This is a genomic window from Mastigocladopsis repens PCC 10914, assembly GCF_000315565.1.
In the GTDB taxonomy this organism is placed as follows: Bacteria; Cyanobacteriota; Cyanobacteriia; order Cyanobacteriales; family Nostocaceae; genus Mastigocladopsis; species Mastigocladopsis repens.
This window is the reverse complement of record NZ_JH992901.1, coordinates 2,236,224-2,293,413: the sequence shown is the minus strand read 5'-3', so window position 1 is coordinate 2,293,413 and position 57,190 is coordinate 2,236,224. Positions and strand designations below refer to the sequence as shown.

Annotated in this window: 54 protein-coding genes (2 of these 54 only partly in view); 32 read left to right on the top strand and 22 right to left on the bottom strand. The window is 44.4% G+C overall.

Annotated features, from left to right (window positions below; all coding sequences use genetic code 11):
- Window positions 1-222, bottom strand: the 5' portion of a protein-coding gene (locus MAS10914_RS32100; protein ID WP_017316248.1) for a hypothetical protein. 297 nt of this gene lie to the left of the window's left edge; the window shows 222 of its 519 coding nt (coding positions 1-222); its start codon is at window positions 220-222; its stop codon lies beyond the left edge, outside the window.
- A 723-nt stretch (window positions 223-945) separates the two neighbouring features.
- Between MAS10914_RS32100 and MAS10914_RS0112335 the strand changes: the two genes are divergently transcribed.
- The 3 genes from MAS10914_RS0112335 (at window position 946) to MAS10914_RS34925 (ending at window position 2,419) form a co-directional block, all read left to right on the top strand.
- Window positions 946-1,155: a hypothetical protein gene (locus MAS10914_RS0112335; protein WP_017316247.1), complete on the top strand. Its 210-nt coding sequence runs from the start codon at window positions 946-948 to the stop codon at window positions 1,153-1,155.
- Between the two features lie 94 nt (window positions 1,156-1,249).
- Complete coding sequence (locus tag MAS10914_RS0112330; protein ID WP_017316246.1) at window positions 1,250-1,939, top strand: uracil-DNA glycosylase; 690 nt, start codon at window positions 1,250-1,252, stop codon at window positions 1,937-1,939.
- A gap of 195 nt (window positions 1,940-2,134) precedes the next feature.
- Window positions 2,135-2,419 (top strand): hypothetical protein, encoded by a 285-nt coding sequence (locus tag MAS10914_RS34925; RefSeq protein WP_084786348.1) that lies wholly within the window; start codon window positions 2,135-2,137, stop codon window positions 2,417-2,419.
- Here the strand turns inward: MAS10914_RS34925 and MAS10914_RS30045 are convergent.
- The 3 genes from MAS10914_RS30045 to tyrS all read right to left on the bottom strand — a co-directional run bounded on the left by MAS10914_RS30045 (window position 2,308) and on the right by tyrS (window position 5,107).
- On the bottom strand, window positions 2,308-3,069 hold the full coding sequence (locus tag MAS10914_RS30045; protein WP_017316245.1) for a hypothetical protein: 762 nt from the start codon (window positions 3,067-3,069) through the stop codon (window positions 2,308-2,310). The genes MAS10914_RS34925 and MAS10914_RS30045 overlap by 112 nt on opposite strands.
- On the bottom strand, window positions 3,066-3,785 hold the full coding sequence (pyrF, locus tag MAS10914_RS0112320; RefSeq protein ID WP_026082512.1) for an orotidine-5'-phosphate decarboxylase: 720 nt from the start codon (window positions 3,783-3,785) through the stop codon (window positions 3,066-3,068). Before pyrF ends, MAS10914_RS30045 begins: the two co-directional genes overlap by 4 nt.
- Window positions 3,786-3,937: 152 nt before the next feature.
- On the bottom strand, window positions 3,938-5,107 hold the full coding sequence (gene tyrS, locus MAS10914_RS0112315; RefSeq protein WP_017316243.1) for a tyrosine--tRNA ligase: 1,170 nt from the start codon (window positions 5,105-5,107) through the stop codon (window positions 3,938-3,940).
- A gap of 171 nt (window positions 5,108-5,278) precedes the next feature.
- On the opposite strand from tyrS, the gene MAS10914_RS0112310 reads away from it, so the two are divergent.
- Window positions 5,279-7,204 (top strand): transglycosylase domain-containing protein, encoded by a 1,926-nt coding sequence (locus MAS10914_RS0112310; protein ID WP_017316242.1) that lies wholly within the window; start codon window positions 5,279-5,281, stop codon window positions 7,202-7,204.
- A gap of 60 nt (window positions 7,205-7,264) precedes the next feature.
- Here MAS10914_RS0112310 and MAS10914_RS0112305 read toward each other — a convergent pair whose 3' ends face one another.
- Window positions 7,265-7,588 (bottom strand): DUF1825 family protein, encoded by a 324-nt coding sequence (locus MAS10914_RS0112305; protein WP_017316241.1) that lies wholly within the window; start codon window positions 7,586-7,588, stop codon window positions 7,265-7,267.
- Between the two features lie 283 nt (window positions 7,589-7,871).
- Here MAS10914_RS0112305 and MAS10914_RS0112300 point away from each other — a divergent pair, with 283 nt between their 5' ends.
- The gene (locus tag MAS10914_RS0112300) at window positions 7,872-8,246 is read left to right on the top strand and encodes an NINE protein (RefSeq protein WP_017316240.1); all 375 of its coding nucleotides are present in this window, start codon (window positions 7,872-7,874) and stop codon (window positions 8,244-8,246) included.
- 14 nt (window positions 8,247-8,260) lie between these two features.
- Complete coding sequence (locus tag MAS10914_RS0112295; protein WP_017316239.1) at window positions 8,261-8,794, top strand: helix-hairpin-helix domain-containing protein; 534 nt, start codon at window positions 8,261-8,263, stop codon at window positions 8,792-8,794.
- Between the two features lie 32 nt (window positions 8,795-8,826).
- Here the strand turns inward: MAS10914_RS0112295 and lepB are convergent, their stop codons facing one another.
- From lepB to MAS10914_RS0112265, 6 genes are all read right to left on the bottom strand, one after another.
- On the bottom strand, window positions 8,827-9,399 hold the full coding sequence (lepB, locus tag MAS10914_RS0112290; RefSeq protein ID WP_017316238.1) for a signal peptidase I: 573 nt from the start codon (window positions 9,397-9,399) through the stop codon (window positions 8,827-8,829).
- A gap of 286 nt (window positions 9,400-9,685) precedes the next feature.
- Window positions 9,686-11,800 carry a xanthine dehydrogenase family protein molybdopterin-binding subunit gene (locus MAS10914_RS0112285; RefSeq protein ID WP_017316237.1) on the bottom strand — a complete coding sequence of 705 codons (2,115 nt, stop codon included), beginning with the start codon at window positions 11,798-11,800 and terminating at the stop codon, window positions 9,686-9,688.
- Entirely contained in the window at window positions 11,797-12,792 is a 996-nt protein-coding gene (locus MAS10914_RS0112280; RefSeq protein WP_017316236.1) for an FAD binding domain-containing protein, read from the bottom strand. Before MAS10914_RS0112280 ends, MAS10914_RS0112285 begins: the two co-directional genes overlap by 4 nt.
- Window positions 12,789-13,505 (bottom strand): 2Fe-2S iron-sulfur cluster-binding protein, encoded by a 717-nt coding sequence (locus MAS10914_RS0112275; RefSeq protein WP_017316235.1) that lies wholly within the window; start codon window positions 13,503-13,505, stop codon window positions 12,789-12,791. Before MAS10914_RS0112275 ends, MAS10914_RS0112280 begins: the two co-directional genes overlap by 4 nt.
- An 84-nt stretch (window positions 13,506-13,589) precedes the next feature.
- Window positions 13,590-14,537 carry a DUF5996 family protein gene (locus tag MAS10914_RS0112270; RefSeq protein WP_017316234.1) on the bottom strand — a complete coding sequence of 316 codons (948 nt, stop codon included), beginning with the start codon at window positions 14,535-14,537 and terminating at the stop codon, window positions 13,590-13,592.
- 277 nt (window positions 14,538-14,814) lie between these two features.
- Window positions 14,815-16,524, bottom strand: coding sequence for a glycosyltransferase family 39 protein (locus MAS10914_RS0112265; RefSeq protein ID WP_017316233.1), 1,710 nt, complete (start codon window positions 16,522-16,524; stop codon window positions 14,815-14,817).
- Window positions 16,525-16,628: 104 nt separating this feature from the next.
- Between MAS10914_RS0112265 and MAS10914_RS0112260 the strand changes: the two genes are divergently transcribed.
- The 8 genes from MAS10914_RS0112260 (at window position 16,629) to MAS10914_RS0112230 (ending at window position 25,586) form a co-directional block, all read left to right on the top strand.
- The gene (locus MAS10914_RS0112260) at window positions 16,629-19,019 is read left to right on the top strand and encodes an ATP-dependent helicase (RefSeq protein WP_017316232.1); all 2,391 of its coding nucleotides are present in this window, start codon (window positions 16,629-16,631) and stop codon (window positions 19,017-19,019) included.
- 123 nt (window positions 19,020-19,142) lie between these two features.
- Window positions 19,143-19,994, top strand: a complete 852-nt coding sequence (locus tag MAS10914_RS0112255; RefSeq protein ID WP_017316231.1) for a hypothetical protein — start codon at window positions 19,143-19,145, stop codon at window positions 19,992-19,994.
- A 263-nt stretch (window positions 19,995-20,257) separates the two neighbouring features.
- Entirely contained in the window at window positions 20,258-20,455 is a 198-nt protein-coding gene (gene rpmI, locus MAS10914_RS32780) for a 50S ribosomal protein L35 (RefSeq protein WP_071599825.1), read from the top strand.
- Between the two features lie 22 nt (window positions 20,456-20,477).
- On the top strand, window positions 20,478-20,834 hold the full coding sequence (gene rplT, locus MAS10914_RS0112250) for a 50S ribosomal protein L20 (protein ID WP_017316230.1): 357 nt from the start codon (window positions 20,478-20,480) through the stop codon (window positions 20,832-20,834).
- Window positions 20,835-20,846: 12 nt separating this feature from the next.
- Window positions 20,847-21,668 (top strand): transporter substrate-binding domain-containing protein, encoded by an 822-nt coding sequence (locus tag MAS10914_RS0112245; RefSeq protein WP_017316229.1) that lies wholly within the window; start codon window positions 20,847-20,849, stop codon window positions 21,666-21,668.
- 69 nt (window positions 21,669-21,737) lie between these two features.
- The gene (locus MAS10914_RS0112240) at window positions 21,738-22,262 is read left to right on the top strand and encodes a tetratricopeptide repeat protein (RefSeq protein WP_017316228.1); all 525 of its coding nucleotides are present in this window, start codon (window positions 21,738-21,740) and stop codon (window positions 22,260-22,262) included.
- A 326-nt stretch (window positions 22,263-22,588) separates the two neighbouring features.
- A complete protein-coding gene (gene bchB / locus MAS10914_RS0112235) occupies window positions 22,589-24,115 on the top strand; it encodes a ferredoxin:protochlorophyllide reductase (ATP-dependent) subunit B (protein ID WP_017316227.1) in 1,527 nt (508 codons plus the stop codon).
- 238 nt (window positions 24,116-24,353) lie between these two features.
- Complete coding sequence (locus MAS10914_RS0112230; RefSeq protein WP_017316226.1) at window positions 24,354-25,586, top strand: DUF4336 domain-containing protein; 1,233 nt, start codon at window positions 24,354-24,356, stop codon at window positions 25,584-25,586.
- 84 nt (window positions 25,587-25,670) lie between these two features.
- On the opposite strand, the gene MAS10914_RS0112225 is transcribed toward MAS10914_RS0112230, so the two are convergent.
- The 3 genes from MAS10914_RS0112225 to MAS10914_RS0112215 are packed head-to-tail and all read right to left on the bottom strand — an operon-like array spanning window position 25,671 to window position 27,204.
- Window positions 25,671-25,853: a DUF6887 family protein gene (locus MAS10914_RS0112225; RefSeq protein WP_017316225.1), complete on the bottom strand. Its 183-nt coding sequence runs from the start codon at window positions 25,851-25,853 to the stop codon at window positions 25,671-25,673.
- Entirely contained in the window at window positions 25,850-26,026 is a 177-nt protein-coding gene (locus MAS10914_RS35520) for a DUF6888 family protein (RefSeq protein ID WP_017316224.1), read from the bottom strand. The genes MAS10914_RS0112225 and MAS10914_RS35520 overlap by 4 nt, the downstream gene beginning before the upstream one ends.
- A gap of 44 nt (window positions 26,027-26,070) precedes the next feature.
- Window positions 26,071-27,204 (bottom strand): acyltransferase family protein, encoded by a 1,134-nt coding sequence (locus MAS10914_RS0112215; protein WP_017316223.1) that lies wholly within the window; start codon window positions 27,202-27,204, stop codon window positions 26,071-26,073.
- Between the two features lie 165 nt (window positions 27,205-27,369).
- Here MAS10914_RS0112215 and MAS10914_RS0112210 point away from each other — a divergent pair, with 165 nt between their 5' ends.
- Window positions 27,370-27,828 (top strand): peroxiredoxin, encoded by a 459-nt coding sequence (locus MAS10914_RS0112210; RefSeq protein WP_017316222.1) that lies wholly within the window; start codon window positions 27,370-27,372, stop codon window positions 27,826-27,828.
- Window positions 27,829-27,918: 90 nt separating this feature from the next.
- Here the strand turns inward: MAS10914_RS0112210 and hpf are convergent, their stop codons facing one another.
- Window positions 27,919-28,572: a ribosome hibernation-promoting factor, HPF/YfiA family gene (hpf, locus tag MAS10914_RS0112205; RefSeq protein WP_017316221.1), complete on the bottom strand. Its 654-nt coding sequence runs from the start codon at window positions 28,570-28,572 to the stop codon at window positions 27,919-27,921.
- 569 nt (window positions 28,573-29,141) lie between these two features.
- Here hpf and lipB point away from each other — a divergent pair.
- Both lipB and leuS read left to right on the top strand, forming a co-directional pair.
- Complete coding sequence (gene lipB / locus MAS10914_RS0112200) at window positions 29,142-29,810, top strand: lipoyl(octanoyl) transferase LipB (protein ID WP_017316220.1); 669 nt, start codon at window positions 29,142-29,144, stop codon at window positions 29,808-29,810.
- A 100-nt stretch (window positions 29,811-29,910) separates the two neighbouring features.
- Entirely contained in the window at window positions 29,911-32,490 is a 2,580-nt protein-coding gene (gene leuS / locus MAS10914_RS0112195; RefSeq protein WP_017316219.1) for a leucine--tRNA ligase, read from the top strand.
- Window positions 32,491-32,699: 209 nt separating this feature from the next.
- Here the strand turns inward: leuS and MAS10914_RS0112185 are convergent, their stop codons facing one another.
- A complete protein-coding gene (locus MAS10914_RS0112185) occupies window positions 32,700-34,031 on the bottom strand; it encodes a hypothetical protein (protein WP_026082511.1) in 1,332 nt (443 codons plus the stop codon).
- 169 nt (window positions 34,032-34,200) lie between these two features.
- Between MAS10914_RS0112185 and MAS10914_RS0112180 the strand changes: the two genes are divergently transcribed.
- Together MAS10914_RS0112180 and MAS10914_RS0112175 are read left to right on the top strand one after the other, a co-directional pair.
- Entirely contained in the window at window positions 34,201-35,523 is a 1,323-nt protein-coding gene (locus MAS10914_RS0112180; RefSeq protein WP_017316216.1) for a 3-isopropylmalate dehydratase large subunit, read from the top strand.
- Between the two features lie 143 nt (window positions 35,524-35,666).
- Window positions 35,667-36,152: a gluconokinase gene (locus MAS10914_RS0112175; RefSeq protein ID WP_026082510.1), complete on the top strand. Its 486-nt coding sequence runs from the start codon at window positions 35,667-35,669 to the stop codon at window positions 36,150-36,152.
- A 61-nt stretch (window positions 36,153-36,213) separates the two neighbouring features.
- Here the strand turns inward: MAS10914_RS0112175 and MAS10914_RS0112170 are convergent, their stop codons facing one another.
- A complete protein-coding gene (locus MAS10914_RS0112170; RefSeq protein ID WP_017316214.1) occupies window positions 36,214-37,074 on the bottom strand; it encodes a LysR family transcriptional regulator in 861 nt (286 codons plus the stop codon).
- Window positions 37,075-37,182: 108 nt separating this feature from the next.
- On the opposite strand from MAS10914_RS0112170, the gene MAS10914_RS0112165 reads away from it, so the two are divergent.
- A complete protein-coding gene (locus MAS10914_RS0112165; RefSeq protein ID WP_017316213.1) occupies window positions 37,183-37,779 on the top strand; it encodes a glutathione S-transferase family protein in 597 nt (198 codons plus the stop codon).
- 230 nt (window positions 37,780-38,009) lie between these two features.
- Here MAS10914_RS0112165 and MAS10914_RS0112160 read toward each other — a convergent pair whose 3' ends face one another.
- The 3 genes from MAS10914_RS0112160 to MAS10914_RS0112150 all read right to left on the bottom strand — a co-directional run bounded on the left by MAS10914_RS0112160 (window position 38,010) and on the right by MAS10914_RS0112150 (window position 40,638).
- Complete coding sequence (locus MAS10914_RS0112160; protein ID WP_017316212.1) at window positions 38,010-38,288, bottom strand: hypothetical protein; 279 nt, start codon at window positions 38,286-38,288, stop codon at window positions 38,010-38,012.
- Window positions 38,289-38,584: 296 nt separating this feature from the next.
- The gene (locus MAS10914_RS0112155) at window positions 38,585-38,803 is read right to left on the bottom strand and encodes a hypothetical protein (protein ID WP_017316211.1); all 219 of its coding nucleotides are present in this window, start codon (window positions 38,801-38,803) and stop codon (window positions 38,585-38,587) included.
- A gap of 851 nt (window positions 38,804-39,654) precedes the next feature.
- Entirely contained in the window at window positions 39,655-40,638 is a 984-nt protein-coding gene (locus MAS10914_RS0112150) for a carbohydrate kinase family protein (protein WP_017316210.1), read from the bottom strand.
- A 462-nt stretch (window positions 40,639-41,100) separates the two neighbouring features.
- Here MAS10914_RS0112150 and pedR point away from each other — a divergent pair, with 462 nt between their 5' ends.
- From pedR to rfaE1, 3 genes are all read left to right on the top strand, one after another.
- Entirely contained in the window at window positions 41,101-41,382 is a 282-nt protein-coding gene (gene pedR, locus MAS10914_RS0112145; RefSeq protein WP_017316209.1) for a photosynthetic electron transport-dependent transcriptional regulator PedR, read from the top strand.
- Between the two features lie 437 nt (window positions 41,383-41,819).
- The gene (locus tag MAS10914_RS0112140) at window positions 41,820-42,473 is read left to right on the top strand and encodes a DUF6391 domain-containing protein (RefSeq protein WP_017316208.1); all 654 of its coding nucleotides are present in this window, start codon (window positions 41,820-41,822) and stop codon (window positions 42,471-42,473) included.
- Window positions 42,474-42,582: 109 nt separating this feature from the next.
- Complete coding sequence (rfaE1, locus tag MAS10914_RS0112135; protein WP_017316207.1) at window positions 42,583-43,611, top strand: D-glycero-beta-D-manno-heptose-7-phosphate kinase; 1,029 nt, start codon at window positions 42,583-42,585, stop codon at window positions 43,609-43,611.
- 262 nt (window positions 43,612-43,873) lie between these two features.
- Here rfaE1 and MAS10914_RS36160 read toward each other — a convergent pair whose 3' ends face one another.
- Complete coding sequence (locus MAS10914_RS36160; RefSeq protein WP_269635051.1) at window positions 43,874-44,005, bottom strand: hypothetical protein; 132 nt, start codon at window positions 44,003-44,005, stop codon at window positions 43,874-43,876.
- 26 nt (window positions 44,006-44,031) lie between these two features.
- On the opposite strand from MAS10914_RS36160, the gene MAS10914_RS0112130 reads away from it, so the two are divergent.
- From MAS10914_RS0112130 to MAS10914_RS0112095, 8 genes are all read left to right on the top strand, one after another.
- Window positions 44,032-45,234 carry a hypothetical protein gene (locus tag MAS10914_RS0112130; protein WP_017316206.1) on the top strand — a complete coding sequence of 401 codons (1,203 nt, stop codon included), beginning with the start codon at window positions 44,032-44,034 and terminating at the stop codon, window positions 45,232-45,234.
- Between the two features lie 537 nt (window positions 45,235-45,771).
- Window positions 45,772-46,638 (top strand): glycosyltransferase family 2 protein, encoded by an 867-nt coding sequence (locus MAS10914_RS0112125; protein ID WP_017316205.1) that lies wholly within the window; start codon window positions 45,772-45,774, stop codon window positions 46,636-46,638.
- Between the two features lie 195 nt (window positions 46,639-46,833).
- The gene (locus MAS10914_RS0112120) at window positions 46,834-48,060 is read left to right on the top strand and encodes a glycosyltransferase family 4 protein (protein ID WP_017316204.1); all 1,227 of its coding nucleotides are present in this window, start codon (window positions 46,834-46,836) and stop codon (window positions 48,058-48,060) included.
- 7 nt (window positions 48,061-48,067) lie between these two features.
- The gene (locus MAS10914_RS0112115) at window positions 48,068-49,588 is read left to right on the top strand and encodes an efflux RND transporter periplasmic adaptor subunit (protein ID WP_017316203.1); all 1,521 of its coding nucleotides are present in this window, start codon (window positions 48,068-48,070) and stop codon (window positions 49,586-49,588) included.
- Window positions 49,589-49,669: 81 nt separating this feature from the next.
- Window positions 49,670-51,115 carry a tetratricopeptide repeat protein gene (locus tag MAS10914_RS0112110; protein ID WP_017316202.1) on the top strand — a complete coding sequence of 482 codons (1,446 nt, stop codon included), beginning with the start codon at window positions 49,670-49,672 and terminating at the stop codon, window positions 51,113-51,115.
- Window positions 51,112-54,423 (top strand): ArnT family glycosyltransferase, encoded by a 3,312-nt coding sequence (locus MAS10914_RS0112105; protein ID WP_017316201.1) that lies wholly within the window; start codon window positions 51,112-51,114, stop codon window positions 54,421-54,423. The genes MAS10914_RS0112110 and MAS10914_RS0112105 overlap by 4 nt, the downstream gene beginning before the upstream one ends.
- Before the next feature lie 8 nt (window positions 54,424-54,431).
- Window positions 54,432-55,400, top strand: a complete 969-nt coding sequence (locus tag MAS10914_RS0112100) for a lysylphosphatidylglycerol synthase transmembrane domain-containing protein (protein WP_017316200.1) — start codon at window positions 54,432-54,434, stop codon at window positions 55,398-55,400.
- Between the two features lie 77 nt (window positions 55,401-55,477).
- The gene (locus tag MAS10914_RS0112095) at window positions 55,478-55,999 is read left to right on the top strand and encodes a Ycf51 family protein (RefSeq protein ID WP_017316199.1); all 522 of its coding nucleotides are present in this window, start codon (window positions 55,478-55,480) and stop codon (window positions 55,997-55,999) included.
- Window positions 56,000-56,334: 335 nt separating this feature from the next.
- On the opposite strand, the gene MAS10914_RS0112090 is transcribed toward MAS10914_RS0112095, so the two are convergent.
- Window positions 56,335-56,823 (bottom strand): peptidoglycan-binding domain-containing protein, encoded by a 489-nt coding sequence (locus tag MAS10914_RS0112090; protein WP_017316198.1) that lies wholly within the window; start codon window positions 56,821-56,823, stop codon window positions 56,335-56,337.
- A 314-nt stretch (window positions 56,824-57,137) separates the two neighbouring features.
- Here MAS10914_RS0112090 and MAS10914_RS0112085 point away from each other — a divergent pair, with 314 nt between their 5' ends.
- Window positions 57,138-57,190, top strand: partial view of an iron-containing alcohol dehydrogenase family protein gene (locus MAS10914_RS0112085; RefSeq protein ID WP_017316197.1) — the beginning only. 1,120 nt of this gene lie beyond the right edge of the window; 53 of the gene's 1,173 nt are visible here — the first part of the coding sequence; it begins with the start codon at window positions 57,138-57,140; its stop codon lies beyond the right edge, outside the window.

The window sequence follows — 57,190 nt, the reverse complement described above, 5'->3', positions numbered from 1 at the left end:
TATTTGTTCTACCACTTCTGGAGTATTACTAGACTCTGGGAAATTTATTGAAGTTTGAGCATTAGTCAACTCAGCATGAGCATTGACTGTTACTACTAAATTTGATGTACTAGCTTTCACTTTCTGATTAGCAACGCTTTCCGCTGAAGTTAATAAACTGCCGTTCACTGGCGTGTTAAGAACAGCAGCAATGACAGCACCTACAGTTAAAAATTTCAGCATTAATAATCATCAACCCCTTTGTACCAACTCATGTAATTGAAGTTGATATCTATTGACAACCTACTTTTAGTGTGAGGTGCAAATATGACAGAAATATGTCAATACATTTATTGCAAAATAATCTTGTGACTATTGCAGACTAAAGAGTTGAGCTAAGATTATGAACAAAAAGCCTCGATATTCTGGAAAAAATTTAGAGTAAGAGCTTCGCTCTGCGCCCTAGCAATTATAGCTTTATCAAGTTCAACAATAAAATTGAAGCTGCCGACTTGACAAACCTTACCACTGGGTAGGATGCTTGTCAATTTGATTCCTCATTTTTGATTTGATGACACCCACTAGGTTTATATAGAGTGGTTATAAGGAAATCAATATCTGAGTCAATACAAACACTTGTTGACTCCGAGTAAACATCATAGTCAGTTTTGCTAGATTTTTGCTATAATTTCATATTAAGGAGAGTGGATAAGAAAGCGAGTTTCTCCAGTCATCGAGCAGCGTCCTAGCACGAATATGCACATTATTCCAAAACTTCATACAACTCATTCATTCTCAATTGAGAATAGTGTTTGCCAGCAAGTCTTCGCTTTGTAATAGACATTTATACTCAAAGCAAAATTGAATATTGAGTATTTTTACTTACAAAATTTCTAGACAAACATTTGCCGTAAAGCTAAAGCTTAATCGAGCGATAATAATATACAGAGATTAGAGTACTAGAATATGTCGTTCACCACGTCTGCTTGTTGTGCTGTCACCCTTAATCAACAACAAGAGCAAAATATTTACTACCATAAAAAACATTGTGCTGAAATGCAGTGCCCAGACGCGCCAGCCAACAATGGCAAAAGCAGATCTAAAAACTGCACTGTTGTGGAAAATGGTCGCGTCGTTGTTAAACCAGCACAAACACAACCCGAAGAAAATTCTTAATTCAATCACCCGAATTAAGTTAGGTTAATCTACACCCCTGGTAAGAATACTCAAACCCAATAGCTTGTATTTGCGCTAACAGATAAGAATATTCATGAGCAACGAACAACAACTAAGCCTCTTCGGGGACTCAAACTTTGACTCAAATGACCAAAAAGAGCTAATTCCCACAGACGCTAAAATTCCCATTCCTTCTGGAACCTATGCCGACATGACCGAAGTGGCACAGCATTGTAACCAGTGTCACCGTTGCTTATTGGGAGACACACGTACTCATGCTGTTGTCGGACGTGGCAATCTCAAAGCGCCTATTATTGTCATTGGGGAAGCACCCGGTCAAACTGAAGACGAAACTGGGTTGCCTTTTGTTGGAAAAGCAGGACAGTTGCTAGAGAAAATTTTGGCATCCGTCAAGTTAGATACAGAGAAAGATGTATTTATCAGTAATATCAACAAGTGTAGACCACCAGAAAACCGGGTTCCCACTACTGAAGAAATGGAGGCTTGCAAACCTTATCTATTGGAACAAATTCGCCTAGTTGACCCAAAAATTATTCTTTTAGCAGGTGCAACGGCTGTAAAAGGCTTAACTGGTGATAAGCGCGGGATTACCAAAATTCGTGGACAGTGGATGGAGTGGGATGGGCGGTTATGTATGCCGATTTTCCACCCGTCTTATTTGTTACGGAATCAATCCCGTGAAGTCGGCAGCCCTAAGTGGTTAACGTGGCAAGATATACAAGCAGTCCGTGCTAAGTTTGATGAAATCCAGAATAACCAGTAGCTGGCAAGCATTATATAATTTACCAAAAGTTTGACATAAAATCCGGAATCCTGTCGCTTCACTTAGTAGTTAACTGTATTCCTATTAAGGAATACAATTTTTCCAGTAGCTAATAACCCTTAGTCCAAAGGTATTCGTCAATTTGGGGCAGATGGTTGAGCGTGGAGTTACCTATTATTGCCAAGGAGAAAGCTGATGTTGGGCTGGTTCTCTATCTTATTTATAGTTGTGCTAGTGGTGCTAATTCTTAAAGTTCCAAGCACTTCATTTAGAGGTGGTAAACGCAAATCTCGTAACCGTTCTTCTCTTGGTAGCAGCTACAGTGGTTGGTACGGTGGTGATGCTGGGGGATATGACAGCGGTAGCAGCTATGACTCTGGTGGCGGTTGCGACAGTGGAGGCTTTGATGGCGGTGGCGGCGGTTGCGACAGTGGAGGCTTTGATGGCGGTGGCGGCGGTTGTGATGGTGGAGGCTTTTGAGGCGAGTCTTCCAAATTCCTAGAACGCACGCGCACGCTTCCCGCTTGGCAATCTCGCAACCAGGCATTGATCGCTTGAGCAATGTCACCATTACTACTATCCCGTGGTGGTGTAGGGGGCTGGCTCTTAGGATGCAAACCTGTTTGGGAAAACATCATTACAAAACGCCAATCACTCTTTGTTTTTGTTAAAAGCAACCAGTGAAATTGCTGTAATTGAACTGCCTTACCAGCGGTGTACTGTCGCTCTAAAGTCGTAAAAAAGACTTGCTCCACTCCAGCTGACGCGGTTTTCAGTGAATCTGCCGTGTCTCCAGTAGAGTTAAGAGGCAGTGGTGTAAACTCAGGTCTTCCTGCGACGACCATATAACTGTAAACGTCAGTTGCCCTGCTTAAGCGACGGGCACGTTGACTGGCACGATTGGCATAGCTGGGTAAATCTTGCAAAAGCTGAGTCGTTAATGCTTCTAGATTTTGATGAGCGCAAGAAGACTTCTTCCCTCCAACAGCTCCGCTCTGGGCTAACGAAGAGGGGGTGGGGGTGAGGTTCTTGGCTTTTACTGAGTTATCTAAAGTATTTAAGATCAATAGCCAGAAGCCACAACAAAGAAGCCACAAGCTTTTATTTTTCTTTTTGACTCCTGACTTCATGTCACTGTTACTAACTCCTCGCAAATCCTCTTCCAGGCTAACTCTGGATCGGCAGATGCGGTGATGGGACGCCCAATGACAAGATAATCTGCTCCTGCTTTGAAGGCTTGTGCAGGAGTGAGCGATCGCGCCTGATCACCTGCTTGCGCCCAAGTTGGACGTACCCCCGGACAAATTAGCAAAAAATCATCTCCACAAGTTTGCCGCAATTGTGCCACCTCTTGGGGAGAGCAAACTGCCCCATTTAAGCCCATCTCTTGAGCCAACAGAGCCATTTGCAGAGCATATTCTGGTAATTCTAGGGGTATTTTCAAATCAAACGCTAGCTGTCTGGAAGAAAGACTCGTCAACAGCGTAATTGCTATTAACTTTGGCGGTTTCACACCTGCATCTGTTGCCCCTGCAAGTGCCGCCTCAGTTGCTGCTTTTAGGGCATCTTTACCAGATGTAGCATGAATTGTCAACAAATCTACACCGTAACGAGCAGCCGCACGACAAGCAGCAGCAACAGTGTTGGGGATATCGTGAAACTTCAAATCCAGAAAAATACGTTTTTGCCGAGATTGTAGCACCTCCAGAATTTTTGGTCCTGTGCTTGTGAATAACTCCAAGCCAACCTTCCAGAAAGTGACGGGTTCAAGCCGTTCAACGAGGGCGATCGCTGCTTGCTCATCCGGCACATCTAGAGGTACTATAATTCGCTCTTTTGTATTCATTAAGCCTCTGGCAAAAATCAATTTTTTGAAAATTAAACCACAGATTAACACAGATGCACACTGATGATTCATCTGTGTTAATCTGTGGTTCTAAATATCTTTTGATGACTTTTGCACAGAAATGGGGAGTGGGGTGTAAAGACGCAAGGCATTTAAGGTATCAGGCGGACAAACTTGTTTTTTCCCAGTTGTAAAACTCGTCCGTGCAATTCCGTGGAATCTTGAAAAGTGGTATCAATGTCCGTGATGCGATCGCCATCTAGCCGCACTCCACCTTCTTGAATTTTCCGTCTGCCTTCTCCGCTACTTTTGCACAAGCCACTGATATTCAGGATGTAAGCTAGTTTAGCGGGAAACTGGACTTGCTCGAGGGAAAATTCTGGAACGTCACCCGCCTCAATATCCTTAACAGCTTGTTCGCCGTGATACTGTTTAACAATTTCCTGCGCTAGCAGTTTTTGGCGATCGCGTGGATTTTCTGGTAGCTTGTCCAATAACAAATCTGTCAGGAGTGTAAAATATTCCTCCAACTGATTATCTGGAACTTGTTGCAGCTTCTGATATTTCTGAGTTGGGTGTTCTAATAAACCCACATAATTACCTAGAGACTTGGACATTTTTTGTACACCATCCAAGCCAATCAAAATTGGCAGCAACACGCCATACTGGGGTTTTTGGCCAAAATGGCGCTGTAAATCCCGTCCTACCGCAATGTTAAATTTTTGGTCTGTCCCTCCTAATTCCACATCTGCCTCAACAGCAACAGAATCATAGCCTTGCATCAAGGGGTACAGGAACTCATGAAGAAAAATGGGATTCTCTTTTTTATAGCGATCAGCGAAGCCCTCTTTAGCCAACATCTGCCCCACTGTCATTGTGGAGAGTAATTCCACAATTTTGCCCAAGTCCAGCTTAGAGAGCCATTGAGAGTTGTAACGCACCTCCAGCCTTCCTGGTGTATCGAAATCCAATATCGGTCGTACTTGGTCAAGAAAAGTTTGGGCATTTTTCGCCACGTCTTCTTCCGTCAGTTGACGGCGTACCTCAGATTTACCGGTCGGATCACCAATGCGAGCGGTAAAATCACCAATAATGAGTACTGCCTTATGACCTGCATCTTGAAACGCTCGCAGTTTTCGCATTGGTATGCTATGACCTAAATGAATCTCTGCCCCCGTGGGATCAATTCCATATTTGACCCTTAAAGGTCGCTCGGTTGTCGCCAAGCGCTTTTCGAGACTTTCAACGTCACTATCGGAATCAGTAGGTTGTGGGAAAATTTCAGAAATACCACGACGCAGCCAAGAAAAATCTTGCGTCATACTACTAGGAGATTGACTGTTTACGCTTTGCACTATCAAAGTAGGGTTGGTTATGGTCACTGACAATTTGTATGACTTTCGTCTGCCAAATTAATATAATTGCAAAAAATTAACCGCCTTGCTTCACCCAAGACATTACACTTATATTTATAGTGAGGAAGTGAAATCGCCGTGTCGTCCAGCACTTTTCAAGATAAGCAGCCACAACATCAGCAAGCTGCCTCGGGTTTTGAGTTTCTCAAAGGAGTCGGTCAGGTAGCTGGCGGTACTCTACTATCCGTCACTATGCTGGCAAGTTCTATTGTAGCGGGAGGACTGGTTGGCTTAGCCGTTAGTTTCCGGAATTTACCTGATGTCAGGCAATTACGCAGCTTCTTGCCCTCAGAAACGACTTATATCTATGACATCAAAGGTAAATTGTTAACCAGTATCCATGGAGAAGCCAATCGTGAAGTCGTATCGTTAGATAGAATTTCTCCTGAGCTAAAACGGGCAGTATTGGCGAGTGAAGACAGCGACTTTTACTATCACCACGGTATTAATCCCAAAGGTGTCGGACGTGCAGTCGTTACCAACTGGACAGCAGGTGGGGTTCGCGAGGGTGGCTCAACTATCACCATGCAGTTGGTGAAGAACTTGTTTTTGTCTCAAAAGCGTGCCTTTACTCGTAAGATAGCAGAAGCGGTACTGGCAATTCGCTTAGAGCAAATTCTCACCAAAGACCAAATTTTAGAAATGTACCTCAACCAAGTTTATTGGGGTCATAACAACTATGGTGTACAAACAGCAGCACGTAGTTACTTTAATAAGTCGGCAGAATATTTAACCTTAGCTGAGTCGGCGATGATGGCGAGTTTGATCCAAGCGCCGGAAGAATACAGCCCATTTGTCAACATGGCTAAGGCAAAAGAGCAGCAGAAAATCGTTTTGGGGCGGATGAAGGAATTGGGCTGGATCACGCAACAAGAATACGACAAAGCCCTCAAACAACCAATTAAACTGGGTAAGATTAGGTCGTTCCAAGGAAGCGCCTTGCCTTATGTGACTAACGCTGTGGCGCAGGAGATAGCGAAAAAGTTTGGTCGTGAGGCACTGCTCAAGGGCGGAATGCGAGTTCAAACGACAGTTGATACCAACTTCCAACAGATGGCGGAGAGCACTGTTAGTAAGTGGCATCAAAGACTGCGCGGACAAGGGTTATCTAAGAACCAAATTGCTCTAGTTGCAATTGACCCCCGCACCCATTTTGTCAAAGCGCTGGTGGGTGGTGTAGATCCTAAAACCAGCGAGTTTAACCGCGCAACTCAAGCTTATCGGCAACCAGGCTCTGCTTTTAAACCGTTTGTTTACTACACTGCCTTTGCTAGTGGTAAATATGGACCAGAGACAACAGTGTACGATAGCCCCGTGAGCTATCGAGATGGTGACGGTTGGTACCACCCACGAAACTACGATGGTGGCTATGGGGGAGCAATGTCAATCCGCACTGCTCTAAAGCTATCTCGTAATATTCCTGTGATTAAGATTGGCAAGGCTGTAGGGATGAATAAGGTTGTCGAAACCTGCCGCACCTTGGGTATTATGAGTCCGATGGAACCTGTGACTTCTCTACCTTTAGGTGCTATTGGTATGACACCGTTGGAAATGGCAGGTGCTTATGCTACCTTTGCGAATTATGGCTGGCAGTCGCCAACGACGATTATTGCCCGTGTGACTGATAGTAGTGGCAACGTGTTGCTTGACAATACACCCAAACCTCAGCAAATACTTGACCCGTGGGCATCAGCAGCAACTATTGATGTGATGCGCTCTGTCATTAATGATGGTACTGGGAAAAACGCAGCAATAGGTCGCCCAGCAGCAGGGAAGACAGGAACAACTTCCTCTGAGAAGGATATTTGGTTTGTCGGTACTGTACCCCAGTTAACCACTGCTGTTTGGGTGGGTCGGGACGACAACAGAACCTTGGCGAGCGGTGCGACGGGTGGTACTATGGTTGCTCCAATTTGGCGCGATTTTATGTTGAGGGCGCTTAAGGATGTACCTGCTGAGAACTTTAAGTCACCTTACAAGTTTTCTCGCCCTAAATCAAATTAGAGTTATGAGTTAGGAGTTCTGAGTGAATTCAGATCTCCTAACTCATAACTCTTTGTTTGTTTACTGTTGTGTCCCAAGTTCTGCTTTCATCCGCTGTAGGGTGAAGTGCATTTGGTCAAACATTTGTTGGGGAGTCACACCAAATTGACTTAACTGAGTTTTGAGCTGCTCTATAGTCATTTGTGCCATGAAATCTTCTGATAGCTCAAAACGCTTCATAAAGATGCGATATCGCTCCATCATGGCTTCCATCTGTTCAATAAACAGCTTTTTGCCCTCGCGGTCAAATTTGCCGTAGTTGCTGCCAAGCTTTATGAGTGCTTGATAGTCTTCAAATAATTGCTTGGCTTCGTGCTGAACTATGTCAGAATCAAAGAATCCCATCTTATCCTACACTCCACTGAGCAGTGAGACTCAGTAGCTCTAATACTTGGTGCTTCTAGCTTTATTTTAGTCTAGAGAAATAATCTAGAAAACAAGCTTCGGTTTGAGTACGGTTTTTTACCGCAATTTCAACACTTGACCGCTTCGCGGAGTCAAGAGTTTTGACTTTTAAAACTCTGTTAATAATTTCAAAACAAATGACATGGAAGTCCCCAGTGTAGATTCAGATATTGGGTTTCAGCTAGGATAGCAGCAATACTGAATTTATTATGGTGCTTTAATTATGTTTAATCAGCGAAAAAGCAGAAGCATTGCCGCAATTTTAGCTTTTTCCGGGACGCTGACAATTTCAGGATTACATAAGTTTTATTTAGGACAACCACTGTGGGGTCTGCTGTATGTTTTGCTTTCCTGGACACCCATTCCCAAGGTCGCTAGCGCCATTGAAGGAGTTTGGTTTTTAGCTCAAGACGAAGAAGCTTTCGACCGGAATTTTAATTTAGGTAAATCAGCTATCAAAAACTCCCACTACGCCAGTCATCAAGTCGGAGCACTTGCTCAAGCTTTACGGGAGTTAGAAAGTTTACGCCAGGATGGATTGATTTCTGAGTATGAATTTGAGCAAAAGCGCCGCCAGTTGCTAGACCAAAATTCTTAAAGCAAGCAACCAAAATGAAAAATTGGCTACCTTTAAACCCCAAGTTGCAAAAACTCCGCTCCAAGCTGCTCAACGACCCCTACTACCGACTACAATCAGCAGAAGAAATTGCGATCGCCGCGCAACTAGGTATCTGTATTGATGCTAATCAAGCAACTGTTGATGATTGGTTACGCCTACCTGGTTTATCAATTCACCAAGCGCGATCGCTTGTGGAACTTTCGCGCGCGGGTATAAAATTTTATTGTATCGACGATATTGCCGCAGCTTTGAGTCTACCAGTACAAAGGCTAGAGCCACTCAAGCCAATTCTGAATTTCAGTTATTACGACGATGAATCTCTAGCTCTTAAAAGCCATACAGTAAACCCTAACACAGCAACGGTTGAGATTCTGGCAACAGTGCCATTTATGGATTTATCTCTCGCGCAGGCGGTGGTGCAAGAACGTTTATCTGCGGGACTTTACCGTAACTTGGCTGATTTTCAGCGGAGATTGAATCTATCTAGTGATGTCATTGCCCAGTTGATGTACTATCTCCGATTTTAATGTAGAGACGTAGCATTGCTACGTCTCTACAGTTAAATAAACCCAATTCTATCAAGAGGCCAAAAGCGAAACACAGCGCGACCGATAATATTTTGTTTAGGTAAAAACCCCCAGTAGCGGGAGTCGTTACTATCGTTGCGGTTATCTCCCATGACAAAAAATTCCTCAGTAGGAACTTGCCGCCCTTCCATTGGTAAGATTGGTGGTTCAGCGATATAGTCTTCTTGTATTGGTTGCCCATTGATGTAAACTTTGCCACCTGCAATGCTTACTTTCTTTCCAGGCGTGCCAATAATACGCTTAATGAAAGCTTGGTCTTTGAGATATCCCCGATGTTGCAGTTCCTCTGGTGGCTGAAAAACAACGATATCGCCCAACTTTGGGGAGTGAGAAAGATAGGAGATTTTTTCCACCACCAGGCGATCGCCCTGATGTAAGGTTGGCAACATAGAATCTGAAGGGATGTAACGAGGTTCAGCGACAAAAGTCCTAATCAAGAGTGCCAAGCATAAGGCGATCACAATCAGAGTAAAATTTTCTTGTAAACTTCGCCATACGCGCGACGACGCAGGAGAGTTTTTAGCATCACTTTGCTGATGAGTCATAGAAACTAAAAGTCAGATGAACAAATGAATCCTTGATTATTTTGACGCTAAAAGGACATTTATAAGCAAAAGTGGTTTTGCCCAATACAGTTCAGATAAGATTTTTTTAGGTGCGACACTTAATGTCCAGACGTGCCATGGCACGTCTGGACATTAAGTGAAATTGTTACAAATACCCCCTAACTGAACCATATTGTGCCATAAGCCTTTCAGTTTTTTCCTTTTCTTCCCCTTGTGCCTTTAGCTCCCGCTGCCTTATTTTAGTAACATTACCTCCAAAGGCTTATCACAACAACTTGTCAGGTGTAATAGGTAAATCACGGATACGTTTACCTGTGGCATGGTAAAGGGCGTTGCCGATCGCTGCTGAAACACCTGTGATGCCAATTTCACCTAAACCGCGTACGCCTGCTGGGTTGAAGTTGAGGTCAGGTTCGCCGACAAAGGCTACCTGAATGCGAGGAATGTCTGCGTGAGCCGGGAAGTGATAGGTGGCGAGGTCATAGACTACAGGATAGCCGATGTTTGGATCAACGTGGCACTCCTCCATCAGGGCTTGCCCAGTACCCATAATCACACCGCCACGTACCTGAGAAGCTGCTGTCTTGGCATTGATAACTCGCCCAATATCCATCACTGACACCCAACGCGTCACCCGTAAGCGTCCGATTTCCTCATCCACACTGACTTCGCAAAAATGTGCGCCCCAGGACTGGAACGCCCATTTCTTCCCCTCTTCACCGGGAGCGGAGGATGCTGTTGCCTCAAACGCTGCCCGTCCAGACTGACCCAGAGTCGCAAATGCCTCCTGTGCGGTCTTCGCTTTAGCAGTTTTGAGGACTTGCTGACAAGCTGCCATCACCGCAGGGACGAGGGATGCTGTCATCATAGACCCACCCGCCAAGCCGCCATCTGGTAGCAACGAGTCGCCCAGTTCCACCCGTACCTTTTCGACGCTTAACCCCAGTGCGTCTGCTGCTGTGGCAGCAACAACAGTATATGCGCCAGTGCCCATATCATTGGCTGCGGTGAGGATATGTGCCGTACCGTCTGGTAGCAGCCGCACCTTAGCTGATGCTGCACGCCGCAAGCCAGGGAAGGTTGCCGCCGCCATCCCCCAACCAACGAGTTTGCCATCACGTGTCAGCGCGCGCGGCTGTTTTGGTCTGTCTTTCCAACCAAATTGCTCGGCACCTACCCGTAAACAGTCAGCAAAATGCTTCGCTGAGAATGGCAGTCCCTTGCGCTGGTCCTCCTTAGCTTCATTTTTCAGGCGCAGTTCCACTGGATCAATCTTTAGCGTCCAGGCGAGTTCGTCCATCGCCGACTCTAGTGCCCACATCCCAGAATTCTCTCCTGGTCCGCGCATGAATGTTGGTGTGCCGATGTTCATCACCGCCAGTTCCTGCTTCAGTCGCAGATTTGGCGCAGCGTACATAACTGGCGTGATCTTCGTACAGGGTTCTGCGAAGGCTTCCACTGGCGAGGTGCAGGATTTTACCTCATGGTCAATCACACTTAGGCTACCGTCGGCGGTTGCTCCTAAACGGATAGTTTGCTCAGTTTCAGAGCGGTGTCCTGTGTTCGCTGTCATTTGCCGTCGGCTGAGGACGACTTTGAGAGGACGCTGGAGTTTACGAGCAGCCGCAGCACAAAGAATGCCGTGAGGCCAGGGGAAGGCTTTAGAGCCGAAGGCACCACCGATAAAGGGTGTAACAACACGCACCCGCTCGGTCGGGAGTCCAAAGAGTTCTGCATAGGTGCGCTGGGTTCCCGCCACCCACTGGGACGGCTCGTAAACAGTGAGTGAGTCTGAATCTTGCCAGTGGGCAATGATGGCATGGGGTTCCATCGGCGCGTGCATTTCAGTAGAAGTTTTGTATGTGGCTTCAATTTTCGCTGTTGCACTTGCCACCCCTGCCGCAAAATTCCCCTTCTCGAACTTTAGCTCCTCACCCGACTGGGGTGGAGCCTCCTTGAAAGTAGCTTTTGTAGCATCTACGAGTGGCGTTTGGGTTGCGTATTCGACCTTTACCAAATGCGCCGCGTGACGTGCCCGCTCGAAGGTGTCTGCCACTACCAAGCCGATAATTTGCCCTCCGTAGTAAACCTTATCATCCGACAACGGCAGACGAGCCTCGTAGATTTTTGAGGTCTGAAAGTCGTTGGCTGGCATAAACACCTTTGGCGCGTTTTTGTGCGTAAAAACACTCACAACTCCAGGCGCTTTTTCTGCTGCGCGTGTGTCGATGCTTTTAATTTGCCCATTGGCGATGCTGGCGGTGACGACATAACCGTGAACCAGACCCGGAATTTGATGTTCGGCAGCGTAGGTAGCCGTGCCCATAACCTTTGCCCGTCCGTCCTTGCGGCTGACGCCAGTCCCAATCACTTTGTTCATACGACACCTCCTCCTTTGGCTGAAACCGTGAGCGCACGGCGAATTGCCCGCTTTGCCAAATCAACTTTGAAACCGTTGTGACTTAAGGGTTTAGCTTCCCGAAGTGCAATTTCTGCTGCCTGTTGAAATGTTTCGGTGTTAGCAGTCTTGCCAATCAAAAACTTCTCTGCTTGGGTTGGTCGCCAGGGTTTATGGGCTACGCCGCCCATTGCCAAGCGAACATCTTTGATGCGCTCACCAGCCAAGTCAATGGCAGCTGCTACAGAAATTAACGCAAAGGCATAGGAGGCGCGATCGCGTAACTTCAGGTAAACCCCCGACTTAGCAAACGCCACCGGGGGCAGGATAACAGCGGTAATCAGTTCACCCTGCTCCAGGTTCGCGTCTCGTTGAGGTGTGTTTCCCGGTAGACGGTGGAAATCTGTAAAAGGTATCTGCCGCTTGCCTTTAGGTCCTTCCACCTCAACCACAGCATCTAAAGCCGCAAGGGGCACGCACATATCCGACGGGTGAACTGCCAAACACTGGTCGCTGGCACCAAGGATGGCGTGCATACGATTGATGCCCGTTACTGCTGGACAGCCGGTTCCAGGCTCTCGTTTGTTGCAGGGGAAGGCGGTATCGTAGTAGTAAGGACAGCGGGTGCGCTGTAGTAGGTTTCCGCCTACGGTCGCCATGTTGCGAATTTGCTGAGACGCGCCGGATAGAATCGCGCGCCCAAGCAGCGGGTAGTCGCGGCGGACATCGGGATGGTCAGCTAACGCTGTGTTTGTCACCAGCGCTCCAATGCGAAGACCGCCCTTAGTTGTCCGTTCAATGCGCTGCATCTGAAGCCGGGAAATGTCAATCAGTTGCGATGGTTCATCCAGGAAGACTTTGAGGCGGTCAACCAAGTTTGTACCGCCTGCAATAAATATCGCATTTTGGTCAGTCGTTGCCCGTTGAACTGCATCTTTTACCGAGGTAGTGCGGATGTAAGTAAAGTTGTTCATGCGGGTATCTCCTTGGGTTCAGTGACCATCACATCTGCGACAGGAGAAGGTGGTTTTTGTCCAGCTACCTGCTGCACTGCTGCCACAATGCCGTTGTAAGCGCTGCATCGACAGAGATTGCCACTCAGCCGCTCCTTAATTTCAGCCTCGGAGAGTTCAGCTAGCTGTGGCGGACGAGCCAAATCCGGCGTGACAGCGCTGGTACAGCCCCGTTTGACTTCATCAAGTAGAGCAACAGAGGCGCAAATCTGTCCTGGTGTGCAATAGCCACACTGAAAGCCATCGTTATCAATGAACGCCGTCTGCATAGGATGGAGAGTATCACCCTTCGCCAGCCCTTCAATAGTGACAATTGCCTTGCCCTCCTGCATCACTGCCAGAGCAAGGCAGGAATAAACTCGCTGACCATCGACAAGAACAGTACAGGCTCCACACTGCCCGTGATCGCACCCTTTTTTGCTGCCCACTAGTCCCAGGCGATCGCGCAGGGCATCTAGGAGTGTCACACGCGGCTCAAGGTTGAGGCTTCGCTGTTCTCCATTAACGGTAAGTGCCACAGCCATCTCACCTTCGGAACCTTGAACCGTGTCCTTTGCTGCGGTTGCCTGATTGACCAACGAAGGAGCGGCTATAGCCGTTCCGGCTGCGGTCAGTGCCTGTCCCAAAAAACTGCGTCGGGATGTTTTCCCCGCCCCTTCTTTATGGTGTTGCATGATTTTTTGTACCTCTAGAGCGAAAAATACGGCAATCCTAAAGCAGAGATGTTCGCGAAGGCAAACATTTCGGTACTACCTTAGCTAGATTTGTAAGACTGGAGTGCATTCCAACGCTGCTCGTTCCCAATTTCCTAAATTTGCAGCTGCATCGTAGGTGCTTTGCAAGAAGGCAAGGAGTACTGCATCCGGATCATTAGCCTGCCGCACTACCTCATATGGCAGGATGAACTCTTGCATCTGAGAACTGTAGAACGCCTCTTTTGGCTGCACGGGGTAATTTCGGAACCCCTCCGGTTCTGGGTAGGCGTAGGAGTAAAAAACAGGTTCAACGACTGCCCCGCCACCAGGCCAGAAGCCACAGCTGCTTACCTCATGCGAGTAAGCCTCTCGCGTTACCCAATCTGCCATATTAGGAACCCCACCCGGATGCTCTGGAGCACGACTCCCAGAGAAGCGAGTCACAGCCAGGTCAAAACTCCCCCAGAAAAAATGCACAGGGCTGCATTTACCAATAAAACGTGAGCGGAATGCTGTCATCACCCGATCTACTTGCACAAGAATACGCCATAACCGCTGTGCGTACTCTGGATCGTAAGCTGTATGTTTATAATCCTGCTCAAAGGGAATTGGCTCTGCTACTTCTTGCGGCATCGTCCAAATCCGGACTTCGATACCGCTCGCACTCAGTATGCTCATAACATCCTGGTAAAAGTCAGCCACAGAGCGAGGAACAAGCGGTATTCTTCGGGTGCTGCCATCACTAGTCTCGATTTGTAAGTGGTGTTCAAGAAAGTCAAAGCTCATCTCAAAGGTACGTGTTCCGTAAGGGATTGAAGAGGTTGTTAAACCATGGGGTGTTACATATAGAGTAGACTGCCACCAGTGGTTGAGCTTGGGAGCCAGCGCCAGCCGAACCTTGCCGATGATCTGAGTCCACATATGTAGCGTTGCATATGTATCTTGCCATTCTGTAAGGGGCAGGCTGGGCCAGATGGTATCAGTGAGCGTTCCATGAACAGGCTGTGCCATGACAAAAACCTCCATATAAGGAAATTAGGAAGGGAGAGTACCAGACGGAAACAGCCGTATGAAGGAGACCAAACGAGCAAATGACACGCTTATTCATTTATTAAATCAGCTATAGCAGCTTGAACTCTCTTTATTTGTTAATTGACTTGCCCCAAGCAGCCCAAAGATTATGTGCAATTGTCAACCCTACTGAAGGGATGAAAAAAAAATATGGGTAGCGATTTTCATCCTACCTAATTTTTCTGTTGAATCTTGACTTTTGACTTTTGTTAAATTTTCAGTTCTTACAGTGATATAGCTGATAGGGAACACCAATGCGATAGTACTGCAAAGAATCTTTGGAGCAAGTCATTTGCTGGGAAACTGCTATTTGCTGTGGATAGTCTCGGCGTTTTCTTCCCGGACCAACAACCCATAAATTGAGATGAGTTGCAGTTGGTGTAGGAAGTTGGGAAAGTTTTTGCAAGACAGAGGCAAAGTCTGGTGATTGTTTGAAGAAAGCAACATTAGATGAAGGGGATGAAGAGATTAATTTGTCTTCTCCGACTCCCCTAAGTGGTTCCAGCGCTAAAGCGAAACTTAACCCTAACGCTACATCTTGGTAATCTCTGTATCCCACCACCATCATCAGCGGAATAGAGGGGTCTTGGTTCATATTTTGCGCGACTTTCCCAGGCTCAAAGGGTTTTTGAAACACTAAATCGGAAACAACAAAAACACAACTGAGAATACCAACAATCAAAAGAATAAAGATTGAAGAATGAACATTGAATATGCATTTTTTTCTTATTTTTTCTTTTTTGTTTACTTGAGCAAAACTGGCAGATAGGAGAGCGCAAAAAGCAGGGTAATAAACAAAGTGATAACGGGGAACAGCAGTAATATCTTTGCCTAATAAATAGGCAATGGCAAAGAATTCTAATAACACCCAAACAGAGAAACTTAAGAGAGTAAATGTAGCTAGATGCGTTGATTGTTCATATAATAGCTGCTTTAACCCTTGAAAAACTTGCCAACCCACCCATATGCCAAACAAAAGCATAGACAAACCCAAGAGAAATGCAATTGCAAAAGGCTGATTTTCTACAGGTAGAGAAATCACCATCAGTAGCCAGCTAATGAGAGTTTGATAAAATGGGGAAATATTTTTTGGAGATTGCAGCCAATCGATTTCAGCGCGGTTATAGTCATTGACTACCATTGGTAGCCAGGGCAAAAAGCTAATCGCAACAACACTCGTAGATAAAATGAGTGCTAGCCAAATTTGGCGTTTGTTCATAATGTTTGCCCTATACCAGCAGATCAGCACCAGTAGCGTAGCAATTTGGGCAATGAAGGCAAGAGTGCAAAAGTAGTGAACATAAAGACCGATACTATTCATGATTGCCCATTGCAGCCAAACCCAAAATCTAACTTTCTGCTGCCTTTCAATATCTTTCACAATTTGCACCAGCCCCAGTAACGCTAAAGTGATGAGGAGCATCGGCAATGTGTAGTGTCGTGCTTCTTGGGAAAGGTAAACGGCTAAAGGGGAAACAGCCATAAAAGCTGCTCCTATGATCCCCGCTGATCGGAAAAAGGCAATACGATTAAGAGAGTAAATTGCTACAATTGCACCTACACCAAAAAACGCTGCTGGGAATCGCAATTTGGCGATCCATTCACTTCCTACTGGGCTTAACAACTCCAACCAACTGTACATCCAGCAAAAAAATAATGGCGGATGGGTAGACTGGGTAGCAAGGTTTTTGGCAATTTGAGAACAACTGACCCCAGGTTGGATAGTAAAAATCTCTGGCACACGTTCAAGGGGTAACAAGACATCCAAAGGCACATTATTGTAGCTTTTGCCAAAGCTAAAAATGGCAGTAATGACCTCATCCATCCACAACGGTTTTAGATCTAAATGCCAAAAGCGCAAGATTGCACCCAGGGCGATCGCCCCAACCAATCCAAGATAATGTAGATAAAGTTTACGATTAGCCATTCCTTAGCTACTAGCTAATAATAGGTTCGTAGTAAGCGCTTAAGCGATCGCTACAAGCCAAAGTCTAAAATTTTATTGGGTTAAGACGCTAATTTTACAAATCAGTGCCTCAAGAATCTCAACCAAAAAAAGTAGATCCAGATTTACCTGTGTCTTCACTGCGGGAGACAGGCATAGCACGTATCCGTAATAGCCTCCGTCTCGGACAGCAGCACATGGCTAACTGGCACTCCGGTTCATTAGCTGTTTCAGCGGTTCCCGGTGCTGGCAAATCCACAGGAATGGCAGCAGCAGCAGCAATTGCAATCGCTCATCAATATGAGCAGTCCGCTGAATTACGTCGAAACACTCGTCGTCAACTCATTGTTGTCACCTTTACGCGCTCGGCTGCTGCTAATATTAAAGCTAAAATCCGCAAATACTTACGGGAATATTTGTCCTTACCTCAAACTGGCTTTGTTGTGCATACGCTACATGGTCTTGCATTGAACATAGCCAGCCGCTATCCCGATTTGTCAGGTTTACAGTTAGAAAATGCCACTTTAATTACCCCAAACCAAAGTCACCGCTTCATTCGTACTGCTGTAGAGCAATGGATTAACAGTCATTTAGGCAGTTATTCTCGGTTGTTAGAAGGTATTCAATTTGACGGAGAGGAAACAGAAAGACTGCGGCGTCAGTCGGTATTGCGGACAGAAGTCTTGCCAGAACTGGCAACTACAGTGATTCATGAGGCAAAAAGTTCTGGGCTATCACCGGAAGATTTGCGGAAGTTAAGCAAACAAACCACAGACGAATATGAAATCTTAAGCATCGCGGCTGGATTGTACGAGCAATATCAAAATTTAATGCGATCGCGTGACTTCATTGACTACGACGACATGATTTTAGCTGCCCTGGGTGTCTTAGAGAACGAAAGCGCCCGGAGAAACGAGCAAAATCAAGTTTTTGCCGTTTTTGAAGACGAAGCACAAGATTCTAGCCCATTGCAAACGCGACTATTAACCATTCTCGCCACTGACCCCAATTACCCCAACCAACCGCCAAATCTCATCCGTGTTGGCGACCCCAACCAAGCAATTAACTCCACCTTCACCCCAGCCGACCCAATTTACTTTCGCCAATTCTGTGAACAATGCCACGCCCAAGAACGACTAGCAACAATGGATCAAGCCGGTCGCAGCACCGGAATTATTATCGAAGCTGCCAACTTTGTTTTGGAATGGGTAAATAGCTTATACGGAGTCAAGAGTCAAGAGTCACCCCATCTCTCGATCTCCCCACCCCCCTTTCGTCTCCAAAAAATTCGACCTGTTGACCCAAATGACCCCCAACCTGATGCTAATCCTGAAAAAGAAGGATTAGGAGTGGAACTGCACACACCCCGTGATATTCATCACACAGTCGAGTTATTATCCCAGAAGGTTGTAGAGTTATTTTCCCAAAACCCAACCAAAATCAGCGCAGCTATTTTAGTGCGGGAGAATCGCCAAGGACGGTGGTTGGCAGAGGCGCTTAGTTCAGTGTGTAAAGAGCATAAAATTTTAATTTACGACGTGGGGGAACGCGATCGCCATTCTCATGTACCCGAGGAGATTTTGGCACTCCTGCAATTTTGCGATCGCCCCCATTCCCCGGACTACCTCAAAGGGGCATTACAAATCCTTGTACAACGGCGATTGATTGAAACGCAAGACCTCAACGCCCTTTCGACTTTGCCCGAAGAATTTTTATATCCTGGTCCTCTGGCTCCATCTCAGCTAGAACCAGTGCAAAAAGCGGCTCATTTGTGTCGTAGTTTACTTCGTGCCCGATTAGAACTGCCTCTGTATCAGTTAATTTCGTTTATAGCCCTGACACTAAATTATGACCAAGCAGAACTGGCAACAGCTGACAAACTAGCAGAACGAGTCAACCAGCAAATAGCGGGCAATACTTCAATGGGGGCAATGTTGAATGTCTTGAGTGAAATCGTCAGTTCCGAACGGTTTGAACCCGTGGAAACAGAAGACTTAGAAGCACGATACACCCGTCGCGGTCAACTGACAATTATCACCATGCATAAGGCAAAAGGGCTGGATTGGGACTACGTTTTCATACCTTTCCTGCATGAAAACTTAATTCCCGGCAGATTTTGGGTTCCTCCCCAAAGCCAGTTTTTAGGTGACTTTACGTTATCAGAAGTTGCTCGTGCCCAAATTCGCGCTGCTCTCCACGGTCAATCTACCTTACCCAACGTCATCGCTGCTTGGGAACAGGCAAAACACCTCAAAACAGCCGAAGAGTATCGTTTACTCTACGTTGCCATGACACGGGCAAAACGCCTGTTATGGATATCTGCGGCAAAGAAAGCTCCATTTACTTGGAGTAAACCAGAGAATTTACAAGAACAAAACCCAAGTCCGGTATTTCCAGCACTCAAACGCCAGTTTCCCAAATGCATAGTCACGCTGGCAACAAACCCGAGCGAGGACAAAAAGAAAATCGGCACATAATCCGAAACTTTGGGACTTGAGTTTGTAGTCTCTATTCCTAGAGCAAAACCAAAAAAGCAAACATCGCGCTAAGGGCATAGCCCCTAGTCGCGACCTAACCTATCCAATTTTAAAAGGTATTTTATGAAAGACGTTAACCAACTATATCCTGCAATTAACAAAACATTCAAGTCCCCTAAAGCTGTTTTGTTGACTCTAACATTGACGAGCCTGTTATCCAGCGGACTGGGAATTGCTGGAAACAATTCTGCGATCGCTTCTTCTGCCAGCGTTAAACAAACTTCTAGGATTGAACAGACTTCTCGGGTTGATCAAACTTCCAGCGTTGAACAGACTTCTGTCGTTGAACAAATTTCTAAAGTTGGACACAGACAGATCAGCAGCCAGAGCAAAATTCAAATATCCCAAAACACAAACCAGTTCTCAAACATCTTGCCAAGACGGATAGCAAATGCAATTTTGCGCGATGCTTCCAAGCGTTCAGACATACCAATCCGTGAGTTGCAGATTACTCAAGGGACACGCAAAACCTTTGGCAATCCCTGCGTCTTCAAATTTGGAGAAGTTTGTACTGAGGAATTCAACCCTATTGAAGGTTGGGAAGTGGTTGTGCGCGTACAAGACGATTCTTGGACTTACCACGTCAACAAATCTGGTTCACAAATCGTATTAGATCCAAAAGTCAGTCCATCACAATCAACCGCACTGCCAAAAGAAATTAAAAATGCAATTTTGCGTGACGCCTCAAAGCGTTCCAAAATACCAACTGCTAACTTAAAAATTACCAAAGTCATAGCAAAAACCTTTGGCAATCCCTGTGAATTCAAATTTGGTGAAATTTGTACCAAAGAATTCAACCCCATAAAAGGCTGGGAGGTTGTAGTACAAGTTGACAGACAATCTTGGACATACCATGTTAACGAATCCGGTTCGCAACTCGTTTTAGATCCTAAAATGAGTGAAGCTAAAGGTTAACCTTCACTGAATCCACCTATCTTGAAAGTTTACTTTCATTTAGCCAAAGTTGTGAACGCCGCTAATGGGTATCTGTTATAAAAGTCAATCTTAGAAAAATGAAACCACAGATAAACACAGATGGACACAGATAATTCATCTGTGTTTATCTGTGTCCATCTGTGGTTCTAAATACTAATTTTTTTATGTTCTCAGCCTGAGGTGCGGTTCATTTCAAAATTCTTAGTCTATAATTATAGATTGTGTCGATTTAAAGCCAGTTTATGCCTAAACTCAAAACCCGTAAAGCAGCGGCAAAGAGGTTCCGTGCCACAGGTAGCGGTAAAATAGTACGTCGCAAAGCTTTCAAAAACCACCTGCTACAGCACAAATCGTCCGCGAGGAAACGGAATCTGTCGAAAATGGCAGTTGTCAACGAGCGCGATGAAGAAAACGTGCGCCTCATGCTCCCCTATTTGTAGTCTGTTAAGGAACTAAAAAAATATGACACGGGTAAAACGCGGAAACGTTGCTCGCAAACGCCGCAAAAAAATTCTCAAACTAGCTAAAGGTTTTCGTGGTTCTCATTCAACTTTGTTTAGAACCGCCAATCAAAGAGTCATGAAGGCGCTGCGGAACGCTTATCGCGATCGCAAAAAACGCAAGCGCGATTTCCGACGCCTCTGGATCACTCGCATCAACGCTGCTGCACGCCTACATGGTATGAGTTACAGCCAGTTGATGGGGAATCTGAAAAAAGCTGAAATCCAACTCAACCGCAAAATGTTGGCGCAATTGGCAGTTCTCGATCCAGCAGGCTTTAGCAAAGTTGCTGAATTGGCAAGCCAAGCTAAAGGATAAAGGTGGCAACGGATGGATAACGGATGTAACAGATGGAAAGCAACTTGTCAGTTACATCTGCTTATATCCGCTGCCATTTTTTTCCTATTGACTTTTTCCTTTGTCATAGCAGATACACAATCAGCATCTGCCGCAGAAATGTCCGAAATTCAGCGGCGGGGTTCTATAAATATTGCAGTTAAAGATAACTTGCGTCCGCTAGGATTTAGAGATGCAAACGGCAATCTGCAAGGCTTGGAAATAGACTTAGCAAAGGCATTGGCAGTAGATTTATTAGGTAAAGCAGATGCTGTGAAATTGCAACCCGTGGCAAATCGCGATCGCCTGAGCGCAGTCTTAGATGATAAAGTTGATATCGCGATCGCTAGGGTAACAGCAACCTCCTCACGCGCTCGCTTGGTAAGTTTTAGTGTTCCTTACTACTTTGATGGCGCTGTCTTTGTTACAAAAAATACCTCATTGCAACGATTAAGTGATTTGGCAAAACGGAAAATTGCCGTCCTCAAAAATTCCAGCACCATCGCCAACGTGCGTTATTATTTACCAACTGCCGAGCTAGTAGGAGTAGATTCTTATCAAGAAGCCTTTGCGCTGCTGGAAAACAACACAGCAGATGCCTTTGCTGCGGATACGAGCGTTCTTAGCGGTTGGGTGCAACAATATCCCCACTATCGGCTACTGCCAACCAAGCTGTCAACAGAACCATTATCTGTGGTCATGCCCAAGGGATTGCAGTACGATGAATTACGGAGGCGGGTAAACGAAGCAGTTGCCCGTTACATTAATTCTGGTTGGCTCCAGGAACGCGCTGCATATTGGGGATTACCTTCATAGAGATGTAGTATGCTACGTCTCTACACAAGAGGCTAATAATAGATAAAGCAGAAACTGTATATAAAAACAATGGATAGCAATCTAGCGACTATTTATCTGTCAATTTTTGTAGGTCTGCTCTTAATTGCAGTTGTCAGCATTTTTCGCCAAGTCTTCAAAACTCGTAGGCTAGAAAGCAGTATGTCACGCTTACGAAACAAGCTGACTAAAGAAAAAGGCACATCTCAAGAATATTACGAGTTAGGCAGTATTTATTCCGAGAAAAAAGTATTTTCCCAGGCGATAAGTTTCTTTCAAAAAGCTATCAAAGCTGCCGAAGAAGAAGGAGAAGAAAATGTAGCCTATATTTACAACGGCTTGGGCTATGCTTACTTTGCCCAAGAACAGTTTGATCTAGCGATTCGTCAGTATAAAGAAGCCCTCAAAAACAAACCCGATTATGTGACAGCATTTAATAATCTTGGTCATGCATACGAGCGGAAAAAATTAAATGCTCAAGCGCTGGAAGCTTACGAAGAAGCACTGAAACTTCAGCCAAATAATACCACAGCTAAACGCCGTTCTGAATCTTTGCGACGCTTAGTATCAGCATAAGTTAATCGTGAAACTATCCGCCCAAAGTGTGTAGAGAGATTGCAGTGCAATCTCTCTACACAAATAATCATGCCTTATAGGTTAAGTCGGCTACAAGAAAATTAAGATTTGTTTCAAATAAACAACATTTGTGTTGTTTAAATCGGAAGCTGAATTCCAAACAGTAAAAAGGTTTCAGCGATTATGTATTGTGAAATCGCCTCATGTCCCCACTTCTTCAAGGCTGCAAGTTCTGAGAAAATCAAAAACGATTTAAAAAACAAGCACTGATTAATCCACCTCTCATCGGACACATTTCGTTTCAATAAAAGGGAGAACACTTAAAGATGAAATTGGCTTACTGGATGTATGCTGGTCCCGCCCACATTGGCACTCTCCGGGTTGCCAGTTCCTTTAAAAATGTCCATGCCATCATGCACGCGCCCTTGGGGGATGATTACTTCAACGTCATGCGTTCTATGTTAGAGCGGGAAAGGAACTTCACCCCGGTGACAACCAGTGTCGTTGACCGCAACGTTTTGGCACGCGGCTCCCAAGAGAAGGTGGTAGACAACATCACCCGCAAAGACGCCGAGGAACGCCCAGACCTGATTGTGTTAACTCCCACCTGCACTTCCAGCATTCTCCAAGAAGACCTGCATAACTTTGTAGAACGGGCGCAGCTGGAAGCGAAAGGAGACGTGATGCTAGCGGACGTGAACCACTACCGTTTCAACGAACTGCAAGCTGCCGATCGCACTCTGCAACAAATCGTCCAATACTACATCGAGAAAGCCCGCAAGAAGGGCGAACTGCCCGAAAATAAAACAGAAAAGCCCTCCGTTAACATCATTGGTAGTTCCACCCTTGGTTTCCACAACCAGCACGACTGCACCGAACTGAAGCGGCTGATGGCTGATTTGGGGATTGAGGTGAATACCGTAATTCCCGAAGGTGCTTCGGTTCACGAGTTGAAGAAGATGCCCAGAGCTTGGTTTAACTTGGTGCCTTACCGTGAACTCGGCTTAATGGCAGCTCGTTACCTGGAAGAACAATTTGGAACCCCCTACGTAGACATTACGCCGATGGGTGTTGTAGAAACTGCTCGTTGCATCCGTAAAATTCAGCAGGTGATTAACGGTCAAGGTGCGGATGCTGATTACGAAGAATACATCAATGAGCAAACCCTGTATGTCTCTCAGGCTGCTTGGTTCTCCCGTTCCATTGACTGTCAAAACTTGACCGGTAAAAAAGCTGTGGTTTTTGGTGACAACACCCATGCTGCTGCTATGACCAAGATTCTGGCACGGGAAATGGGCATTCACGTTGTTTGGGCTGGAACCTACTGCAAATACGATGCAGACTGGTTCCGCGAACAAGTCAGCGAGTACTGCGATGAAGTGCTAATCACCGAAGATCATGGTGCAATTGGGGATGCGATCGCCCGCGTTGAACCCTCCGCCATCTTCGGTACCCAAATGGAACGCCACGTTGGTAAGCGCCTGGATATCCCCTGCGGTGTGATTGCTGCACCGATTCACATCCAGAACTTCCCCATTGGTTACAAGCCATTCATGGGTTACGAAGGGACAAATCAAATTGCAGATTTGGTTTACAATTCCTTCACCCTAGGAATGGAAGACCATCTCTTGGAAATCTTCGGCGGACACGACACCAAGGAAGTGATTACCAAGGGCATTTCTGCTGATTCTGATTTGGCATGGGCCAAGGATGCTCAGGCAGAATTGAATAAGATTCCTGGCTTTGTGCGTGGTAAAGTCAAGCGCAACACCGAGAAATTCGCTCGTGAGCGGAATGTGAGTGTCATCACTGTGGAAGTGATGTACGCTGCTAAGGAATCTGTGGGCGCGTAGTTTGTGTGTAGGGAGTTGTTCTCAGAAATTTCTCCCAGCACAAGCAAAAACTGTTCGAGTGTTAAAGATGAAATCTCTTGTAAAAGTCAAAGTTGGAGAAATTTAAACCACAGATGGACACAGATGGACACAGATAATTAACTAGTATTAATCTGTGCGTCTCTGTGGTTCTAAATATCCTTAAATCATACTTTTGCCAGAAGTCTATTGGAAAAAACGCTCCAGGGGTAGAAGGACGATGAACTCACAGGAACATCACTCAAGGGTACAGCCACAGGAGAATCCAAAAGATTGGTCATGGTTATTCTGGCCTGCTGTACCACTCTACCCTTACAACAAGCGACGGACACTTCGCAGGGAAATAGTTAAGGACACTATCTGGACATTCGACCAGCTTCAGGGCATTCTCTACACCATCGTGCCAATTCGTATGACCGTCGTCAAGCTCGTTGCAGGGGGTCTTCTGGTCTATGCACCCGTTGCTCCGACGACCGAGTGTGTCCGCTTAGTGAACGAATTGGTGGCTGTTCACGGTGACGTTAAGTACATTATCCTGCCAACCAGTTCTGGTCTGGAGCATAAGGTCTTCGTTGGTCCCTTCGCCAGACGCTTTCCAAGCGCACAGGTTTTCGTTGCTCCGCACCAGTGGAGTTTCCCATTCAACCTACCGCTGAGTTGGCTTGGCTTTCCTCAAAAACGGACTTCATTGCTGCCAGAGGACAGCGCCCAAGCTCCTTTTGCTGATGAGTTTGACTATGCAGTGCTGGACATCAACCTGGGACGGGGTTCTTTTGTAGAAGTTGCAATGTTTCACAAGCGATCGCGCACTTTACTTGTGACAGATTCTGTGCTAAGTGTGCCAGAAGAACCACCGACGATCGTCCAATTAGATCCATACCCCTTGCTGTTTCATGCCAGGGAGAATGGTTCCGAGGTCATCGAAGACAATGAAGCAAACCGTCGTAAGGGATGGCAACGCATTTCGTTATTTGCGATTTACTTCCGTCCAAGTGCGCTGGAAATGGCTGGACTGGGGCAAGGGTTTCGCGATGTTCTGAAAGCACCGGATCGTTCACCAAAAGCGTACTTTGGTTTATTTCCGTTTCGATGGAAAGAGAACTGGAAGGAGTCATTCGATGCCCTACGAGGAAATGGGCGTCCATTTGTCGCACCGATTCTCCAAACCCTGATTCTTCCTCAAGCACCAACACAAGTGCTCAACTGGGCTGACAAGGTTGCGACTTGGGATTTTGGGCAGATTATTTCCTGTCACTTTGACTCGCTAATTGAGACAGATTCGGATCAATTCCGGCAGGCATTTGCTTTCCTTGAGAACAAACTTTCCGTGAGTGAGAAGCAATCTGCAAGCCCAAGCCAACCGCTACCAACGGAAGACTTGAAATTTATCACAGAACTGGAGGCGAATCTAGTCCGGCGCGGTATCGCCACACCACCGAAGGAGAAGGTCTAAACTAACAACTACCGTCGTCAACACTCGATAATACTGAAACACGACAACGGGACAATATTTGTTGCCTTCTGTCGTGTTTTGACATTAACTTGCTTTTCCAATGCGTTTACGTAGTTCAGCCTCAAATTGTTCACCTGTAGATACTACTACTCGACCGGGACGTGAACGTATTCTACTGAGATAGTACTGAAAAGCGTCTTCATCTTGTGGATTACGTTTTACATATTCGCGTAATTCTTGGTCTGTCATTTCTTCATACTGGCTCATCCGATTATCACCTCACCATTCTCAAGAATCTCTATCTCAATTGTTGCACCTGCAAGAATAACAATGCGTCTAGTACGGCTGTCATAGCGTACTAGTTCAATTGGTTGTAACAAGTTGCTAATTCTCACACACCTACTGTAAAAAGCTTTTAACTGTTCTGATGTTGGTTCCATCACATAAGAAGTGATTTAGCGACGCTGGGTTAGAAAAATGAAGTTTACACTTTAAAAAACCATCGCCGTTGATACATCACATAAGCGACTGCTAGCCAGAGTAACACATTCACAATTGCGAAAAATAAAGAACCGTTCACCGCACCAGCCCAAGATGCAAACAGATTTTGATATATCCAATTGTAGGTGCTGGGAGCATTTTCCCCAGACCCGACTTTAGTTCTCACCAAAATTTTAATCAGCAGTACAGAAGCAACGAAAAGGGAGATGGCATTTAATCCCATCACTTCAAAAGGTTTACTCCAACGCCGCACCCGTCGCACTTCAATAAGTTCATAACAAGCTGCAAGTAACAATAATGCCCAACCACTAGCGAAAAGTACATAAGAACTCGTCCACAGCTTTTTGTTAATTGGGAACGTCCAGCCCCACGCCCAACCGATAATTAAGCAACCAATGCCAAATAATACTAAACCTATGCTTGTACTAGATTTGACTGGCTGAGTGCGTATACATTGTCCGGCAAAATAGCCCGCCAGTACACTAACAACAGCAGGAATGGTGCTAAAAAGTCCCTCTGGATCTCCCAGATTATTGAATCCATCACCTTTATAAAGATGTGCTTGAGGAATGATCAAGCGGTCTATATAAGCACCTAAATTTCCGTCTCGCGTCAGCACTCCAGCGCCATAACCAGGAACCGGGACATACATCATTGCTAACCAGTAGCCGATGAGTAATAGCCCTGCCAGTATCCATTGTCCTTTACGGGGAAGGTGAAGGACTGCAACGGAGGCAAGCAGGTATACTAGGCTAATGCGTTGCAACACTCCCATAAAGCGGATAGTACTCAAATCAAAAGTCCAAAGACCTTTATTCCAAAAGCCATTAAGTAATAACCCTAAAGCAAATAAAATTGCGGCACGGCGCAAAATACGTAAGTAAACAGGTGCTGTGGGTTTGTTGTCGTTGGTGTACTTTGACAAGGAGAAAGTCATTGCCACACCGATAATAAACAGAAAGAAAGGAAAGACTAAGTCTGTTGGGGTGCAGCCGTGCCAATCTGCATGGAGTAGAGGGGGATAGGCATTCTTGTCAGCAAGACTCGCCATATTGACGAGAATCATCGCAGCAATGGTAATGCCGCGAAAAACATCAAGTGAAGTGAGACGACCCATAGACGGAGTTTTGGAGGAAATACTTTAAACTACTCCGCCTTATCCAGGTCATCAAGATAAATTTGTAAAGCAATACACAAGTTAAAATTTTGTTAACACCAATATTTGGATCACACTCCATCCACTTGCGATTTTTTTGGAATTTAAATTTAGAATTTTCAATCTATGCCAGTCAAAGTAGGAGACACAGCCCCCGATTTCACATTACCTTCCCAAAATGGTACATCAGTAAGCCTCAATAATTTTCGCGGCAAACCGGTCGTCCTGTACTTTTACCCCAAAGACGACACACCAGGATGTACAACTGAATCTTGTGCCTTTCGCGACCAATACGAGGTTTTTAAAACAGCAGGTGCAGAAGTTATCGGTGTGAGTGGCGACTCACCCGAATCTCACCAGAAATTTGCCGCCAAGTACCAGTTGCCTTTTCCTCTTTTAAGCGATAAAGGCGACCAAGTGCGGAAGCAATACGGCGCAACAGCAGCCTTTGGTTTGTTCCCTGGTCGTGTGACTTATGTCATTGACTCACAGGGAACTGTGCGGTATGTCTTCGACTCAATGTTTAACTTCAAAGGTCACGTTGAGGAAGCACTCAAAACGTTGCAACAACTGCAAACAGCCTAAGCTGAAGGCTGTTTAATCGGTCAAAATGCAGTAAGCGCTAAAGCGCTTTAGCGCTTACTACGAACTTTTCAAATCAAAATTGATAGACGACTACACCTTATTCTGGAAAGACTTCTCCGGCATTGGAACATAACCATTGGCTGTTTTGCCATTCTTGCCGTTTGTATGACCATTGGGATGACGAGGTTGAATCACACCATAACCGCCGTGATTACGTTCGTAAATGACATTGATTTCGCCTGTTTCAGCATTGAGGAACATATAAAAGTCGTGTCCCACCAATTGCAGATGTTCTAAAGCTTCTGCCATAGTCATGGGTGGCATAGCAAAATATTTGCAGCGGACAACTTCTTCAGGCAGTTCCGGAGTGCGATCGCCAATTAAATCTGTCACGACTGTCGGTTGGACAATTCCTTCGATTGTCTCTTGGGCGTGTGTTTTCTTGTCTTGACGCCGTTCTTTATATTTACGCAGCCGACGGGCAATTTTGTCTGCCACCAAGTCTATGCTTGCGTATAGGTTCTCGCTACTCTCTTCCGCGCGGATGACACTGCCATTGGCATAAATAGTGACTTCAGCCGCCTGCTTGGGATTAATTCGGGGATTCCTAGCTACGCTTAGATGCACATCCACTTCATTTGTGATGTTTTGATAATGATTTACTGCTTTTTCAATCTTTTGATGCACGTAATCCCTAATTGCGTCAGTGATGTCAATATTTTTGCCGTGGATGACAAGCTTCATGTAAACTCTCCCGCTCAATGTATGTGAATTTGAGTTGTGATGACAAGGAATTGCGGTAAGGTCTATCGCTGCCGCCAGAACCAATCTTAAACGGATTTAGACTTACTGCTGGTATGACGTCTACCCTAAGCCCACCGAAACTGAATTTTTGCGCGTTTAGCCTGTATTTACCTACGACGAACCCCTGCTGTGATTCCAATTGCTTTTCAAGCAATTGGATGTCCACGCAGACATCGTAAGTTATCTCCTTGGTGGAGGCTTAATCGTTTTTCCTAAAATACACAAGTCTTTTTGCAATTCTTATCTTGTATTTTATGTCAACCATTGTTTAGGCGTCATCAGCCAGTGTATTCGTTTCTCGTTGTTTGGCATGACGGCTTTTGCAGAGAATTCCTCCCAACACCATTGAGGTTATATATATTCAAAACTAGCACCTTGTATTTTGGAAAACCAATTCCCTTGACTTTCCTTTAAAATCCTTTGCATAGCTTGACATTTTTTGACTCCTATTGGTCATATGAGATACATTTTCCTCTCTCTTGCAGTTGAGTTTTTCCTTTATCCGTAGTATGTCTTTACATCAGCGCCGATGTTTGTTACATAACCTAGAATTGAAACCATACACAGATGCGCTTATGTGGCAGCGCACTCTCCTAGGCGATCGCATCAACGACCCTAGCCTAGAGGACATACTGATATTGTTAGAACATCCGCCTGTCTACACTTTGGGACAAGGAGCAAGTTCAGAATTTCTGAAATTTGACCATACTAACTCCATCTATGAAGTACATCGAGTTGAACGAGGCGGGGAAGTCACATACCATTGTCCTGGTCAACTGGTTGGGTATCCAATTTTAAATTTGCAACGTTACCGTAAAGACCTCCACTGGTACTTGCGTCAATTAGAAGAAGTATTAATTCGTACACTAAAAGCTTACGGATTACAGGGAGAACGCAACCCTGGTTTCACGGGTGTTTGGTTAGAAGGGCGTAAAGTCGCTGCGATCGGGATTAAAGTCAGCCGTTGGATTACCATGCACGGCTTTGCATTAAATGTCTGTCCTGACATGATAGGATTTGAGCGTATTGTACCCTGTGGTATTACTGATAAGCCTGTAGGCAGTTTAGCTCAATGGATTCCTGACATCACTTGCTTAGAAGTACGCTCTCATGTAGCACAGTGCTTTGCAGAAGTTTTTGATGTCGAACTGGTAACTGATGGTGCTGTTAATAGTTGACAAGCACAAGAGAGTGGCATTTCAGGCGTCAGGGTAACTCTAGAGTGTGCCACAATAGCGAAACAGAAGTAACTACTAAATCTAGTTAGGAGTTCTCATTGTGGAGTCCCGATACAACCCAGCAGCAATTGAGGAAAAATGGCAAAAAACATGGACTGAACAAGGCCTAGATAAAACTGTTACAGATAGCAGTCAGCCAAAATACTACGCCTTGTCCATGTTCCCCTATCCTTCGGGCAGCCTGCACATGGGTCACGTCCGTAATTATACGATTACTGATGTGATTGCCCGCCTCAAACGGATGCAAGGGTATCGGGTACTGCATCCTATGGGTTGGGATGCCTTTGGCTTACCGGCAGAAAACGCCGCAATTGACCGAGGCGTTCCGCCATCGAAGTGGACTTATGAAAATATCGCCCAGATGCGGCAGCAATTAAAGCGTCTTGGCTTTTCTATCGATTGGGATTGCGAAGTTGCCACGTGTTCGCCAGACTATTACAAGTGGACGCAGTGGATTTTCTTACAGTTTTTTAAAGCGGGGTTAGCTTACCAAAGAGAAGCTGCTGTGAACTGGGACCCTGTTGACCAAACTGTCGTGGCAAATGAGCAAGTTGATAGCGAAGGACGTTCTTGGCGCAGTGGTGCTAAAGTTGAACGTAAACTCCTGCGGCAGTGGTTCTTTAAAATTACCGACTATGCCGAAGAATTATTGAATGACCTCGACAAGTTAACAGGTTGGCCTGAACGCGTCAAGTTGATGCAGGCAAACTGGATTGGTAAATCAACAGGGGCGTACTTGGAATTCCCTGTTGTTGGGATGGAAGAAAAAATTGGCGTGTACACCACTCGCCCAGATACGGTTTATGGCGTTAGCTACGTCGTGTTAGCGCCAGAACATCCCTTGACAAAGCGCGTCACGACACCAGAACGGGAAGCAGCGGTGGAAGCTTTTATTCAAGAGGTTTCCAATCAAAGCGAGTTGGAACGTACCGCTGAAGATAAACCCAAACGTGGTATCCCGACTGGCGGTAAGGCAATTAACCCGTTTACTGGAGAAGAAATTCCCATCTGGATTGCTGATTACGTCCTGTATGAATACGGTACGGGTGCGGTGATGGGGGTTCCGGCACATGACGCACGGGATTTTAAGTTTGCCAAGGAACAGAATCTGCCTATTAAAGTCGTGATTGTGCCACCCGATAATGTAGAGAAGTTGCATGCAACTTCTCTACAACAGGCATACACAGAACCGGGAATTGTGATGAATTCCGGTCAATTCGATGGAATGGCTTCCACAGATGCCAAGCAAGCCATAGTAGAATATGCTGAAAAACAAGGTTTTGGTAAAGCGCGGGTACAGTATCGCTTGCGGGATTGGTTGATTTCGCGGCAAAGATACTGGGGCGCGCCCATCCCAGTGATTCGCTGCCCTAACTGTGGCGTGGTGCCAGTTCCAGACGAAGATTTGCCTGTGCAGTTGCCCGAAAATGTCCAATTCAGCGGACGTGGACCTTCGCCTTTGGCTAAGTTGGAAAACTGGGTGAATGTTCCTTGCCCAACTTGCGGCACTGGGGCAAAGCGGGAAACCGATACGATGGACACCTTTATTGATTCCTCGTGGTATTTCTTGCGCTTTACCGATGCTAAGAATGAGCAACAAGTTTTTAACCCTGCGAAAACAAATGACTGGATGCCAGTGGATCAGTACGTGGGTGGGATTGAACACGCGATTTTACACTTGTTGTATTCCCGGTTCTTTACTAAGGTACTGCGCGATCGCGGTTTGTTAAATTTTGACGAACCTTTCCAACGCCTGTTGACTCAGGGAATGGTGCAGGGTTTAACTTATATGAATCCTAACAAGTCTGGAAAAGATAAATGGATTCCTTCCTATCTCGTCACCAATCCAGATGAGCCTCGCGATCCGCAAACAGGTGAAGTGTTGCAACGCCTTTACGCTACCATGTCTAAGTCTAAGGGCAACGGTGTCGCGCCAGAAGATGTGATTAAGAAATACGGTGTAGACACTGCCCGGATGTTCATCCTGTTCAAAGCGCCGCCAGAAAAAGACCTCGAATGGGATGAGGCTGACGTAGAAGGGCAATTCCGCTTCTTAAACCGCGTTTGGCGATTGGTGACAGATTTCGCTGCCCAGCCAAGAGTAGCCCGCAATCAGCAAGGACAACTGAATAAAGCGCAAAAAGACTTGCGTCGGGCGGTTCATATTGCTATCAAAGAAGTCACAGAAGACGTAGAAGGCGAATATCAATTCAACACGGCTGTGTCTGAATTGATGAAGTTGAGTAACGCCTTGGCTGAAGCTAGCTGCAAAGATTCAGCGATTTATGTAGAAGGCATTCGCACTTTGGTAGTGTTGCTGGCACCTTTGGCACCTCACATTGCTGAAGAATTGTGGCATCAATTGGGTAACAGCGAATCAGTCCACAAACAAGCTTGGCCTAAGTATAATGAATCTGCTTTGGTCGCTGATGAAATCACTTTGGTGATTCAAGTCAACGGCAAAAAACGTGCGGATCTTCAAGTGCCGGCACAAGCAGATAAAGCAGAGTTGGAAAGGTATGCCCGTGAGTCAGAAGTTGCCCAGCGCCACCTTGAAGGCAAGGAAATTAAAAAGGTGATTGTGGTTCCAGGGAAGTTAGTGAATTTTGTGGTTGGTTAAAGGGTTTTTTCTGACTGACAACATGAAGAAAAGGAAGAAGGTTCTTGTTGCCTTCTTCTTTTTGGTTGTTAATTCTTCCAATAGTATGATTAATGGATATTTAGAACCACAGATGCACACAGATGTAGGCGTAAGCCGTGCCGTAGGCTACACAGATTAAATTATCTGTGTGTATCTGTGTTCATCTGTGGTTTCATCAAGTCTTGCTCTCACCTTTGAAAGCCCTTAGCTGGCTGCTTTTGACTCTTTCCTTTGGGCTTTGATTTGCTAACTTCTACCATAGCTTCTTGGAATAAATTGTGCAGATGTATTGGCACGCTAGCAATATCTGGTAACTCTGGCTCTATAGATTTGTTGTATTCTTGCAAGAGTGTATCTAAGTCATTTTGAAGCTGAAATTCTGGACGTTGAAGAAACGTTTGCAGGACTTTTTCTAACTGTGTTGGATACTGTTGAGCTAACCGCTGCCAAATGAATGCATTAATACTTTTGTCTTCAAGATAGAAACGAATAACTTTTTCAGCACCTTCTACACTTTGCCAATCTTCTGCTTCTAAAATTGCTTTTACTTTACTATATGTTGGGAGAAACATTTGTCCCCAACGAGGGTGGGATAGAGTTGTTACCTGTTCGGCTTTTTTGAGTTCAGCAGGCAAATCAACTTTTGGCGTTACCATTTTGCTGGTGCCATTTTTATTGTTAAATATTTGCGAAACTGCTTGGGAGTCAGTACCAAGTTCTTCTGCAACTGCTTTGATTTCTTCTTCTCCAAGACCAACTTCTTGTGCCACTTCTCCTAGTGATTTTGAAGCATCAATACCTGCTTCTTCCAAGCGTTTTTTCGTTAAAATTTCTTGGAATTCGGCAATCTTTTTGTTAAGTTGATATCCTGGCATTGTAACTTCATCACTGCCAAAAAACTCCACAAACTGTTGATGATAGAGTTCTACAGACTGCCAAGCTTCCTCTAGCAATTGTGGAGCATCACCATAAAGATGGTCTTTGTAATTGTCTTTAAAATTACCAATTGCTACTGCTAGTTTTGGTTTGCCCAATTTACCCATTTGTGTGTAGGGACCGGAAAATGTCCAGTAGCTGTCAGTCACAGGAGAAATGCGAGTCAGTAAAATTTCTCCTTCTTTCAACCGAGACATTTCCTGGAGTTTTTGGGCGTTGCCCTGCTTGACAATGTAGTGTTTGTCTGTCAGCCAGTTCCTCAATTCAAAACCATCGGGTAAGATTTTTGTAATAGCAAATAAGGCAAGAAAAGTGCGATGCCAACTTTTGATTAGTTTGCGATCACTCTCTGACAACTCTTGATGGCTTTGGATAAACAAATCCAATGGTGATAAATCGCAGACTTGCCCTTCTGTGATAAATGAGTCAATAATCAGTTCTTGTTGAAAATTATCACCGTTTCCACGACGTGACTTCACAGCAGCATAGCTTTCCAGTGCTTGTGCAAGTTCGCCTTCAGCATCATAGACAAAATCAGTGAGGTCTTGTTTAAGTTCGTGCGATCGCTCTAATATGGCATCCACAAGTTCATCTCTCAGACGCAACAGTTGTAGGTTAGACGTTTGGAGAGATTTTCTGCATCTGGCTATTGCAGGATATCTTTGATCATTTACTTATCAATATTTGGTTGACAGACTACCTGGCAGGTAGCATAGAATTTGTACCCTTTCACACAAAAAGAACGCGATCGCTATGGGCATGACCCTCGTAGAAAAAATTTTGGCAAAAGCCTCCGGTCGGTCGATGGTCGAACCAGGGGAAAATATCTGGGTTAATGTTGATGTTTTGATGACACACGATGTTTGTGGACCGGGAACCATCGGCGTTTTCAAACGCGAGTTTGGTGCTGATGCCAAAGTCTGGGACTCCGAAAAAATCGTGTTAATTCCCGACCATTATATTTTCACTGCCGATGAACGAGCTAACCGCAACGTTGATATCTTACGTGATTTTGCTAAAGAACAAGGTATAAAATACTTTTACGATATTACTGACCGCGCCAACTTTAAAGCCAACCCAGAGTATAAAGGTGTTTGCCACATCGCCTTAGCCCAAGAAGGTCACACCCGCCCAGGTGAAGTCTTATTTGGTACTGACTCCCACACTTGTAACGCTGGCGCTTTCGGTCAATTTGCCACAGGTATCGGTAACACAGACGCTGGCTTCATCATGGGAACTGGCAAGCTATTAATTAAAGTTCCCGCCACCATGCGCTTTGTGTTGGATGGCGAAATGCCTCCTTACCTGTTGGCAAAAGACCTGATTTTGCAAATTATTGGCGATATCAGCGTCGCTGGGGCAACCTATCGGACAATGGAATTTACAGGCGTTGCCGTCGAACGAATGACGATGGAAGAACGGATGACCCTGTGCAACATGGTCATTGAAGCTGGCGGCAAAAATGGTACTATTGCTCCTGATGAAACCACATTTGAGTATTTAAGAGGACGTACCAACAAACCTTTTGAGCCAGTATACACAGACTCCGATGCCAACTTCTACAGCGAGCATCGCTATGATGTCTCCAAATTAGAACCAGTTGTTGCCAAACCCCACTCCCCCGATAATCGCGCTTTAGCACGAGAATGTAGAGATGTCAAGATTAACCGAGTTTATATAGGTTCCTGCACAGGCGGCAAAACAGAGGACTTTTTCCATGCAGCACAAGTTCTTAAAGGTCGCAAGGTGAAGGTTCCTACCTACATAGTCCCTGCTACCCAAAAAGTCTACGAAGACCTGTTTAAACTCAAGTACGAAGAGCAAACCCTCTCGGAAATTTTCTTAGACGCTGGTTGCATTGAACCTGCCGCGCCTTCCTGCGCCGCTTGCTTAGGTGGTCCTAAAGACACTTTTGGGCGGATGAATGAGCCAGAAATCTGCGTTTCCACCACGAACCGCAACTTCCCCGGACGGATGGGGCATAAAGAAGCGGGAATTTATCTCGCTTCCCCCTATACCGCCGCAGCTTCCGCACTCACTGGGTATGTGACAGATCCGCGTGAGTTTTTGAGTTAATTAGAAATGAAACACAGATAAACACAGATAAACACCGATAAAATCTGTGTAGCCTACGGCACGGCTTACGTCTACATCGGTGTTCATCTGTGGTTAAAAATCCAAAATCTAAAATCCAAAATCTAAAATCCAAAATTGCCCAGATGATTATTCTCGTAATGGGTGTCTCTGGTTCTGGCAAGTCTACCATCGGGCAACTGTTGGCGGACTCTTTGCACTGGGAATTCTCTGATGCTGACTCTTTCCACTCAGCAGAGAATATTGAAAAGATGCGGCACGGTATTCCCCTAAATGATTTAGATAGGATGCCTTGGCTACTGGCGTTGCAACAGGCAATACAACAGTGGTTGCAAGAGAATAAAAATATGGTATTGGCGTGTTCTGCACTCAAAGCCAGCTATCGCCAGGTTCTGGTTTTGGATGAGGAACGAGTCAAGCTGGTTTACTTGAAGGGAGCATTTGAGTTAATTCAAAAGCGGCTGCAAATGCGTCAGAGCCACTTCATGTCCAAAAAACTTCTTAAAAGTCAGTTTGATGCCCTTGAGGAGCCATCTGGTGCAATTACAGCGGATATTTTCGCTCCACCGGAGGTTGTTGTGCAGCAGATTAGAACAGCTTTGGGGATTTAGGTGAGTTGATGGGAGAAGTTTCATAACGGCTATGCTGAGAAAACGGCAAGACAGAAGATGGTCAATTCCAATCATGACTGGTGGCAAAACTGCAGAAGCAATTAATCAGTTCGCGCTCAGATCGAACTCTCCAGACTAAACCAATAGCTCGTTCAAATGTCCAATCAGATATTGGCACAAAGGTAATTCCCGGCAAATTGTGCCATTCAGACATAATTGTGACTCCCAATCCAGCCGCAACTAGTGAAATAACCCAGTCATCACTTTCTGCGCGGTAGACGATTTGCCGATTAATCCCAAATGATTCACATATTTGTTTAGTTTTCGGCTGCAATCTACAATGTATCCGGTCAATATAAGGTTGTCCATTTAGCTCGCAAAGACGAATCGACTTTCGTTGGGCAAAGGAATGCGAGTTAGCAACGGCAAGAGATACACGCTGACGGAACAAAACAAGCGAATTTTCTGGCGATTCTGTTCCATCCAATTCCGCCATCAGCAAATCAACTTCTCCCTCCTCCAACCTTTGGTGAAGCTCAAGTTGATTACCATCAAGCAATTCAATGACTACATTCGGATACTGTTGCCGAAACTCTCCAATTAACTTAGCAAAACTACCAATCCTAATTGTTCGTAGTAAACCCAATCGCAAAATAGGTCGAGTTTGAAAGCCTTTCAATTCTTTGAGTACAGACTGATACTCTATCAAAATCATTTGGGCTTTTTTAAAGAAAAATTGCCCTGCTGGCGTTAGCACAGCCCTACGTCCACCGCGCTCAAACAGTGTCACACCCAATTCTTGCTCTAGTTTTTTGATACCAGCAGACAAAGAAGGTTGCGAAACCATGAGACGTTCAGCGGCTTTTGTGAAACCTCCAGTTTCCACAATTCCAAGAAAATATCGGATTTGGTAAATATCCATAGAACTTATCTATGAGTTTGATTACTAAAATAGTCTTGCTCTATCGACTAATTTCTTTGATTATGCAGTAAGTCAAACTCATGCAATCAATAAAGAGGAAATAATCTAATGCGAAAGCTTTATGATTTCACGCTATCTGGCAACTGTCACAAAGTTCGGCTTATGCTGTCAATACTTAACCTTGAGTATGAATCAATACTAGTACATCTCAGGGAATTTGAGCAAAAGTCGCCAGAATATCTAAAGCTTAATCCATTGGGTCAAGTTCCAGTGCTAGTTGATGGAGACACTGTAATTCGGGATGCTCAAGCAATCTTAGTATATTTGGCACGCCACTATAGCAAAGAAGATTGGCTACCTACTGAAGCGGAAGCCATGAGTAAAGTTATGCAATGGCTATTCACCGCAGCCTGTGATATTCAACAGGGAATTGTCGCTACAAGGGCTTATCACCTCTTTGGTAGACAGGTTGATATCGAATTAGCGACACAGAAAGCGCACGACACTCTCAAAAGCATCAACGAACACTTAGTAGGAAAACAGTGGCTGGAACTTGAGCGTCCCTCCATAGCAGATATCGCCTGTTTCCCCTACATTGGACTAGTCGGCGATGCGAAAATTTCGCTCCTTGATTACCCGAATGTCGCCGCTTGGATTGAGCGCGTGAAGCAATTACCTGGGTATGTTGGAATGCCCGGTTTATAGCCACAATTTACCAATGTGTACCTAATACCAACAAGTATGAACTACCCGCCCCTACTTGGTGGAGGGGCTGGTTTCTACATCCCGTCCAATAGAAGGCATTCACCCAGCTCTAATCCCCCGCTATCCTACCGCACCCTGCCTCCACTTCGTTCTGGCTGAGGGTCGGGACAACCGCGATTTGTTCTTGTGCAGCAACCACGTGAGCGTACAGACGCAGCAATTGTTTGTCTTTAAAGCTCCTCCACTCGCAGTTGAGTATCTGCATTTTTCCAAGCGGTTTCAAACTGGCTTTGAACCCATTGAGCATCAGATGTTCTTCGTTGCGCTTTTAAGCTTTCACGCAGGCCAAACAGTGAACGTCCGTTCCGAAGGTTTCGTTGCAGATCCTCACGAAAAACTTTTTCAGCTTCTTTGTACTCATGATTCAACAAGAGGGCACCGCCAAGTGACTCTCTGACAGGGAAAAACCAATATATCAAGTCAGGTGCGTTAACGATGGCGTAACGCACCCAACCGTCTCACGCTCTTTTAGTTCTAGAGAGCGTTAAACAAAGTCCGGAACATAACACGGCGCTGGCGATAGAAGCAATCAGCACAACCCAGAGCGCATTATTAACAAACGTCATAGTCCTTACCTCAGTTCTGTGTTTCTATCAAGTTCTTCAAGTGCAGAATCAAGTGCTAAGTACAGCTTTGCATTAATTCGTGGTGTTTTAATTTGTAGTAAGTGCTTTAGCACTCTTCGTGCTGACTACGAACGATATGCATCATCTTCATTTCGTTACCAACTTTTGCAATCCTGTGCTTAGTTGTCTTGATTCAAGGTGTGGGTCTGTTTTGCAGTGATTAGCAAAGCAATGGCAATGAGTAGTTTGATTGGCAAGGGTGCAAAAGCCAGGCTTAAAAAAAGTAAGAACAAGGCAATCAATTTAACCACCAGCCGCTCTATTTCATCTGCAATATTTGCACTGATGTAGAGAGAAGCTATGGCAAGTCCTAGGCTGATTAATGAAGTAACAAACATGACAATTACTTGGTGGCTTTCACACTTTTAGATTGCAATTAGCTTCAAGGCAAACTGTTACCGTACACTGAACAGGAGTGATGTCGCAAAGCGCCGCGCCCAAAGGGCGATCTCGCGTTAAGAACGGCGGGTAAATTCGCTCAGAGTAGGTCAATTTTTCGTAGCTACTCCTGTCTACTCTGTGTTGATGATATGCAAGCTCCTTAAAGCTTGACGAATTTCTCATTTTATGAACGAATATCTACAACAAAAGCAGTCCTCCTGCTTCTAGGTTTTTCTAAAGGGAACTGTACACGTTCTTAGTCTCTAAAACTTGTTCTCTGGTTTAGGATGCGACCAGTTTAAGTTGTTAATAGTGACAAAATCGGGACAAAAAAGTGACAAAGCAGAGCAAATGCATTTAAATCTGGCAGTAGTAATGAGGCAGGATGAGGTAAGGCACACATATTACTGGAGATTGGAAAAAATGATTAAATTAATCTTGCTAAACAGACTAATCAGAACTTCGTCAGTATCCCTTATGCTAGATTTATATATCAGTTGAAATACAAAGCTGAGTGATTCGGAATTACCTGAATACTTAATGGGTAATTGTACACATTACTTGCTTTTTTCTTGGTTTAGATCCAATTCCTGATTCTTACCCAGGAGTAAATCATCAATTCAGTGGCAAGAGAATCAAACGAGTTTTTTACAGTTCACAAAATGGAACCATTATATATGCAGAGGTGCATAGTTATTACAACATTTCGGCGATTCTTCAACCGAGAATGTCAACCAATTGTGGAGGCAAAAGACAGTGAAGATTATCTTCCCGCCTTATTGCCGTGCTGATATCCTAGATTCCTGTGCTACTCCCTAAGTTGATGGGAGGCAAGAAAAGCTTCCACTTCAGCGGCGGTGGGTTGGGAGGCGATCGCACCTGCTTTCATTGTCGTTAATGCCCCCGATGCACTTGCATATGTCACAATTCTTTTCACTGTCGCCGAATCGTTTAAGCTGTGGATACCATGAGTGAGCAACTGGTGGATGAACCCAGCAACAAAGCTATCCCCTGCACCAGTTGTGTCAACGACGGGAACGGAAAAGGCAGGTAATTTGCCTTCATTTTCGCCAAGGCAATAAGCGCAACCGTTTTCCCCATCTGTGACTAACACGCCTTCAACGGAATCAAGGCGGTAAGTGATTGCCCCAGGGTCTGCGGTATCAAATAGCCATTCGGCTTCTTCTTTTGAGAGTTTGAGAAAATCTACTTGCTTAAATAATTCTTGAATCTTTTGTGGAGCGATGTCAGGATTTGTCCAAAACACAGGACGCCAGTTAACATCCATCAAAATTTTGATATCGTACTGTTCTGCTAGCTTCAGAGCACGGTGTATTGCCTGTCCACTTTCAGGATAAGCGAGTTCCAAAGTACCTAAAACGAGAAAATCGGCTGTGTCAAATAATTTATTTGGTAATTTATCGGCTTTGAGGCGTGTATCAGCAAATTCCGTGGTGTCATAGTCTTTAAACCCGGCAAAAGTGCGATCGCCCTCAAGGGAACGCACAACATTTACTTGCCGCGTTGGGGAAGTAGGATGGCGCTGTACTCCAGTTGTATCCACACCTACTTCTTGTAATAGCTTTACCAGTTCATTGCCTGGTGCATCCTCACCTACACAGCCGATAAATGCCGCTGGTGTCCCCAGCTTCACCAAAGCACAGGCGACGTTGGCAGGTGCTCCCCCAGGGTAGGCAGTCCACGACTCAACTTCTTCTAACCTTCGCCCCAGTTGATTGGCTAAACGGTCGAATAAAATTTCACCCAGGCACAAAACACGGGGATTGCTCATTGAATTTCAGATTTTGGATTAGGAATTGCCAGTATAAAATCTACAATAATTTCTGGTACTATGTCGGCAGTCGTTCATACAATTAAATAGCAATTTTTAGGACCCAAATCAGCCGTGGATATTGCTGCGTACGGCTTATTTTTCATCAGAAAAAGTTCTGTTGTTATCTTATATTAAAGTTTTAATTCATACAGCATCTGTTAACTTATATTACCGTTTTAGGGCTGCTATGGAGTATAAGGGTGTGAGGGATATTTTCAATTTTCAATCTTGATTCTTCTTTTTTCCACGACAGTCACACCCCAGTGGCTACCTTCCTCTCCTACTCCGTAAACTCTATTTCTTCTAACTTCTTACAAAAAGAGTATTTATGCTTAGATTTGAAACACCTACCCACAAAAGAATCTTCTAGAATGAGAAAGAGCAATTAAGTACATATACTAAGGAGGATAAAATAACTCTATGGCTGGTGGCGAGTCTCAGACCCCCGTTAGTCTGTCAGACAGAGAACTGCAAATTATCGACTTAGTGGCCGCTGGCTTAACTAACCAAGAAATTGCAGCTAAACTGGAAATCAGCAAGCGTACAGTTGATAACCATATCAGCAATATTCTCACCAAGACCGGTACTGATAATCGAGTGGCTCTTGTCCGGTGGGCTTTGCACTGGGGCAAAGTCTGCTTGAATGATGTAAATTGCTGTCCTTTGCCTCTGCCTGACCAGAACAAATCGATAAATTGTTAGCATACTGCCAAGCTCATTTGACCGAATAGTTATTGTTCTCCTCCTCACAACTTACGTATAAGTGTAAACCTCTCAAAATCAAGCATCACAGAGTACTGGATTATACGTCTTGGGTAGAGGTTGTGTTTCCTCGGATCTTAGATTATTGATGTTTCCTCTTGGAAATCATTGTAACAGTACGCATGAGGATACTAGTAGCGCGACAGAAGGCTCAACCCAGCGCCTTTTAGGGTTCAACCATAAAGCATAGAAACCCTGGTTTCTCAGCTTTCAAGACGGAAGAACCTAGTCGCAGCTATGTCTCCTTAGGAAAATTTTGCCTTTAATAAATTCAAATAGCCCCAATAATCAACAAAATTTAGCAACAATCTAGGGGCTGAAACGCTACATTGAGAAGAAAGATATATTGCTCCATCTACTTGGGGAGCAGTGTTGCAATGAATACTTCTGCTTCTGCTCAAGGTAGCTCGTCTGCCTTTAACTTTTTGAGTTCTGATTTTATAGCACCTCAGCCCACACAAGATGCTGATTTACTTAGGCATCTCTCGTTTATTCCAGGGTTGAAAGAAATTTTGATGCTGCGGCAGGTTCATGCGCTAGAACACGCTACAGTTTGGGTTCTTAGTGCATCAAAAAATGTCCATGCTCCGACACGAACCCCTAGCAATTTTCAAATTGACAACGAACTCTTAGGCGGTTTGTCTACGGAGCAGGGATTCTATCTCTATGGTGAAGTGAATATCAGCGATTTGCGACGTGCAGTCACACTTGCCCTGCATCGCCTTACTGACGGAGAATGGGATTTGGCAGTGCATCCCCGTTGTGGGACAAATGTATCAGTAGCAATGGTGCTGACAGCTGGACTAGCAGTGGGAATGCATCTGCTGCTACCACGAGGACCCATTGAGCAACTAATAGGTTTGGGGTTGGCAGCGACAACAGCAGCTGAATTAGCCCCTGACATTGGTATTTTGGCACAGCGTTACCTCACAACATCCATTCCCTTCAACCTAAAAATTGAAAATATTACACGTACGCGAGACCTTTGCGGACGACAAGCGTATTTTATCCAGGTGCAGTGGCGGGAATAAGAGGAATGGGGGAACTGAAGGGAGATGAGGGAGATAAATATATTAACCCCACTTCCCCCACTCCAGATTGTAAAATTATGTGCTGGTGTGTTAAGTACTCTCTCCTTATATGTCTTTAGACCCTGATTTTGCTCCTAAACTGCGTGCTTCGGCTGACCGATTGTTCTCCGTGTTGGAAAAATTCACCTCTGCACGGGTGCTCGTCATCGGAGATTTAACTCTAGATGAGTTTCTTACTGGTCAGGTGGAAAGAATTTCTCGGGAAGCACCAGTGTTAATTCTCCGCCATGAAACCACCAAGCAAGTGCCAGGAGGTGGGGCGAATGCAATTTACAACTTTGCTCGACTGGGAGCAAAAGTTTTAGCGGTGGGGCTTTTAGGCAAAGATGAACAGGGAAGGGCACTACGTAGTCACCTGGAAGCTGCTCAAATCAATACTGATGGTATTTTTGTTGACTCCAATCGCCCAACAGTAACTAAAACGCGGATTTCTGGTCATTCCCGTCAATCGGTGACTCAGCAGATTGTTCGCTTAGACCGAAAATCGGACGATTTGCCAGACTTGGATTTGCAAGTGCAGTTGTCTCAATATATTAAAGAACAAATTAATTCCGTAGATGCCGTGGTATGTTCTGACTACGGAGATGGAACTCTAACTCAGGCTGTCATTTCGGCGGCGCTGTCTGCTTCCCGAACAATTGTGGATGCCCAAAAGCATCTGGAACGGTATCGTGGGGCAACGTTATTTACTCCAAATTTGCCGGAAGCAGAACTTGCCGTGGGTTATGCAATTACTGATGAGGCTACTTTAACTCAAGCAGGGCAAGACTTACTGGCATTGACACACGCGCAGCATATCTTAATTACTCGTGGCGAGCAAGGGATGACTTTGTTTGACCGCGAAGGGAGTGAATATCACATCCCAGCTTTTAATCAGACTAAGGTGTTTGATGTGACAGGTGCTGGAGACACTGTGGTAGCAGCTTTAACTTTGGGTTTAACTGCTGGGGCGTCGGCTTGGGAAGCAGCAATTTTGGGTAATTTAGCGGCTAGTATTGTCGTGCGACAATTTGGCACGACAACGACTACGCCCCAAGAAATGAGGGTGGCGTTGCAACGGTTGTTGGAGGAAAGTTAACGAACTGCACCAGGTGCTAAGGACACTAGACTTCTTGCAAAAATACGATTTATGAATTTTTTGAACCACAGATGTAGGCGTAAGCCGTGCCGTAGCCTACACAGATGAACACCGATATTTATCTGTGTTCATCTGTGTCCATCTGTGGTTTAATTTCAAAAAATTGACTTTTGCAACAGTTCTACTTAACATCTGCCAATACGACCTCGGTATGGAGCATCAGGATGAGGCTTGACAATGGGATTCCATCCTTCTATCACGTTTATATAGTAGCGATGCAATCCCGATGAGCGATAGTCTGATTTTCTGTAGGTACGGGAATTGTATAGTCAGCATTCTCTAACCCTGCGTTGTGTTGGGTAAGAATCTGCATGAGTGCGAAAACTGTCTGCATTCCGAAAAAGTTTAAAAACCGGACTGATGGAAGATAGCCATCCAAGTCGTTTTTCCTCCCGTGGCTCAAGCCACAAGGTTTCTTATGAAAATGCCAAGCACACTGGAGAAGTTTTGATGAAAAGGTGGGTTAAAGGACATCTGTTGTTATTGCTGACAATGCTCACAAGCATAATAGTTTTTACCAAGTCCCCTAGCAAAAACCCCAATGAGCAATCTGAGATCTGGCTGGCGGCATGGCAAACGAGGCAATTTCCGGCTCGATTCTTCCAAAAAACAGATTTTGAGCATGAGTCAACTGATTTGATTGCTAATGTTCTCTACCAAAGCTTACCTGGTTTATACAAGTCAATGGCACCGAGTGGAGCTAACGGTGCAAACATCCATTGGCAAGGCAATCAGGCAGAGAATTGGTATATCGAAGGGCAGCGGTATGGCGAAGAACTGGTGATTGGTGGGCTGATAAAAAATGATCCAAAAGCTATCGAAGCGGGATTCAAGATGTTTGATTGGGGATTTGCCCACCAAGCAGAAGACGGAAGTTTCCTCTTAACTGGCGATTCTTTCCACAGCACTTCTTTCTTTGTGCAAGCAGTTGCTCACACTCTTCTGGTGATACAGCAATCTCCTCAGTCAGAAAAGTACGCCAAGGAAGTAGCCCACTATACACCCTTGGTACATCGCGCTGCCCAATGGATGATTTCGCCGGCTGTCTGGGAAAAAGGAATCACACACAACAAACCATACACCCATCGCCGCTACTTAGTTGCTACAGCTTTAGGACTTACAGGCAAACTAACTGATGACCCAGAACTCATTAACTACGCCCGTCAGTCAATTGAAGACGGTTTATCGCTACAACAAAAAGACGGTGTTAACCCAGAAAAAGGTGGCTACGACACTAGTTATCAGATGGTCGGTGTGGTTTATGCTCAACGGTGGGTTATCTACTTTCCTAAGGACTCTCTAACACCTAGAGTCAAAGCGATGATAGATAAGGCACTCTCTTGGGAGAAGACTAAAATCTTACCTTCGGGAGAAATCAGCAGCGAGGGGAATACCCGCACCGCAGGACAAGAAACTGGAAGAAGTCGTAAGGTTAAAAAGGTAGACTTCAAATCAGCTATCCGTGGATTTGCTTACTGGGCATCTGTGACTGGTGACAAAAAGTGGGAAGCGATCGCTCGTCGAGTAGCACAATATTACCATAATGTTGCTTTAAAAAGTTAGTTAAAAGGTAAGTTTAATACTTATCTTTGAGTACATATTCAGCAAAATCACTAATTGACAAAAGCAATACTATCTTGATCTGCTACGAATGCTCAGGACTCCTGATGTTTTGCCTCAAGTTTGTCACTTTTTTGTCCAGAGTTTGTCACCTTTTCATGCCTAAACTTACTTACGGAAAACTAACTAGAAGTGTCTCAGTTCAGACAGTATTGGTCACTGCTATGGCTTACGTAATTATTAACAAATAGACTATACTTAGTTTGGGTATTTCAGCCAGTTTTCAGGCTTGTCTAGCACCCAATACAGCAAATGTGTGAACAAATCGGGGTTGTGTAACAGCGACTGAAACGACTAAATATCACAATGCAGATTATAGGTAATTTGTATAGTGCGTAACTCCTAAGTAAGTAAGTTCTCTGTCTGATTGTTCGGTTTGTCTCTTGATTCCTTTGTCCTTGTGAGAATTGACTAACAGGACATTGAGGTGCGCTACCCCTATCAGCCTACTGGGTTTTAAAGAAAAAGAAGGGGATTGCAATGCAAAATATCCAGACCAATATCCACCCAACTTTGAGCCAATCAAGGTTGTTGAATAAAAGTGGTGTCATTGGGGAAAAAACCTCAAATTTTTCGCTTCTTCTACCCCCATCTCAAAGTCGTTCCATTACAGTAGTCATCCCAGCTCTGAACGAAGAAGGCAATCTGAAAAAGCTCCTGCTTAACCTGGAGGAAACTTTCCAGAATCTTGGCTTCACTTTGCCAGTACTCCTGATTGACGATGGTAGTACAGATAGTAGCCCCGAAATTCTCGCTGATCTCAGACAGGAATATGACTTTTTAAAAGTGATTCGTCATCCACAACGGCGAGGTGTAACCGGAGTCTGGAAGACAGCTTTAGAGCATGTCAAAACAGATTGGGTCTTTTGGGGACAAGCAGATTTAGAGTCTGACCCTCGCACTGATTTACCATTACTGGTAGAAGCCTGTGTTCCGGGAGTAGATGGAGTTGCAGGTTGGAGACAAAAGCGTGGCGACGGCAAAATTTTCGCTTCTAAATTCGCCAACTTATCCTGCCGTTTGCTCTTTGGTTTAAAAATCCACGATATGAACTGGATCAAATTAGTCCGTCGGGATTTATTGTCTAGTTTACCCGTTGAAAAAATCACCCATCGCTACTTATTGGCAGTACTGGCAGCGCAGAAGTATCGCATCACAGAAGTTGCTACTCCCTGGCATCCTCGGTACTCTGGGAAAAGTAAATTTGGCAAAAGGCGTCTTTTGACTTCCGCTATTGATTTTGTCAAATTATGGTGGTGGTTTCAAACTGAGGGTTGTCTAATTAATCGACGCTCTGAGGAGCAAATGAACCTAGCAACAAGCTATGATGTTGGTGTTATCAGGTAGAAAGATGAAGCCTTGTATCCAAGGCGGTGATGGGTCGCGGTCTTGGATGCTTTGTGATATTAGTAACAAAATGAGCGCACTACCTAGGGAAGCAAGCGATTGGGCAAGGAACAGTGCCTGAGGTAATTGCCATCCTTAGCAACAGCTAACCACAGACTAGAAAAAGTAGCGTAGTTCGTCGCCGTTTTTAAGCTTATGAATATTGAAGGTAAGCATATCCTGGTTGTCACTTCCGTCTACCCTATGACGGCTGATGGCAATCATGGTGCTTTCGTGCGGGAGGCGATTTTACGCTTGCAACCAACGGGGGCAAAGTTCACAGTATTTGCTCCTGCTTATGAAGCTTCTAAAAGCTATATGTTAGACGGCGTGAAAGTCTATCGCTTCCGCTACTGCCTAAAACGCTTTGAAAATTTGGTACGAGATGGTGCCCCTACAAAGCTACAAAAGCAGCCTCTTTATTTGCTTGCTGCTGCTTTGTATATCTTTCTAGGTACGTTGCAATTATTCTGGGTGTGCCACAAACAAAAGCCAGACTTACTTCAAATTCATTGGCCCTTTCCTCATGGATTGATGGCTTTACCTGCAAGTATTTTACTTGGCATTCCAATGGTGTTCAGTTTCCACGGCGCTGAGTTGATGTTAGCTAATAAGTTTGGCTTTGTTGCAAATATCCTGCGCTGGTTGTTACCCTTCACCAAAGGTGTGACAGCCAATTCTTCTTTCACTTGCAAGTTAATTCGGAAACTTGACGATAGACCTGTGACCATTATCCCTTATGGTCTGACTATAGAAGCTAAACCACCCCAGGAACGTCCACCCACAGAGGTGCCTAGGCTCCTATTTGTAGGTAGGTTAGATGAGCGCAAAGGTTTGCGATATTTACTGGAGGCTTTACCTTTGGTTTTAGCTAAACAACCTGTACACTTGCGAATTGTGGGTAAGGGAATTCTCGAACAAGAAATTAAATCGCAGTGTAATACTCTGGGTTTAGACAACTTCGTGGATTTCTTGGGCTTTGTTAGTAAAGAAGAACTTGCCAATCAATACGCTGGGTGCGACATCTTTGTCTTGCCAGCAATTGTAGATAGCAAAGGTGACACTGAGGGTTTGGGAATTGTGATGATAGAGGCTTTGGCTCACCAGAAGCCTGTCATTGCCAGTGCTGTTGGGGGTATTGTAGATGTGATCCAATCTAGTATCACAGGATTGCTAGTACCAGAAAAAGACCCAAAAGCTTTGGCACAAGCTATCCTGACCTTGTTATCAGATCCCATCCTAGCTAAAGAAATGGGGCAAAAAGGTTTGGCTGATATCCAAGCCCGTTTTAGCTGGTCCCGCATTATCCCCATGTGGGAGCAGGTTTTTGCCACTGCTTTAGATGGCTGCTTGAAGAATTCAACGTCTGAAACTCTCGCCTAGACCAAAGATGCAGTACAGCCAGTTTCTATCTCGTACAGCTCTGATTAGTTTGGTAGTAGCTCCCCCAAGTGTCATGGGGGTTTTGGCTATTACTGTTCTTTTACCTGCTTTGAAAGACCCAGAGTCAAGATTTTACTCTTCGGATATAGGTTATCCTGCCATGCAACGCAGCTTAGGCAAACCTATCAAAGTTCAGACTGTCCCAGTGGCGGAAAAAAGTTTAGAGGATTCTGTCGCGGCTCCAGGCGAATCTGTTGCTATGCAACAGGTGGATGTGCGCTTTTTGGTATCAGGACCAGTAGAAAAAGTTAATGTGGTGGAAGGTCAATGGGTGCGTCGAGGTCAACCCCTGCTCGAGTTACAAAAGGCTGCCTTTCAAGACCAAGTGAATACCGCTCGCAACAACCTCGCGACTGCCCAAAAGAAGCTTCAGACTTTGCAAAACTCAGCACCTGCAAACCTACTGGCTCTTAAACAGAACGTTTGGTCTGCAAAAGCAAGGCTGGAGGCAGCTAAAATCAGACTAAAACAAATTGACAATCTGGCCAAGCAGGAACTCAAAAATAATGTTGAAGCTGCTCAGGTGAGATTGAAAACGGCTAAACACAAACTGCAACAAATGAAACAGCTTGCTAAAGAAGGAGCTGTTTCTAAGTTTCAACTATATGATGTGGAAGATAATTATGCCAGTCGTAAAAGAGAACTCTTGGCAGCTCAACACGGAATTCTTGATACTCAAACTGAGCAATTTAGCAACCAAGATTTCTACATGACTCGGCAAAATGAATTGAGTTCTGCTCAACAAGCCCTACAACTAGCCCAAAAAACTTTTGATAAAGATTTGGCAGATGCTCGCCTTACCGTGGAAAACAGAAAAATAGAACTCCAGCAAGCTTTGAGAAATTTAAACAGAACAGTTATATATGCCAATACTGATGGTTTGGTAAGTAGGGTTAATATTCATAGTGGAGAAATTGTAGATGTGCGCGATCGCGCCTCTTTGCTCACTCTAACTCAAAATACTGTCTTTAAGGCTTACATTGACCAAGCACGGCTTAACGCTGTTAAGGTAGGCGATAAAGCCACAGTTCGCTTGGTAGCTTACCCGGGACGCACCTTTCAAGGGCGAGTCATGCAGCTCAATCCTACCGTGGAAACGAATGCAACTAAACGTGATAAAGTCGGTATCGACCAACAGTATACTTATTCTGTATGGATTGCTGTTGATGACTTGCAAATGCCGCCAGGGTTACAAGGCTATGTTGAGTTTCAGAAATCAAAGAAAAGCATAGTTGTCCCAGAAAATTCCGTGACCCATTTGTCTGCTGGTGAAGGTATGGTGATGGTTGCACAAGCAGGCAAAGCTGTTGTCAAAAAAGTGAAGCTAGGCAGAACATTTGACAATCAACGGGAAGTACTCGCAGGTTTAAACCTTGGTGAACAGGTTGTCCTCTCTTCTAGTGCATTAAATCCTGGCGACGAACTTGATATCGAGCCTGCACCCGTGCCAATTGCTGAGGGGTTGTAGAAAGCAATTCAAAATTAACAAACCTAGTATTGGCAACCATCATACTTTCTGGCAAGATGCAACTTCAAGGCGTGACAGCTTATGAAAAAATTGCTTTATTGGCAAAACTTATTATTAACTAGAGATAAAATTACCCTTGGCATTGGGTTTTTAGTTTTAACTTTAGCAGCAATTTTTCCCTGGTATAGTTTACCTCAAGAAGCTCTAGAAACCTTTAGTATAAATCTTTATTTAACAAATATTGGCAGATTATTAGCAGCGTTGTTTGTTATTTCAGGTTTTGCCTTTACCTTTAGGTTAATCGTCAATCGTGTTCTGCGCTTAACTTTCTGGATTGGATTAATAGCCACATTATTTTTTCCTTATTTGATTGTGACTTGGTCTCCAACTGTTGCTTTCATTGCATCAAGCTACTACAACCAAGAGGAAAAAGTATCAAATCATGTCGAGAGAAATTTTTCGGAAGTTCAGGCACAGTGGAAACAGAATATATCCTTAAATAAACCAGACAATCCACCAAAAATTTTTGAGATGTCTATTCAAGACAGCCGTTTTTTTCAAATACCATCATGGGAGCAAGTTCTGCTTAATGGCTTTGGTTACAAAAACAGCCTTTTTGTCTTTATTGGTAAAGGTTGGGTTTTCAGTCTATTTGGTCTAGTCATTAGCTTGATAGGGCTTTATTTGGTAGAGGAACCAAGTCTTAATGGCGAGAATATCACCTATATAGTCGGCACCCTGAAGGATGTAGCTCCAGGCTTCCAGCCTATGGGGCATTTTGCCAAAGTGGAAGACAATCTCAATACTTTTATTCAAGATGTGAAGCTGTTACTTCCTGGAACGGCATTATTGTTATCTACAATTTTTATTTCGATAATTGCAGCTAATATTCTGAATTATCAACTAGATACTCAATTCGCTAAAGGTGAATATTTTCAAGTCGTAACTGCTAGCCAAACCTTAGCATCATGGTATCCACCTTTGCAAGGGGATGTTAGCTTTTTGGAGCGACTGGCAAAGGCAGAGTTTTACACAGATGCACCTGAACCTGCTTTGATTAATTTTGTCATGGGACTAGAACGCTACAAATTAGGTAATTTCCAGGAAGCAGAGAACTACTTTCAAAAATCATTAGATATCCAACCCAGTCACTTTTTAGTCAGAGGATATCTTGTCTCAGCAATCCTTAATCAAGGAGTTAATTATCTCAACGAATCTAATACTAGAAAACCGGGAGCAGCAGCAGACCTTTTTGAGAAGGCATTGCAAATTTTTCCGGGTCATGTTGAGGCTCTTTACGACTTGATGTTGGCTAGAGTTGTGAATGGAGAATTTCAGAAATCAGCTGATGTTGCCAAACAAATCATAGATGGGCAGCAATACTTTCAAGCGCCGAGTATTGGTTTACTGGGACAAGCTTATCTGCATTTAGCTTGGGCTGAATATAACAACGGCGATGTGAACACAACCTGGGAACGGTATCGCCAATCGGTTGACTCTAAGACTTGGGGTAAATATCCATTATGAAGCGGTTAAAGTGTTGGCTGCCATTGGGACTGGTGTTAACCTTGGGACTTTTACTGGGGATGTTGGGGTTTTCTATCTGGGAGAAAATACCTACTCCTGTAGAGAGCGTTGTTTGGTCACAACAAGCACAATGGATTGCACCCCAATCACCAACTTACCGTTTTTATGCTCGTCACAGCTTTGATTTACCTGATACTGCAAAGGCTGGTTGGTTGCGCCTCAGTGCTGATAATGACTTTACTCTTTATGTCAATGGACGACGAGTCGCAAAAGAAAACACTGTTCTCAATAATTCTCTCGGATTAGGTGCTGGACTAAAGTTGCCGTTTCAAGATTTTAATGACAGTAATAGCTACCGTGCTCAAACTTCCCTTAATTATTTACTTGCGAGTTCCCAAGACTGGAAATTAACAGCTTATGTAGATCTGACTTCTTACTTGCGTCCTGGTAAAAATGTCATTGCGCTGGAAATTCAAAAAGGAAAGCAAAATCCGCGTGTCGTCGTTGAGGGGGCTGTTTATCCAGCAGCTGATGTGACATCCCTTGACTTGACAACTGGGGCAAATTCTTGGCGGGTATCGAATTTGTCGGAAACCCGCCAATCACTTCAATGGTTTGACCTAGATTTTCCTGATGCAAGTTGGTCAGAAGCTAAGGTACTGGGTTCGGTAAAAGAAAAGACTTACAGTCGGTTAAGTAAAAATTTGTTTGACCGACCTTTACAAGGAACTTGGATAACTGGAAATCAAAGTTCCAAAGGCGAGGTATGGCTTAGGGGTGTATGGCAAGTCCCACAAACTTCGCTTTCTCGTGCCTATATTCGATTTGCTGGCAATGGCGAGTATTCTCTGTTGCTTAACAATGCTTTGGTTCAGCATTACAAAACAGAGGAAGGCAACCAGTTACATCTTTTAGAAGTGACAAAATTTCTGCAACCTGGCAATAACATCTTAGCGGTGAGGTTGGCTCATCCTTTAGAGGCAGTCTTGGCACAAGGTTCTGTTAACTTTCTGTTGGATGGATGGGGGGAAACAGAAAAAGGCGAGATTGTGGGCGCATTTTCCACTGATAATACTTGGACATCTCTAACCCTCCCCACACCTGATTGGGCAGAAGGTGTGGGTGAGGGACAACCTGTCACCCTTCTTCTAGGTGTACCTCAGGCACAACAGCTTCACCGCAGCTTTGAAGGCAATGCCTATCTGCTCAATTATCCAAATTACCTCTGGCATCAAAGTCTTTGGCTATTAGGAGGAATTGTCTTTGCTTTGGTTTATGCCTGGATTTTAGGCTTTTGGCTAGGATATCGGGAGAGTTGGTGGGATAGCTTGAGTACAGGAGGAGCAATACTTTCCCCGGGAAGTCTATTTTTAATCGGTATAGGTTTACTCAAACATCGTTATGCAGAGGCAGAAATTGGGTTACTGTTTGCCCAACCACAAAGCAATTACCTAATATTAATTGGGTTTGTGGCTATCGTGTTGTTAACTTTGTTATTGAGTCAAATCAAGAGCAAATTGGGGACATTACTACGCTGGAGTTTGTGGTTTTTCCTTGGAGTCGTTGCCTCTGCTGGTTTGGCAGTTGGGGGAAATGTTTTCCTCATTCTGCTTGTTTCTGGTGGAATTATAGCCATAACTCCGCTTTGGATGAAAGTTAACGGGGAGGGAAAAGTTTCTTCTTACTTTCCCTCGTTTATGGAGGAACCCAGAGGCATTCCAAGGATTAATGCAAGAGTTTTCATCTCGGAGTCAGCATGGCAATCATGGGGTCAATGGTTGTTTTTGGGGTTCATTGTTAGTTTCGGTTTTGGTCTGAGGGTTTATCACCTGGGTTTTATCGACTTCGATTCTGATGAAAATACTTCCCTCGATGCCAGTAGAGGAATTCTCCGCACAGGCGCACCAATAGCGAGTTCCGGTATTTGGTACACTCGCGGACCTTTCTATCAATACCTATTAGCTCTTTGGCTGCGAATAGTGGGTGATTCTGCTGTCAATGCACGCTTTCTTTCTGTACTTTGGGGTACAGCAACCCTTGTTTTAATCTATTTCTTTGCCCGTAAAATCACAGGGAAAGTTTGGATTGCTCTGTTTGTAACAGCAATTTTGGCTATCAGCCCTTGGGAACTTTGGTATTCACGTAATATTCGCTTTTACCAGGTTCTACAATTTCTAACAATTCTATCTTTTTGGTCATTTTTTAGAGGGTTTATTGAGCAAGCAGGTAGACGTTATCAGTACGTCTTTTTTATTGCGCTGACATTAACTCTACTCACTCAAGAAATCAGCTTAACTATACTGCCAGCATTTTTCATTGGGTTTCTTTACTTCTATCGTCCGTTTCGTTTATTCAAGGACTGGCAGATTGTTGTGGGTAGTTTAATGACCCTAATCATCTTTATCTTCTGCCTCGGGTTTTCTTCTATCCGACTTTTGACTCCATTAGCTGCACTATCTGATAGCACGGCTTCTTATTTGCGGCTTCATTTTTCTGATATCACAGACCTGACTGCAAATTTATTTATTGGTCCTGACAGAATACAAACAATTTATAGTCTGTGTTTTTTAATAGGTTTTCTCTACTTTATTAAAGTTAGGGATAATAAATTATTGTACCTTTGTATAAGTATAATTATTCAGGTTATTGTCGTTACTATTTTATGCTATCAATCAGAAGAACGTTATGTCTATGCTATTTATCCTATGTTTATTGTGCTAGCTATCTATAGTGTAATTTGTATAGCAGAAAGCTTAGGAAATAGATTGGAGTTGTTATTGAATGGATTGCTGCCTCTACGAGCGATCGCCCTAAGTTTTGCTATTCTCCTATTGGTTTGCAACATCCAACCTACGAGAGTTTTGGCTGGTTATCAAGAGGCTATTAATAGAGGTAACACCCAAATCTTTGAATATATCCGCACTTATAAACAAGCAAATGACGTAGTTATTTCGCCTTCTCCCTCTTTTGGAGCGATTAGTCTGGGTGGTTTGAATTACTTTTTAATGGGAACCAATTTTATCGATGGATTGTACTGGCATGAAGGTAGGTTGATTGACCGTTGGGCTGGTGGCGTCGTCGTTAGTAATTTAGACCAGATAAATCGTATTTTAGAGAAATCTCAGCGTGTGTGGATTCATGTGGATGATGTAAGAAAAAGTAGATTTAACGCTGATACTTGGCAATATATTGAAACTTTGGGTAAACCAATTATTGACTCATTTGGGACTCGCTTACGTTTATGGCAGCCAGAAGATGGATTACCAAGTCGCAAACCCAACAAAGGTAAAGATTTAGGAGCTTATTAAGCATAACAATGAAAATCAAACCTATAACATTTATCAAAACAATAATTAGTATAGGTCTACTGGCATTAGTCTTCACTCGCATAGATTTTGAGGAAGCGTGGACTCATTTTCAACATCTCTCTTTCCCTTTTATTATCTTTGCCTTACTCTTCTACACAGGTTGTCAATATTTAAGTTGCTGGCGCTGGCAGATAGTTCTTAATTCTAGTGGTCATTCAGCACCAATGAGTAGTCTGGTCAGTAGCTATTTTGCTGGAATGTTTCTCAATATTTTTCTCCCAGGTGCGCTTGGTGGAGATGTTTATCGAGTTTATCGGGTTGCTAAACATACTAAAGACTCAGAGGTCGCAGTCGTATCTGTCTTTTTAGAAAGATTTACAGGACTGGCGGCTTTATCAGCTTTGGCTTTAATTGGTCTGCCACCTGCTTTTAAATTAGTGGGGCGTTGGGATATTATTTTGCTATTTCTCACCTGTGTCGCAAGTCTTGTAGGAGCAGTTCTGCTGATATCAAGTCCTAAGCTGTTAATTTGGGCAGAGCCGTGGTTGGAAAAGTTGCGTCTGAGCAAAGTGGCGACTCGTTTTGCCAAAATTCAAATTCTATTGCGAAAATTTGCCCAACACCGCCAAGCTCTAGCTTTATCAATGGGACTTTCGATGTTACTTCAGCTAGCGATAGTCTACTACCATTACCTTGTGGCGCAACAGCTGAAAATCCCTATTTCTTATTTACAACTTTTAGTGTTTATTCCTATCATCGTTGTGGTAACTTTGCTTCCCATCTCTTTGGGAGGGCTGGGGCTAAAAGAGGGTTTATGGGTTTATCTGTTCAATCGCATTGGTTTGACTGCGGAGCAAGCCCTACTGCTATCTTTGACGATTACAGCTTTAAGTTGGTTGTTGAGTTTGCCAGGTTTGGTGATTTTGCTTTTGGATTCTACAGGATTTCGCCTGGCAAGGCAGGGTAAGGTGGATTGATAGTTACGATACACGAAACTCCTAAAATAGGTGTAGCAAAAACGAGTTAAGAAGACACTGACTAGTAGCCAACTTTTATGTTCACACCTGCTGACTTTCTCAAATACACCCAGTGGTCGGGTATTGCAACAATAGTATTTGCTGCTGTGGCAGTTTTGGGTTTTATTTTCAAATGGGGTATTCGCTTTCGACTCATTGGTTCGACAGGCTTTATGCTGGTGCTGACCGGCGGTCTATTTGCTTTATCATTGACACCCTTGTCTCGCACTGTCATTCCAGGTGCAGTAAGGTACAGTCGGGTTTATGACAACGGAGCAACACAAACGGTCATTAGTATCCCATCACAAATTACCCCATCAGAATTAGAAGCTACCCTACGTCAAGCAGCTAGTGACTTGTATTCTTATGGTCGCTTGGGGACACTGACAGATAACCAGTTGACTATTCGAGCGCGTACTATTGTCCACCCGGAACCTGGAATTTCCATACCATTATACTTGGGTCAAGTCAAGCGATCGCTCGCTTCTCGTGAAGATTCTCAGATGGCGATCGAGATTTACCAGGACAAATTCGCCCAATTACCCAAATCCATCTCTTGAAAAGTTAGAGTGAGGAGTTAAGAGTTAAGGATGCACAACTCTTAACTCTTAATTAGACCTCTTGCAAAAGTACATTTTTTTATATAAAACCACAGATGTAGGCGTAAGCCGTGCCCTACCTAGGCTACACGAGATAAACACAGATAATTCATCGGTGTGCATCTGTGTTTATCTGTGGTTTATTTTTAAAGATAATTGACTTTTGCAACAAGTCTATTCATCACTTTATACAGCAGAATGCATCCGTCAAAAGTCAGAAGTCAGAAGTAAAATTGGCTCTGTGTCTGGCTTTTATACAAAGCGCGTTGTACTTCACCTACTTGCAATGTGCTGTATTACTGAGATATTTTACTTAAGGCATACCAGGTCTTCTCTTCCACAACACCTGTCACTGATAGTTCACAGCGCCGTTGCAAGCTTGTCAGCGCTGACTCTGTCAGAGGTCCAAAATCCCCATCAATCCATCCTATGTAATCACAGGTTGATTTGAGAACGCGCTGGACTTTCCTTACCAATTCTCCGTTGCAGCCTTTACTTAATTCTGGCATATCGACAGGCGCGCCCGTGGCAAGCACACGCCAAGTTCGCTCTCCTACAATCCCATCTTCTTGCAGAAAGACTCGCCGCTGAAATTCTTTAACGGCTTGTTCGGTCTGTGGTTCAAACTCACCATTGATAGGTCCTGTATAAATACCCCAATAAGACAAGAGGTTTTGCAGTTCCTCCACGGCTTTACCTTTAGAACCTTGCCGTAGTACTGCCTTGCTTGACTGTATTTGCACTGTCTCTTCCCTGGTGTCCCTGGCATCACTTGTTGATGGCATATTCCCTCTCATAGAAATTAATGTTTGTTATTTAACGATAGTTTTTTAACTACTGATGCCGCCTCATACTCAGGGATATTATGACAGGTTCAAAAACCATACTGGTATTAACAAAGTGGTAATTTTTTATGATTACAAAATAAAACATTAATTAATTTTTGTTAATATATAAATCTGGTAATTACGATCACTAGGGGAAAGAGAATAGTCAAAATTTATTGGACTATGGACTCATGACCCATGACCTTTTCCCCAAAAGGGCAAGGTTCTCCAAAATATTTAGAAGTGCTACTGTTAATTTGTTAATTAGTGATATGCCCAATCCATCGACTGAAACTTTGTCTACTCCAACCTCTAGTTCATTACT

Excerpts from the sequence above, each read along its gene's own strand:
- MAS10914_RS0112180 (WP_017316216.1), top strand. The coding sequence starts at position 34,201 with ATGGGCATGACCCTCGTAGAAAAAATTTTGGCAAAAGCCTCCGGTCGG.
- hpf (WP_017316221.1), bottom strand. The coding sequence starts at position 28,572 with ATGAAGCTTGTCATCCACGGCAAAAATATTGACATCACTGACGCAATT.
- MAS10914_RS0112155 (WP_017316211.1), bottom strand. The coding sequence starts at position 38,803 with ATGTTTGTTACTTCATTAATCAGCCTAGGACTTGCCATAGCTTCTCTC.
- MAS10914_RS0112280 (WP_017316236.1), bottom strand. The coding sequence starts at position 12,792 with ATGAACAACTTTACTTACATCCGCACTACCTCGGTAAAAGATGCAGTT.
- lipB (WP_017316220.1), top strand. The coding sequence starts at position 29,142 with ATGTCTTTACATCAGCGCCGATGTTTGTTACATAACCTAGAATTGAAA.
- lepB (WP_017316238.1), bottom strand. The coding sequence starts at position 9,399 with ATGACTCATCAGCAAAGTGATGCTAAAAACTCTCCTGCGTCGTCGCGC.
- MAS10914_RS0112105 (WP_017316201.1), top strand. The coding sequence starts at position 51,112 with ATGAAGCGGTTAAAGTGTTGGCTGCCATTGGGACTGGTGTTAACCTTG.
- pyrF (WP_026082512.1), bottom strand. The coding sequence starts at position 3,785 with ATGAATACAAAAGAGCGAATTATAGTACCTCTAGATGTGCCGGATGAG.
- MAS10914_RS0112150 (WP_017316210.1), bottom strand. The coding sequence starts at position 40,638 with ATGAGCAATCCCCGTGTTTTGTGCCTGGGTGAAATTTTATTCGACCGT.
- MAS10914_RS0112230 (WP_017316226.1), top strand. The coding sequence starts at position 24,354 with ATGAACTCACAGGAACATCACTCAAGGGTACAGCCACAGGAGAATCCA.
- rfaE1 (WP_017316207.1), top strand. The coding sequence starts at position 42,583 with ATGTCTTTAGACCCTGATTTTGCTCCTAAACTGCGTGCTTCGGCTGAC.
- MAS10914_RS34925 (WP_084786348.1), top strand. The coding sequence starts at position 2,135 with ATGTTGGGCTGGTTCTCTATCTTATTTATAGTTGTGCTAGTGGTGCTA.
- MAS10914_RS0112215 (WP_017316223.1), bottom strand. The coding sequence starts at position 27,204 with ATGGGTCGTCTCACTTCACTTGATGTTTTTCGCGGCATTACCATTGCT.
- MAS10914_RS0112245 (WP_017316229.1), top strand. The coding sequence starts at position 20,847 with ATGGATAACGGATGTAACAGATGGAAAGCAACTTGTCAGTTACATCTG.
- MAS10914_RS0112095 (WP_017316199.1), top strand. The coding sequence starts at position 55,478 with ATGTTCACACCTGCTGACTTTCTCAAATACACCCAGTGGTCGGGTATT.
- MAS10914_RS0112295 (WP_017316239.1), top strand. The coding sequence starts at position 8,261 with ATGAAAAATTGGCTACCTTTAAACCCCAAGTTGCAAAAACTCCGCTCC.
- rplT (WP_017316230.1), top strand. The coding sequence starts at position 20,478 with ATGACACGGGTAAAACGCGGAAACGTTGCTCGCAAACGCCGCAAAAAA.
- MAS10914_RS35520 (WP_017316224.1), bottom strand. The coding sequence starts at position 26,026 with ATGGAACCAACATCAGAACAGTTAAAAGCTTTTTACAGTAGGTGTGTG.
- tyrS (WP_017316243.1), bottom strand. The coding sequence starts at position 5,107 with ATGACGCAAGATTTTTCTTGGCTGCGTCGTGGTATTTCTGAAATTTTC.
- MAS10914_RS0112330 (WP_017316246.1), top strand. The coding sequence starts at position 1,250 with ATGAGCAACGAACAACAACTAAGCCTCTTCGGGGACTCAAACTTTGAC.
- MAS10914_RS0112170 (WP_017316214.1), bottom strand. The coding sequence starts at position 37,074 with ATGGATATTTACCAAATCCGATATTTTCTTGGAATTGTGGAAACTGGA.
- MAS10914_RS0112120 (WP_017316204.1), top strand. The coding sequence starts at position 46,834 with ATGAATATTGAAGGTAAGCATATCCTGGTTGTCACTTCCGTCTACCCT.
- MAS10914_RS0112285 (WP_017316237.1), bottom strand. The coding sequence starts at position 11,800 with ATGAACAAAGTGATTGGGACTGGCGTCAGCCGCAAGGACGGACGGGCA.
- MAS10914_RS0112115 (WP_017316203.1), top strand. The coding sequence starts at position 48,068 with ATGCAGTACAGCCAGTTTCTATCTCGTACAGCTCTGATTAGTTTGGTA.
- MAS10914_RS0112100 (WP_017316200.1), top strand. The coding sequence starts at position 54,432 with ATGAAAATCAAACCTATAACATTTATCAAAACAATAATTAGTATAGGT.
- MAS10914_RS0112175 (WP_026082510.1), top strand. The coding sequence starts at position 35,667 with ATGATTATTCTCGTAATGGGTGTCTCTGGTTCTGGCAAGTCTACCATC.
- MAS10914_RS30045 (WP_017316245.1), bottom strand. The coding sequence starts at position 3,069 with ATGAAGTCAGGAGTCAAAAAGAAAAATAAAAGCTTGTGGCTTCTTTGT.
- MAS10914_RS0112270 (WP_017316234.1), bottom strand. The coding sequence starts at position 14,537 with ATGGCACAGCCTGTTCATGGAACGCTCACTGATACCATCTGGCCCAGC.
- MAS10914_RS0112305 (WP_017316241.1), bottom strand. The coding sequence starts at position 7,588 with ATGGGATTCTTTGATTCTGACATAGTTCAGCACGAAGCCAAGCAATTA.
- bchB (WP_017316227.1), top strand. The coding sequence starts at position 22,589 with ATGAAATTGGCTTACTGGATGTATGCTGGTCCCGCCCACATTGGCACT.
- MAS10914_RS0112210 (WP_017316222.1), top strand. The coding sequence starts at position 27,370 with ATGCCAGTCAAAGTAGGAGACACAGCCCCCGATTTCACATTACCTTCC.
- MAS10914_RS0112275 (WP_017316235.1), bottom strand. The coding sequence starts at position 13,505 with ATGCAACACCATAAAGAAGGGGCGGGGAAAACATCCCGACGCAGTTTT.
- MAS10914_RS0112090 (WP_017316198.1), bottom strand. The coding sequence starts at position 56,823 with ATGCCATCAACAAGTGATGCCAGGGACACCAGGGAAGAGACAGTGCAA.
- MAS10914_RS0112240 (WP_017316228.1), top strand. The coding sequence starts at position 21,738 with ATGGATAGCAATCTAGCGACTATTTATCTGTCAATTTTTGTAGGTCTG.
- MAS10914_RS0112300 (WP_017316240.1), top strand. The coding sequence starts at position 7,872 with ATGTTTAATCAGCGAAAAAGCAGAAGCATTGCCGCAATTTTAGCTTTT.
- MAS10914_RS0112255 (WP_017316231.1), top strand. The coding sequence starts at position 19,143 with ATGAAAGACGTTAACCAACTATATCCTGCAATTAACAAAACATTCAAG.
- MAS10914_RS0112335 (WP_017316247.1), top strand. The coding sequence starts at position 946 with ATGTCGTTCACCACGTCTGCTTGTTGTGCTGTCACCCTTAATCAACAA.
- MAS10914_RS0112110 (WP_017316202.1), top strand. The coding sequence starts at position 49,670 with ATGAAAAAATTGCTTTATTGGCAAAACTTATTATTAACTAGAGATAAA.
- rpmI (WP_071599825.1), top strand. The coding sequence starts at position 20,258 with ATGCCTAAACTCAAAACCCGTAAAGCAGCGGCAAAGAGGTTCCGTGCC.
- pedR (WP_017316209.1), top strand. The coding sequence starts at position 41,101 with ATGGCTGGTGGCGAGTCTCAGACCCCCGTTAGTCTGTCAGACAGAGAA.
- MAS10914_RS0112225 (WP_017316225.1), bottom strand. The coding sequence starts at position 25,853 with ATGAGCCAGTATGAAGAAATGACAGACCAAGAATTACGCGAATATGTA.
- MAS10914_RS0112130 (WP_017316206.1), top strand. The coding sequence starts at position 44,032 with ATGGAAGATAGCCATCCAAGTCGTTTTTCCTCCCGTGGCTCAAGCCAC.
- MAS10914_RS0112125 (WP_017316205.1), top strand. The coding sequence starts at position 45,772 with ATGCAAAATATCCAGACCAATATCCACCCAACTTTGAGCCAATCAAGG.
- MAS10914_RS36160 (WP_269635051.1), bottom strand. The coding sequence starts at position 44,005 with ATGCAGACAGTTTTCGCACTCATGCAGATTCTTACCCAACACAACGCA.
- MAS10914_RS0112265 (WP_017316233.1), bottom strand. The coding sequence starts at position 16,524 with ATGGCTAATCGTAAACTTTATCTACATTATCTTGGATTGGTTGGGGCG.
- MAS10914_RS0112140 (WP_017316208.1), top strand. The coding sequence starts at position 41,820 with ATGAATACTTCTGCTTCTGCTCAAGGTAGCTCGTCTGCCTTTAACTTT.
- MAS10914_RS0112165 (WP_017316213.1), top strand. The coding sequence starts at position 37,183 with ATGCGAAAGCTTTATGATTTCACGCTATCTGGCAACTGTCACAAAGTT.